A 57,671-nucleotide genomic window follows, 5' to 3' on the forward strand; every position below is an offset into this window, starting at 1 on the left:
GACGCTCATTGCCGTTACAATGCAATTCATGTCTGCCGGAATGAAAATATCAGCTTTGTTCGCGAGTCGCCGGTTTGTCCCCCCCAATACAAACAATGTACCCCCGAGCAAATTACCCAAAATTTCGATGCTGGTACCGCTTTACAAAGAAACCGAAATTGCAGGTGCGCTTATACGCAGACTATCAACCTTGCGGTATCCACACGCCCTTTTGGATGTCCTCCTCGTGTTAGAAGAAAAAGATAACCTCACTCGCGAGACTTTGGCGAAAACCAATCTACCAAAATGGATGCGTGTTATTGAGGTACCGGGTGGCAGTGGGCTAACCACCAAACCACGCGCGCTGAATTACGCGTTGGATTTTTGTCGCGGCGACATCATAGGCATCTGGGATGCCGAGGATGCGCCTGATCCCGAACAGCTTATGGTCATCGCCAATCAATTTGCCCAAGCTGATGATGATGTGGCTTGTCTGCAAGGCATCCTTGATTACTACAACCCCTATACAAACTGGTTATCCCGTTGTTTTACATTGGAATATTCCATGTGGTTTCGTGTCGTCCTGCGCGGCATGTCTCGATTAGGGGCCGCCATCCCCCTTGGCGGCACGACCCTGTTTCTACGCCGTGATGTTATCGAAAAAATCGGACGCTGGGATGCCCATAACGTCACCGAAGACGCGGACCTTGGCGTACGTCTATGTTGTTACGGATACCGCACCGAGCTGGCCTTTACCGTCACGCAGGAAGAGGCCAATTGCCATATGAAACGCTGGGTGAAACAGCGCTCTCGATGGCTCAAAGGGTATATGATCACCTTCCTCGTGCACATGCGTCACCCGCTGCGGTTCTATCGCAGACTCGGGTTGCGTAAATTCATTGGCTTTAACGTGATTTTCCTAAGCACCCTGGCGCAGTTCCTACTGGCCCCCTTTATCTGGAGCTTTTGGTGCCTTGCCTTGGGCGTATCCCTGCCGTGGTTCGATGGCCTGCCCGCACCATTGATGACAGGCGTCATTGCCTTATTTGTATCGGTTTCACTGCTGGACACCATCTTGGCCGGGTTGTCGATGATCGGCCAAAAACGCAATGGGTTGATCTTTTGGGCGATTACCCTGCCAATCTATTTCCCACTCGCGACGCTCGGCGCATACAAGGCCTTGTTCGAGCTGATAGTGAATCCATTCTACTGGGATAAAACCGCCCACGGCCAAACGCCAGAAGGCCAATCCGCCAATTTCTCAGCTATCGGCGCTTAACTTCAAACGCGTCTCAAAGGCCTGAGAAATATGGGTTTTCAACGCCGCATAAGCGCCATCTTCATCACGGTTTTCAATCGCATCAACAATGGCCCCATGCTCAGACAATGCCATTTCGCCACGCCCCTCTGCTGCCAATGACGTCGTTGCCAACAGCGCCATAGAACGATGTACCAAATCAAGCTGCTGCACCAAATACCGGTTGTGTGACGCCAAATGGATCATCTTGTGGAACCGACGATTGGCACGCGCCAAAGCATTGGCATCCCCCACCAGATCCATATCTTCTTTGACCATCAATTGCAGAACACGCACCTCTTCCGGTGTGGCATGACGCGCGGCCAATCGCGCGGCCAAGCCTTCTAGCTCACTGCGCACCGCATACAGTTCTGAAAGTTGGTTGTGATCCAAAGATGCCACAATCAGGCTGCGCCCATCACGGGCCAACAAGGATTGCGTCTCCAGCCGCTGCAATGCCTCGCGGATCGGCGTGCGCGACACGCCAAATCTATCCGCCAAGTCACTTTCCACCAGACGATCACCCGGCTTGAACATCCCACCGTCAATCGCGTCTAGGATCAACGTATAAGCGTCTTTTTGTTGCGGGCGCTGCTGGCTCATGCGGCCTATCTCCTTGTGCTTAGCGTCGAGCTTATGCATTTGCGCACAAAACATGCAAGCAAAGCATTGACTTGCAGCCCACCAAGTCTAGCTTGCGCCCATGATTAAACCCGATTTCTCGCATGTGACGACCTGGGTCTTTGACCTAGACAACACATTATACCCGCCAGCGGTGCGCCTCTTTGATCAGATCGAAGAGAAGATGACTCAGTATATGGTCCGCACTCTTGGTATCAGCACAGAAAAAGCACACAGCATGCGCGCGGATTACTGGGCACGATATGGCACCACATTGTCCGGCCTCATGCGTGAACACGATCTGGATCCGGATCCATTTCTGGTCGACGTCCATGACATATCGTTCGAGGCGTTGATCCCTGATCCTAAACTGGCCGATCACATCCGCGAGCTGCCCGGCCGTCGTATCATCTACACCAACGGCACAGCGCCCTATGCCGAACAAGTTTTAGCAGGGCGCGGCCTAGATGGATTGTTTGATGCGATTTACGGCATCGAACATGCAGAATACCTGCCCAAACCAGAGCGCGCGGCCTTTGAAACGATCTTTGCGGCAGATGGGCTGGCACCGGAACGTGCCGCGATGTTCGAAGATGATCACCGCAATCTACAAGCGCCCCATGATATGGGTCTGCGCACCGTTCACGTGGCGCCAGAGGCCCATGCCGCCGACCACATTCATCACCACACAGACGACCTGACTGACTTTCTGAGCCGTCTCATGTGACAGCCTGACGCTTGGCATTGCGTAGGCAAACGCATATCTAAACCAGACAGCAGGAGGCTGAGATGCAAAACACATATGACATCGTAATCTCGGGCGGCGGCATTGCTGGTCTGACGGCAGCAGCAGCCTTCGCACAGGCTGGGTTTTCGGTGCAATGTGTGGACCCAATGCAGCCCATCACCGAACAGGACAAAGCCGGATCAGACCTGCGCAGCACCGCCTTTTTACAGCCCGCGCGCAGCTTACTTGAAGAAGCGGGACTTTGGGATCGACTGGATGCACATGCTGCCCCGCTGCAAATTATGCGGATCGTTGATGCAGGCGGGCCAAAGGCAGAGCCGCGGACTGTCAAAGATTTTGACGCCAGCGATATTTCTGATCAACCCTTTGGCTGGAACCTGCCCAATTGGCTTTTGCGCCGCGAGATGATCGCGCAATTGCAAGAGATGCCGAATGTTGACCTACGGCTTGGCACGGCAACAACAGGATTATTCACCCGTGCGGCCGAAGCACAGGTACAGCTGAGTGATGGCAGCAAGAGCCGCTGCAAATTGGTGATCGCGGCCGACGGGCGCAACTCCAAGATGCGCGATGCTGCGAATATCGGTGTAAAGACAACGCGCTATGGCCAAAAGGCACTGGCCTTTGCCGTGACACATCCTATCCCGCACGCAAACGTCTCTACTGAAATTCACCGCACGGGCGGGCCATTCACACTGGTGCCCCTACCCGACTACAACGGTTTACCCTCGTCAGCTTTGGTCTGGATGGAGCGTGCACCACGCGCGCAAGACCTGTTCGATATGCCCGTCACAGATTTTGAACGCGAGATGACAGAACGCAGCTGCAGCTTGTTTGGCCCATTGACCCTAGCGTCAAACCGCACGATCTGGCCGATCATCAGCCAAGTCGCGGACCGCTTTATTGGCGAACGTTTGGCGTTGGTGGCCGAGGCCGCGCATGTCGTCCCCCCAATCGGGGCGCAGGGATTAAACACGTCACTTGGTGACATGCGCATTCTGTTGGATTTGGCCAAAGCAGACCCTGCAAAACTTGGCGATGCCGCAATGCTGCAGACCTATCAACGCAAACGTCACGGCGACGTGGCATTGCGCGTGAAGGGTATTGATCTGCTAAACCGCGCGTCGATGGTGGAAACTCCGCTGTTGCGGAATGCGCGAGCTGCTGGATTGAATGCGCTATATGGCTTGGCGCCGGTGCGCAAAATGCTCATGCAAATGGGCTTGGGCGCGCGTTGAGGAATTCTGCACGCGCCGGGGCGCTGCCCCGGACCCCGAGGTATTTGGATCAAGAAAAAGCCTAAAGATACGTTAAAGCGGACCCGGGCGGCTTTCCTCAGACAAAAGCACATTCGCCTCGACATCGCCGACACCGGGCAATGTCATCACCCGACGGCGCAGGACGCGTTCAAAATCTGAAATATCGCGGGCCGTGACACGCAGACGGTAGTCATACATTCCCAAAACGTGTTCGACGGTTTGTACCTCTGGAATGGCAGCGACTGCGCGCTCAAAGTCGTCAAGGCTGACCCGACCTTTGGTCGCGAGTTTGATACCCAAAAAGACGGTCACGCCAAAGCCCAGCTTTTCCTTATCCAGATCAAGTTTTCGCCCCGCAATGATCCCTGCCTCTTGCAGACGTTTGATGCGTCGCCATGTGGCGGGTTGGCTCAGATCAAATTTGCGGCCCAACGCACCTGCATTTTGGGTCGCGTCCTGTGCCAGTGCTAGCAAGATTTTACGGTCAATATCATCCAATGTGATCATAGCGGCAGGCTTTCATCGGCTTTGATCCGGGCGACATGCATCAATGCCTCGATGTCAGCGATATGCGGCAGGGCAAGGATTTGGGCGCGGTAGATTTGTTGATAGTGGACCATATCCCGCGCAATCACCGAAAGGCGCACATCAACGCGCCCTAGAAACGTTTGGATTTCAATAACTTCCGCAATATCACGCGCCGCTGCAATAAAATCATCAAACGCGCGGGTTTGGGTTTTGTCCAAGGTAACGCGCAGGCTGACCTCGACCTCATAGCCTAAAGCGCGCCAATCAATGATGGCACGCACACCGCGCAAAACCCCAAGTTCGCGCAGCTTCTCAATACGGCGCGATAGGCGCGTACCGCTCAGGCCCGTTTGCTCGGCCAAATCCGGAATCGACCGCATTGGGTCGCTTTGCATAAGGCGCAGAATGCGCCGATCAAGATCATCAAGCATGAATTTCATAGTAAACCGAAGTTAGGCGAATAAAAACATCTAAAATGACCCGAAATTCATGCAATCAACACTCGAACCTGCCGAAAACCACTCTATGATCGCCTCAAACACAAACGAGAGGACGCTGACATGCGCGTTTATTACGACCGCGATTGCGATATCAACCTAATCAAAGACAAAAAAGTAGCCATCCTTGGTTACGGCTCCCAAGGCCATGCACACGCGCTGAACCTGCGCGACTCTGGTGCGAAAAACCTTGTTGTTGCTCTGCGCGAAGGCTCTGCGTCCGCGAAAAAAGCCGAAGGCGAAGGCCTGACCGTTATGGGTATCGCCGAAGCGGCTGCATGGTGTGACGTGATCATGTTCACAATGCCAGATGAGCTTCAGGCAGAAACATATAAGAAATACGTACACGACAACATCAAGCCAGGTTCCGCGATTGCATTCGCACACGGCTTGAACGTTCACTTTGGCCTGATTGAGCCAAAAGAAGGCGTTGACGTGATCATGATGGCGCCTAAAGGCCCAGGTCACACAGTACGTGGCGAATACACCAAAGGTGGCGGCGTGCCTTGCTTGGTTGCGGTTGATCGCGACGCGACAGGCAAAGCGCTTGAAATCGGTCTGTCCTATTGCTCCGCAATTGGTGGCGGTCGTTCCGGCATCATCGAAACAAACTTCCGCGAAGAGTGTGAAACTGACCTGTTCGGTGAGCAAGCTGTTCTTTGTGGCGGTATCGTTGAACTGATCCGTTGTGGCTTTGAAACGCTGGTTGAAGCAGGCTACGCACCTGAAATGGCATATTTCGAGTGTCTACACGAAACCAAGCTGATCGTTGACCTGATCTATGAAGGCGGCATCGCGAACATGGATTACTCGATCTCTAACACTGCAGAGTACGGCCAGTACGTCACCGGCCCACGCATCCTGCCATACGAAGCAACCAAGAAAGCGATGAAAGAATCCCTAGCTGACATTCAGTCTGGTAAATTCGTTCGCGACTTCATGCTGGAAAATGCTGTTGGTCAGCCAACAATCAAAGCATCCCGTCGTGCGAACGACGAGCACCAGATCGAAGTTGTTGGTCAAAAGCTGCGTGAAATGATGCCTTGGATCTCTGCAGGCAAAATGGTTGATAAAGCTAAGAACTAAGCGCCTAAGCTTAGAACATTTGAACGCCCTGCCATTTGGTGGGGCGTTTTTCTTTTGGCGAACCACAATCCCTGCGCTAACCTTAAGCGGGAGTATTGAGGGAGGCCAATTTGAACATTGAAAAACAAGACTTTGAAACGCAGACCTATATTTATGTACAAGGCAAGGCGCGCATCACTGACCCGACAGCAATTGCCGCTGCAATGGGCGCAGCCTTTGCAGAGATTTTCGGCTTTATTCAAAAGGTTGGAATTACGCCGCTAAGCGCCCCGATCACCGTCTATACCAAAATCCCCGGCACCAATATGAAGTTTCGTTCAGGCTTTTTTGTCACTCCGGAAGATGCCAAAAAGGCGACTGGTGACGTCAAAGCGGATAGCATCCCCGCTGGATCAGCCCTGCATGCGCAACACGTTGGCCCCTACATGGATTTAAAACAAACCCATGGTGCCATTTGGGGATATGCCAAATCGCATTCGCTCAAATCATCTATGCCTGTTTGGGAAATCTACATTGATGATCCGGACAAAGCGCCAGCGGATAAGTTGCGAACCGAAGTTTACCATACTGTCACCTAACCCGCGCACAGCCCCGGTTCATCCCCGCACAGGCATTGCCCTTGTCCAAGGCCTGCGTTGATACGACTTAGGATGCATGACCACATATGACATCCACGCAAGACAAGGGTTGCCCCAAGAGATGCAACTCTTGCTTCGGGATTATCCGCGCGAAGATTGGCCGGGTCACCCGAATTTCGCCACCGCCACCCAAAACTGGATGCGGGCCCACCAAATGTTCCGCCAACTTGGCGACATCATCGTAAAGGATACGGAAAAACTCCTTGAAAAGGAAATGGAAACAGAACGTTACGCCAGCCGCCTTAGCCATTACGGCAATCAACTGGTGAACAATCTGCATGGCCATCATCATTGGGAAGACCACAGTTTCTTTCCCGAGCTCGAAGCTGCCGATCCGCGGTTTCTGCGCGGGTTAGAGATGCTGGAAACCGACCATACAGAAATGGACGCGCTCCTTGACACCTTTACAGATGCCGCCAATCGCTACCTTCAGCTAGAGCGCCTTTCCCCAAAGGACACACGTGAAGAGCTACCAGCTATGCTGAAAGCGGGCGAAAGCATCAAACGGTTTCTAGACCGCCACTTAGCAGATGAAGAAGACTTGGTCGTGCCAATCATCTTGCATCACAAATTGCGTGGCTAGACGCACATAGTTTGATGCGTCTCGAAGTGAAATCAATTGACCCTGCCCCAGTGGCGGGGTCAATTGCATTTTGAGACGAGGTAAATTGATGCCAGAAATTGCAGGCCGTCATTGGGCCATGATCGCGATCCTAGGATTTGTCTGGGGGTCCACATTTTTGTTGATCGAATTGGCGTTAGAGGGGATGACGCCCGTCTGGCTTGCGGCCGCACGCATTAGCTTTGCAACGGTCTTGCTAACAACATTCTGGGGCTTTCGCGGCTTTCGTTTGTTCCATGACAAAAAGGCCTATCTGCCACTCGCTATCGCCAGTATTGGCAGTTCCGCTTTGCCCTTTTTCCTGATCAGTTGGGGGCAACAACATGTCACCTCTAGCTTTACCGGCATTTGCATGACAGCCATCGCGCTGATGATCCTACCGCTGGCACATATCTTTGTTCCCGGTGAGCAGATGACCCCGCGCAAAGTTGGCGGCTTTGTCATTGGTTTCATTGGCGTCGCCATTCTGATCGGTGGTAAAGCCTTTGAAAGCACAGGGGCCGACCTCGAATTCTGGGGGCGTCTGTCTATCTTGGGCGCCACAGCCAGCTATGCGTGCTGCTCCATCATTGTGCGCCGTTTGCCGCCGGTCGATTCAGTCGGCCTTGCGACAATGCTGCTATGGTTTGGTGCAATTGTAATCATCCCGGTCGCCCTGATGGCCGAGGGCGTGCCCCAAACCCCTGATCGCCAAACCTTTTTGGTTGTCGCGGTGCTTGGCCTTATCCCCACAGCCGCGGCCAATCTGCTGCGCGTCATGGTGGTCCGCGAAGCTGGCCCAACCTTCATGAGCCTGACCAACTATCAGGTGCCAATCTGGGCCGTCCTCATGGGAGCGTTGGTTTTGGGTGAACCATTGCCGCCAACCACCCTACTCGCCCTTGCATTGATCTTAGGGGGTGTTGGCCTCAGCCAATTTGGCGCGCTGCGGCGGTTATTCACAGGCCGCAGCGCTTAAAGTCAGACGCTGGCCTGAACCTCAGCGATGATGCCGTCCACAACGTCCGTCAGCAGCCCAGAGTCTTCGCATTCTGCCATTACACGGATCAACGGTTCTGTGCCGGATTTACGGATCAACAGACGCCCTTGGCCATTCAAACGCACCTCTGCATCCGCAATGGCCGCTTTTACCGAAGCAGCCTCTAGCGGCGCTTGCCCTGTACCATAACGCACGTTCTTCAATAGCTGCGGCACAGTCTCAAAGCTTTGCGATAGATCGCTTGCGGGCTTCCCTGTCTCAACCATCGCGGCCAGAAACTGCAAGCCTGCCAGCAGGCCATCACCCGTGGTTGCATAATCCGTCATGACAATATGGCCAGACTGTTCACCACCTAGATTAAAGCCGCCCTTGCGCATCCGCTCAACAACGTATCGGTCACCAACAGAGGTACGCTCCAGCCGCAAACCTTTGCTTTGCATAAACCGCTCAAGCCCAAGGTTTGACATTACGGTCGCCACCAGCGCCCCGCCCTTTAGACGCCCAGTCTGCGCCCAGCGATCTGCCAACAGCGCCATGACCTGATCGCCATCCGCAACCTTGCCATTTTCATCGATGATCATCACGCGATCCGCATCGCCATCCAACGCAATACCCACATCGGCACCATGCGCAACAACGGCTTCAGAGGCTGTTTGAGTATGGGTTGAACCACAATTCTCGTTAATATTGGTCCCGTTCGGCGACGTACCAATCTCGATCACCTCAGCACCCATTTCCCAAAGCGCCTCTGGTGCGGCGCGATAAGCGGCCCCATTTGCGCAATCGACAACAACCTTGATGCCTTTGAATGGCAAAGACGACGGCAACGCGCTTTTAACCCGCTCAATATAACGGAACCGACCATCATCAATCCGCTTCGCACGCCCAATGTTCTGCGGCTGTGCAGCTTCAACACCTTCCAGCACAAGCCGCTCAATCTCTAGCTCTGCGTCATCAGACAGCTTAAAACCATCCGGACCAAAGAACTTAATCCCATTATCAATCGCCGGGTTATGGCTCGCAGAAATCATGACACCTAGATCGGCACGCATAGATGTGGTCAGCAAACCAACCGCAGGCGTCGGCACAGGGCCAAGCAAAAGCACGTTCATCCCGGTAGAGGTCAAACCCGCCGTCAGTGCGCTTTCAAACATATAGCCAGACAAACGCGTATCTTTACCAATAACAACCCGGTGCTGGTTATCACCGTCATTGCGGAAATAACGCCCAACAGCCGCCCCCAGTTTCAACGCCATCTCGGCGGTCATTGGATATTGGTTGGCTGTGCCACGCACCCCATCGGTGCCAAAAAACTTACGTGCCATCGTTAACTACTCCTGTCGTAACAGCCTGCCAAAGGTCAAAAGCCTGCTTGGTTTCCGCCACATCGTGTACGCGAACAAATTGAATGCCTTGTGCGATGCCTTCCATCGCAACCGCCAACGAACCGGGCACGCGATCTTGCGTGTCTGGCGCGTTGCCAATCGTGCCAATGAACCGCTTGCGCGACGCGCCTAGCAAGATCGGGCAGCCAAGGCTGTGAAATAAACTGATACGCGCCAATAGCGCGAGATTATGAGTAAGCGTTTTGCCAAATCCGATCCCCGGATCAACGACAATCTGCCCACGGGACAAGCCAAGCGCCTCTAGCTGACTGACCTGCGCCTCAAGAAAATCGTAAACGTCCAACAGGACGTCATCATAGCTGGGATCATCCTGCATATTCGCCGGATCGCCCTGCGCATGCATGATACAAACCGGCGCGCCCTTTGCAGCCGCCAACGGTCCCAGCTCCGCATCAAAGGTGAAACCGGAGACGTCATTCACCAAAGTCGCGCCCGCCGCCAATGCGGCCGCCGCCACTGGGGCCTTGCGGGTATCAATGCTGATCGGCACGTCAATCTTTGGCGCAACCGCTGCAATCACCGGTGCTGTGCGCTCAATCTCGGCCTCAACTTCGACATAACCAGATCCCGGCCGTGTGGATTCCCCCCCAACATCAATGATCGTCGCACCTTGATCAATCATCGCCTGTGTCCGGTCGACCGCCTGATCCAGCCCATTGAACTGCCCACCATCCGAAAAACTGTCTGGCGTCACATTCAAAATGCCCATGATCTGCGGCGTTGCCATCGGCAAACCTGCCACATCCGCACGCGTGCCTATCAAATGCATCAATGCTTCTTGAGGAAGGTCAGCAACACCCGCAATCCGGGGTGCCTTGCCGCGTGTCAGGCATTCAACATGGGTAAACCAGCACCAACCACCAGCAAGCGTCAATGCCTCTGGCGGACGCGCGGCGTCAGTTTGGGGTATGGGACGATAGTAGGTTTTCATGTCAATGGAATGGGCGATCACGCCTTACTTGGCAAGAGTTCAAAGCTGGGATTGACAGAGTGTTACGAACTGCGTCGGAATTGTGTGTGGCTCCGGCAGGGTTTTGCCGATCACAACCAGTTTCTGCGCGCCCCACTGCTCTGCAAACCAAAGCGCCAAAGCCTCTGGCGCCAGTGGCGGCTCGTCCGTTGCATCCATCACCAGCTTTGAAGGGGCCCAAACACATGGCAGGCCGTTCTTCATCGCCCAGTCCAACTCAGTGCGCGTCGCCGCCACTGTTAAATCGGACTGCACCGCAGCCAACTGCCACGCCGCCTGCTCTATCGCCAGCAAATCAATCTGTCGCTGAGACGCGGCACTCGCAGCCTTTAGCCGGGTTTCCGGCACATCCAACGCCAAAACCAGTGGGCCACCAGCCGTACCCAATTGCGCCAACCATGATGGCAATAAATCACTCGCCAAGGCATCATTGCTTAGAAACGCAACAACCGGCTGGCGCAAATCCAGATCGTGCGCAGCGCCCTGCCCAGGCACACGCACAATCTCGACACCCAGCTTGCCATTGCCTTTATCCAGCTTCTGAATACGCACAAACACCCGCAAAGCCTGTGGTTCGTTCAGAATGCGATCCGCAATGCGTTCAGCCAATGTTTCGAGCAAGTTCAACCGCTCGGCGGCAAGCTCGTGTTCAATCGCCCAAGTAATACGGTCATAGGACAGGATGCGATCCACATCGTCATCCAAATCCGCATCCGGTGCGGCCACTTCAACAACGATGTCAAAGGCCACCCGTTGCGTCATGTCACGCTCTGCTTGAAATGCGCCGATCTCGACCTCGACGATATGATCCCGTAGTGACAATCGATCCGCCACGTCAGGCATCGCCATAGCAACAGCCCGAGACTCAGGATGAGAAAACGCAGATGTTAGATCGTTGGTCATATGGCAAAGGCTCCTTATGCGCCGCTATAGCAGTCGCATAAGCCCAATGCCATATCGCTTAGTTTTGCGAAAGCCGTGTTGGTGGGCGATAAAAGTGATGCACACCGATTGTCGTCGTGCGCGCAAACTTACGCGCCCAACGCGGGTTCACAGCCTTGGTGTGATAGTAAGTTGCACCGTCTGTCAGATCGCGCGGTGCGCCTTCCAGCATCAGCTTTGCAATCTTACCCATCCGATGATGTGCCGCTTTCTCGCGGATCACTTCGGGATGGCCGTCACAGGTAAACGTAAACTGGCACGCGAACTTGCGACCGGTCCCTTGGTTGATCACCTTACAGGCCGTGTTCGGAAACAGGCTGCTGTCGACACGGTTCAAAATGACCTCGGCCACCGCAAACTGGCCACGCACGCTTTCACCACGGGCTTCAAAGTACAGCGCCTGTGTCAGGCACTCCCACTGAGCATCACCACTGGCAACAACCGGCTGGCTGTCGATCCACGCACGAGAGCGTTCAATTTGAACCGCCTCAGGCGCTTTCTTACGTTGGAACAGATCCTTTAGCTTCTGCCCACTCAAGGCAGCAACCGCAGCGCGTTCCCGTTCGATCGCTTGTTCAACAGGATTCACCGGAGTATCGGCAAATGCTGTCCCGGCCATCAAAGTGATGGCAAATATCGTCTTCGTTAAGATGCGCATGGCAGCCTCGCAGATAGTGATACCGGTCCCCCGACCCGGCGAAACATCGGCTGGTGCATACAGAAAATTAACGAATGCGTCTACCCAACGGCCAATTCTGAGAAATTTGTCAGAAATGTGACCGATATGCTGCGCATTTAGGGCGAATTGCTACCCTATCTTGTCTTTTATCGCCAACTGAGCAGCAGCAAGCCGCGCAACTGGAACCCGGAAAGGAGAGCAAGAAACGTAGTCCATCCCCGCTTTTCGGCAAAATGCTATCGATTCGGGGCTGCCACCATGCTCACCACAGACCGACAAAGTCAGCGCAGGATGCGCTGCACGGCCGCGTGCTGCCCCCAACTGTAGCAATTCACCGACGCCCTCGGTATCCAGCGTGTGAAACGGGTCTTCGACATAAACGCCCTGCTGTACATAAGCAGACATGAAACGCCCCGCGTCATCACGTGACAACCCATAGGTCATCTGCGTCAAATCATTCGTGCCGAAACTAAAGAAATCGCAATGCGGCGCAATATCGCCAGCCCTCAACGCCGCCCGAGGGGTTTCCACCATCACGCCCAAACGGAAATCAAACTTCACGCCCTGCTCTGTCCGCACCGCTGCAGCCACCGCATCAATCCGGGTCTTAACCAATTCCACTTCCCGCTTGGCACTGACCAATGGGATCATGATCTCGGGCACCACCGGTTCACCATCTTTGGATGCCTCAATCGTCGCCTCAAAGATCGCGCGCGCCTGCATGTCATAAATCTCTGGCACCGTGATCCCAAGCCGAACGCCACGCATGCCCAGCATTGGGTTATGTTCGCTTAAGGCCTGAATACGACGTTCCACACGGGACAATGGCAAGTTCAACGCCTCTGCCAAATCGCGCATTCCCGCGCGTTCGCTTGGCAAAAACTCATGCAAAGGCGGATCAAACAGACGAATACACACTGGTTTGCCCTGCATAATCCGAAACAGATCAGCAAAATCGGCCCGTTGCATCGGCAACAACCGCTCAAGCGCAGCCGTGCGATCCTCGACCTCATCCGCAAAAATCATTTCGCGCATCACTGTCAGCCGGTCTTCTTCAAAGAACATATGTTCCGTGCGGCACAGACCAATCCCCTGCGCCTTAAAGTTCCGGGCCGTCATAGCATCAGCTGGCGTATCCGCATTGGCACGCACATCAATATCGCGGCTATCGTCAGCCCAGCTCATCAGCTTTTGGAACGCCTCATCCAAAGTCGCTTCTAGCATCGCTGGCTGACCAGACAAAACCTGCCCGTTTGTGCCATCAATCGTCAGCGTATCCCCTTCTTTAAAGACACGCCCATCCGCCGCAATGATCTGACGCGACCTTGCCTGAAACCGCATTTCATTCGCGCCAACCACACAGGGCAATCCAAGCCCACGCGCAATCACAGCCGCATGGCTGGTGATCCCACCACGTTCTGTCAACACGGCCACCGCCGCGTGCATACCGCGAATATCTTCTGGGTTGGTTTCACGCCGCACCAAAATACACGGCTCACCGCGCGCCGCACTCGCTTGCGCGGCCACTGCAGAAAACACAATCTTCCCTGTCGCAGCCCCAGGGCTGGCAGCAACACCGGTCACGATCTCGTCACGCTCGGCCTCTGGGTCGACCTGACGGTGCAGCAATTCATTCAACGCCCGCGGTTCAATCCGCAACACAGCTTCTTCGCGCGGGATGATCTTATCTTCGGCCAAGGCAACAGCAATCCGCACCCCAGCTCGAGCAGAGCGCTGCAAGCGCACCCCGTCTAGAATGTGCACCTCGCCGTTGCTGATGGTGAATTCCATCTGCATCTCTTCGCGCAACCGCCGGCGCATCAACTGCGCATGTGTCACCAGCGCATCAAAGGCTTTGGGCAGCTTATCTTGCAAACTTGGCCCACGCGCATCGCGTTCCAAGAACCAGGATTTCTCTCCCGCTTGCAACGCATCGCGCCCCTGCGATTGGGTCAAATACCGCCCCTTGATCACCGCAAGGCCCGTGACCCCATCCACAAGCTGCAAAACACCCGATCCGCTTTCACCCTGACCCAGCCCAAGCACCATGGCCTGCACGACAAGCCCCAACCCAGCATCCGCTGGTGCACCTTTGGCCATGCGCAACAACCGCGCAGAGGTCCCTTCCCAAGCGCGCGCCATAGACCGCAACACACCGGCAAGCTGCTCTTTTGGATCTTGCGGAAACGGCTCTTCGGCCTCGTGTTCATAGGCATCCAGCGTATCGCGCAAGGCATTGGGCGAGCCTAGGTCGATGTCATCAAAAATATCAGGATCCAGCCGCGCAACATGGGTCGAATAGGCCTGAATGAACCGCAGATAAATCTCGTCCGCCGCGTCGCTGCCAATTTCCTTCGCTAAGTTGGCATGGCGTTCCGCATTGATCCCAATGTTCAAAACCGCACCCGGACCACCCCAGTCAGGGTCTTGGGAGCTTGGACGCACGCAAAGCAGATGGTCGCCAACAAACGGCTCAACCAATTGCTCAATATCTGGAATGTCTCCGCCCGCGATGCGATGCACCGCATCAAAGGACAAAGCGACCGTGGTTGGCACCGGCAAGTCCAACCGCACCAACCGCTGCAAGCATTTCGCGCGTCCACCATGTGTGTCTGGGTGGATCGGTGCGCTTGGGGTCACAAGCGTGATATGCGAATTGTCTTGCTGCAATGCGGCATTCCTTCTGTTGATGGCAGCATACGCGCAACAGAAAGTGAGGCAAGGAAAAGGTTTAGCGCCAGACGTGGTCTGTGCGGAACGCAAAAGCGCCGAATTTTCAGGGAAAATTCGGCGCGGCCTCCGGCGGAGGTATTTTAGTCAAGAAAAAACCAGAAGAGCGTTTAGCCTTCGACCTTAGTGAGATCCGCGACAGACGCGCAAAGTTTCCGGATACGGCTAAGTAGGTTCAGACGGTTGCGGCGCACCACGTCATTGTCTGAATTAACCTGTACCGCTTCGAAAAACGCATCAATCGGCGCGCGCAGACCGGCAAGGCCCACCATAGCAGCGGCGAAATCTTCGCCACGGATCGCTTCGGCAATCGGTGCTTCGAATTTATCAAGCGCCTCGAACAATGCCTTTTCTGCGTCGTCCTCGACAAACTTCATATCCGCGCCATAGGAATATTCGACACCATCTTTTTCCTCGGCTTGAGTGAGGATGTTATTGGCGCGTTTAAACCCTTGCAGCAGGTTGGTGCCGTCATCGGTTTTCATGAAATTCTCAAGCGCACTTGCACGGTTCACCAGCAAGGCGATGTCGTCATTACCGTCCATCGCGATGCATGCATCGATCACGTCATGACGAATGCCTTGGTCGCGCAAAAAGACTTTGAGGCGGTCGTGGAAGAAGCCCAACAAATCACCCATATCAGCATCGTCACGCACTGGCAGTGATTTCAAAGGTGCAGTCAAGCTATTGGTAAGGATCAACCGAATAACACCCAACGCCGCACGACGCAGTGCAAACGGGTCTTTGGACCCTGTTGGTTTCTCATCAATCGCCCAGAACCCTGTCAGCACATCCAGCTTATCCGCCAGCGCAACGGCCACGGATACCGGCGCTGTTGGCACGTCGTCTGACGGGCCAAGCGGCGAATAATGTTCGGTAGCCGCCGCAGCAACCTCTGCCGGATGACCCGCGAATTCCGCATAGTAGCGGCCCATCAGGCCCTGCAGTTCAGGGAACTCATAGACCATTTCGGATGACAGATCAGCCTTGGCCCAACGCGCAGCCTTTTCAGCCAGGTCCGCATCGGCACCCACAATCGGCGCGATCTCACGCGCCAATGCGGCCACGCGATCAATGCGCTCGGCTTGCGAGCCGAGCTTGTTATGGAAGGTCACGTTGGTCAGCTTTTCCAGCCACTCCGCAGCGCCTGCCTTGGCGGTGCGCACATCGTTTTCCCAGAAGAATTTTGCATCAGACAGACGCGCGAATAGAACCTTTTGGTTCCCCGCCAGAATAGTCGCGCCATTGTCTTTGGTTTCGCGGTTCGCAACGGTGATGAATTTCTCAATCCGGCCCGTCTTGGGGTTGCGGATAGAAAAGAACTTTTGGTGTTCTTTCATCGAGGTTTGCAGAACCTCGGCTGGCAAGTTCAAAAAGTCGTCCGCAATGTCGCCCATCAAAGTGACCGGCCATTCAACCAAACCCGCGACTTCGGCCAGCAGGCCTTTGTCTTCGACAACCTCAAGCCCCTGCGCAAACGCAAGGTTCTGCGCATCAGCGGCGATCATCTCGGCGCGCTCTTCGGCAGACAGCACCACATAATCCCGCTTTAGCTTGGCAGCGTAATCTTCAAAGCCCGTCACCGCAAAGCGGCCAGAGCCCATAAAGCGGTGGCCTTCGGTGGTGTCACCCGCTTCGATGCCATCTACGGACATCGGCACAACCGCATGACCGGTTTCGTCAGATGTGATGCATAGAATAGAATGCAACGGACGCACCCAACGCAAAGAGCCCGTGCCCCAGCGCATTGCCTTTGGCCAAGGGAAGTTACGAATGGTATCTTCTAGCACTTCCGCCACAATCGCCGCTGCCGGGCGGCCCGGCTTTTCGATGGTTGCGAAATAGACGCTGCCCTTTGGTGTCTCACGCTCTTCGAGCTGATCCATCGTTAGGCCAGCACCACGCAAAAAGCCTTCGATGGCTTTTTCAGGCGCGCCCACCTTTGGGCCCTTGCGTTCTTCACGCACGGTTGGGCTTTCGGCCAACATGCCCTCAAGTGCTAGGGTCAAACGACGCGGTGTCGAAAACGCCGATGCATGGGCATAGGTCAAACCGGCCTCGACCAAACCATCGGTCACACGTTTTTTCAGATCATCCGCCGCGCGTTTTTGCATGCGGGCTGGGATTTCTTCGGAAAACAGTTCAATCAGCAGATCGGGCATTGTTATTGGCCTTCCGGTTTAGGCGGACAAAAGTCAGGGGCTGGATCGCCGTCAAAGACAACCTCGCCACAGGCGTTAATTTGGTGCCAGGCAAAGCCCCGGCCGTCAGGCATAATCGCGATCACGCGGTCGATGCCATAGTGAATGTTTTGCGTCCCCATAAAGGCCAAAGCCTCGCCGTTTTCCAACGCTTCACCGATTTCAACCGCATCAAAGCAGCCAAACCAGTCAGGCGCGATCAGGGGCTCTGCCGTTTCATAGGGCACATAGGTTTCCGTCATCATCGCTTGGCTTTGCGATGTGGTGAAACAGGCGCGATACCGGATCGGAGAAGAGTCCGCGTCAATCGCTTCGAAGTCTTCAAACAAGATCGGGTCCGGCTGGCCAGTGGCCATCAGGGTCATCTGAACGTCGGTGTCACCGGTTGCAGCAACAGGTTCGTAATAAGCCTGCGTTTGAAAATAATAGAGCGCGATGCCCATCGCCAAAGCAGACACAACTAGAAACCCCGCCAAAAACTTACCCATCACGCCGCGGCCCCGCCTGCTGCGGTTTGCACAAAGGCATCCGCGCATTGCTTGGACAGCGCGCGCACGCGCCCGATATAGGCCTGACGTTCGGTGACAGAGATCACACCGCGCGCGTCAAGCAGGTTAAAGATGTGGCTGGCTTTGATGCACTGATCATAGGCCGGATGCGCCATGATGATGGTCTTGCCGGTTTTCGGATCAACGTGCTCTTGCGCCAGAATGTTTTCACACTCGGCTTCCGCCTCTTCGAAATGACGCAGCAGCACCTCGGTGTTGGCCACATCAAAGTTCCAACGTGCGTATTCTTCTTCGGTCTGCTTGAACACATCACCATAAGACAGCGGGATCAAAGCATCCGGGTCGTTATATGGCATGTCCATCACGTGATCGACGCCAAGGATATACATCGCCAGACGTTCCAAACCATAGGTCAGCTCGCCTGACACCGGATGGCAATCATGGCCGCCAACCTGTTGGAAATAGGTGAACTGGCTGACTTCCATGCCGTCACACCAAACTTCCCAGCCAAGACCCCAAGCGCCCAATGTTGGGCTTTCCCAGTCATCCTCGACGAAACGGATGTCGTGCATTTCCATATCAATGCCGATCGCTTTCAGCGATCCCAGATACAGCTCTTGCAGGTTGGGTGGGCTTGGCTTGATCAGCACTTGGTACTGATAATAATGCTGCAAGCGGTTCGGGTTCTCGCCATAGCGGCCATCGGTTGGCCGACGGGATGGTTGCACATAGGCCGCAGCCCATGGTTTTGACCCAAGCGACCGCAGGGTCGTTGCCGGGTGGAACGTACCTGCACCGACTTCCATGTCATAAGGTTGCATCACCGCGCAGCCCTTCTCAGCCCAATAGGCCTGAAGCCGCAGGATGATCTCTTGGAATGACCGTGGTTTGCTGTCCGTATTCGCCATGGTTCTGCCCTTTTCAAACGCCGGTTGTTCCTATGCGCAACAGGTCTGCGGGTCAATTGCGTGAAACGGGAATTTAAGGGTGCATGCGCGGCGGAAATTGGTAAAAGGGCCAACAAACAGGAAATCTTAGCGATTAAAGGGCCAAAGTCACAATGCCGCGCTTTCTTTTAACTATTCTATTTGCGGTCGTCATGACGACACGCGCCGCCTTTGCCCAGCAAGAAGACGCCGTTTGGGTGCAAGTCGAAGCCCAACCAAGTCTTGCACAAGCAAATCGCCAAATCATTAATTATGCCAACCGGTTACAGGACGTAAACGGTTTTGCACTTGGTGGTGGTTGGTACGGAATTGCCCTTGGCCCATACAATCGCGCCGATGCAGAAACCGTCTTGCGCGCCTATCGCCGCGACGGCCTTATTCCGCGCGACGCCTACATTACATTCACCTCATCCTTTGAAAGCCAATTCTGGCCAATCGGTGCGAATCTTTTGAATGTACGGGTGGAAACACCTGCAGCAGAGCCCCTCGCCCAGCCAGAAGCACAACCCGCTGCACAAATCGCGCCTGAAACTGAAACAATTGTGCCAGACGAAACACCTCGCGAGGCCCGCGCCAGCGAAGCGCAGCTGACACGCGACGAAAAGAAAGAACTGCAATCCTGGTTGAAATGGGCAGGCTTTTACAATGCCGCGATTGATGGTTCTTACGGTCGTGGCACCCGCGCCTCTATGTCCGCATGGCAGGCCGCAAACGGCTACGAAACAACTGGCGTTCTAACCACAGCACAGCGCGCAGCCCTAAAAGGCCAGTACAACGCGGTTCTCGACGGTCTTGGCCTACAATCCGTTTCCAACTTTGACGCGGGCATCGAAATGATGATCCCAACCGAAGTGGTCTCGCTGAAATCCGCAGAATACCCATTCGTCACATACACTCCGACAGCTGACCTGGATGCACAGGTCGTGATGATCAGCCAAACCGGCGATCAATCCACGCTCTTCGGCCTGTATGACATCATGCAGACCTTGGACATTGTCCCACTCGAAGGCCCACGCGAACGCAAAGACAACAGCTTTGTTCTGGTCGGCGAAGACGCAGCGCGCATCAGCCACACCGAAGTCAGCCTGATCCGCGGCGAAATCAAAGGCTTCACTTTGGTCTGGCCATCAGGCGACGAAGAGCGCCGCCGCCGTGTGCTGACCGAAATGCGCAGCTCGTTCAACCGGATCGACGGCGTGCTGGACCCATCCGCAGGCTCCAATGCGGTCCAAGACATCGACCTGCTCGCAGGCCTTGAAATCCGCAAGCCAAAGCTGTCTCGCTCTGGCTTTTACATCGACAACAAAGGCACCGTGATCACTACAGCCGAAGCCGTCGGTAGCTGCCAGCGCATCACTCTAGATGACGAATACGATGCGGAATTGGTTGGCGTGAACGATCAACTCGGCGTCGCCGTCCTGCGTCCGCAAACCTCCCTTGCGCCAATCGCAGTGGCGTCATTTCGCAACTCACAACCGCGCCTGAAATCCGAAGTTGCCGTCGCAGGCTATTCTTTCGGCGGCGTCCTAAGCGCCCCATCCGTTACCTTCGGCACACTCTCTGACCTACGTGGCCTCGAAGGCGAAGAAACCCTAACGCGTCTCGCCCTCGCGCCCCTCCCAGGTGACGCAGGCGGCCCAGTCTTTGATACAGGCGGCTCAGTTGTTGGCATGCTGCTTCCAAAAGCAGACGGCACCAGCCGCCAACTACCAGGCGACGTCAGCTTCGCCGCCAGCGGCGACGCCATCCGCGCCCTGCTGACCCAAGAAGGCATCACAACAGACGCGGGCGAGTCCCTCGGCATCATGGCCCCCGAAGACCTAACCGCCCTCGCAGGCGACATGACCGTCCTCGTCAGCTGCTGGTAAGCCAAGCCCCACGAAACAACGAAAAGCCCGCTTCATCGAAGCGGGCTTTTTAGCATCTAACGTAATGGGCCTAGCAGCCCTGATCGCCTAAACAGCAACTCCGCACCGTTGGATGGTTTTGACAGCAATCCGTCAGAATATACCCCATCAATTCTCCTAACGTTTCAAACCGCACATGATACCTGATTTGCTTGGCTTCCCGCGTTGCACTGACCAAACCAGCCTTGGCCAAAGCTGACAGATGAAAAGAGGCCCGCGACGGCGCCGCATCCGTTTGCGCGCTAATGTCCCCAGCTGTCATGCCACCCTCTCCGGCGACAACCAACAACCGCAACATCCGCAACCGCGTTTCCCCGGACAATGCCGAAAACGCCTGTAAGGCTTCCGCTTCCTTCATATTTCAATCTTTCTTGAAATGTAATCGCAATTAAGTTAGCAATTTAATAATTCAAGAATCATTGAAATGAAAGCCCTCCCTATGTCCCTAGAAAACCTACTGACCCTATTAGGCGAAAAATCCTCAGCCGCGCCCCTCATCTTTTCCACCAAAGACGGCGACATCGGCGGTGGCTATCATGTGACTGAACTGAAGTCGGCTAAGATCACCAGCATCGACTGCGGCGGCAACGTAGCAGATTGGACCGAAGCCACGTTGCAGCTATTGGATGGTGGCGACGGGACACACATGACTGTCAGCAAATTCAGCGCAATTCTCAGCCACAGCCTCAAAACCATACCCGCCTTGAAAGACGCCCCACTGTACGCCGAGTACGCGCCACAAAACACACAGCTCTCGCGCTACGACGTTTCATTGCAGCAGACTGATAATTCAATGGCAGAAATTCGGCTGACTGACATGCAGGCCCTGTGCAAACCGGCCCAAAACCAATCCTGCGGTCCAAAATGCGGCCCCACTGCACCACAAAAACGCGCCTGCTGCTAACAAAAAACCCCGCAGCACAATGCTGCGGGGCTTCCCATATCCAAACTCAAACAAGCGCTTACAGATCAAGCGTTTCCAAAAGCGTTTCTAACACTTTCCGATCATTCCCTTCCAACGGCGCACGGCGCGCGCGGAACAGGGTCGCTTGGGATTTCAGCATCAAACCATCTGACAAAATTTTCAAATGGTTCGCCCGTAGCGTCTCCCCGGTCGAGGTAATATCTGCCACGGCTTCCGCCGTCATGTTCTTGATCGTACCTTCGGTTGCGCCTTGGCTATCAACCAGTTGATAATCCGCCACGCCATTTTCGCGCAGGAAATCCCGCACCAAACGGTGATACTTGGTCGCAATCCGCATGCGGAAACCATGTTCCTTACGGAACGCAGCTGCCGCGGCATCCAGATCGTCCAGCAGGTCCACATCAACCCAGCACTGCGGCACAGCAATGATCAAATCCGCCCGGCCAAAGCCCAGCTCTGCCATGACCTCAACCTGTTGCTCCCAAAGGCCAAGTTTTTCGCGAACCAAATCGGTCCCGGTCACACCCAAATGGATACGCCCAGCCGCCAATTCGCGTGGAATCTCACCCGCGCTTAGCAGTACCAATTCAACGCCATCAACACCTTCGACCTTACCCGCATATTCGCGGTCCGATCCGGTCCGCGCGAGGGAAACCCCACGCTCACCAAACCAGTCAAAGGTCTTTTCCATCAACCGCCCCTTAGAGGGCACACCCAACTTAATTGTCATGCGCCTGCCTCCAGTTGCAGAACCACTTCGGGCCGGATCACCGCCCCAACCGCTGGAATTTCATTGCCCTGTCCCAACACGCGGGTCAGCGCATCATAGCGCCCACCTGTCGCCAAGGGCGGCAGATCAGCCCGCCCTTCGGCATAAAAGCCAAAGACGAAACCGTCGTAATATTCCATATTCGTGCGGCCATAGCTGCCTTCGAATTCGATCGCATCGACATTCACGCCGCGCTTATCCAGGGCTTCGATCCGGTCCCGCAGGCTTTGCACCGCCGGGCTAATCGCTGGCAGGTCCACTGCAATATCGCGCAGTTGCTCCAAAGCAAACGGCAAGGTTTCCCGCACGTCTAACAAGGCATCCAGCAATTCAACCTGACCCGCAGAAATCGGCATCGCACCAACATCTTCGCGCAGCGCTTCGATCCGGTCAGACACCTCTGCCGGTGTGCGCAATCCAATAAACGGCACACCACTTTGCATAGGTTCATCTTGCGCCAACAGCGCTTCGCGGCTTGGCGGCACTTCAACACGCCCCGCAAACCGATCCAACAAAGACCGGAACCGCCGAGGTCGCCAAATGTGCCGCGCCAAAGCCGCCTTGCGACGCTCTGTTGTCTCAAGCCCCTGAACAGCCGCCTTCAGCAACCCGATATCACCCGTCGACACCCGCACATCCAACGGCGACAGCGCCTCTTGGATCAGTGCAAAGACTTCGGCATCCGCCGCCGCTGGGTTGTCACGATCAAAGATCTCATAGCCAACTTGCGTATATTCATTCGCACGCCGCGTATCTTCTTCTTGGCGTCGAAACACTTCACCAGAATAGGTATAGCGCGCCGGTTCCGCCCCATGCTCCATATGCATCTGCACCACGGGCACGGTGAAATCAGGCCGCAGCATCTGCTCGCCCAATAAGCTATCGCTGGTCACATAGGCGCGGGCACGAATGTCTTCGCCATACAAATCCAAAAGCGTTTCCGCAGGCTGCAACAAGGATGTCTCAGCCACCACCGCCCCCGCCTTTTCAAAAAACGCACGCAGTTCCGCAGCACGGGCGCGGATCAAAGCCTTATCAGACATCAGCTTTGCCCCTCTTGGCTCGCCAAAATCTCGCGCACCTTCGCGACCAGATCACCGCGACCCACTTCGAATTGGCTTGGGCGTTCTTTCCACTCTTCCAAGGTCGCGCTTTCAGCAATCTTCGCCCCAAGGATCAAATCCTTGATCTGAATTACGCCCTTCTCCTTTTCGTCACCACCTTCGATGACCGCAATCGGAGAGTTCCGCTTATCCGCATATTTCAGCTGATTGCCAAAGTTCTTGGGGTTACCCAAATAGACCTCAGCCCGAATGCCCGCATTGCGCAGCTCTGCCACCATTTCCTGATAATCCGCCATACGCGCCTTATCCATCACGGTCACAACAACTGGCCCCGCCTCAGTGCCACCAATGCGGCCTTTTTCGCGCAACGCCGCCAACAGACGATCCACACCAATCGACACACCGGTCGCAGGCACGGCCTGACCGGTGAAACGCTTGACCAGATCGTCATACCGCCCACCACCAGACACGGACCCAAACTGACGCTTGCGCCCCTTCTCGTCGAATATCTCAAAGGTCAGCTCTGCCTCAAACACCGGACCGGTGTAATAGCCAAGACCACGCACAACAGACGGATCAATCTCAATCCGATCCGCGCCATAGCCACCAGCCGCCAGCAAATCACCAATCTGCTCAAGCTCTGCGATGCCCTCGGCCCCAACAGCCGAACCACCCACAGCATCCCGCAGATTCGCAAATGTCTTTGCCGCATCCGCCGCCTTGGACGTCAAGAACGCCAAAACCGGAGCCGCTTGATCGTCAGACAATCCAACACCGTCGATATACGCACCAGAGGCATCCAAACGCCCCTTGCCCAACAGCTCGCGCACGCCGCTTTCGCCAACTTTGTCAAACTTATCAATCGTGCGCAGAACATTGTCCTTGGCTGCCTGATCATCGCCAAGACCCATGGCCTCAAGCACACCATTCAAAACCTTGCGGTTGTTGACCCGCACCAGATAATCCCCGCGCGGAATACCAACAGTCTCCAACGTGTCCGACAACATCGCGCAAATCTCAGCATCCGCCGCAACAGAGGCCGCACCCACAGTATCCGCATCACATTGATAAAATTGACGATACCGCCCCGGACCGGGCTTTTCATTGCGCCAAACAGGCCCCATCGCATAGCGACGATAAGGCGTGGGCAAATCATTGCGGTGCTGCGCATAAACCCGTGCCAAAGGCGCGGTCAGATCATAGCGCAAAGCCATCCAATCGCCCTGCCCGTCGTCATCCGCCTCTTGCCAAGCAAACACACCCTCGTTCGGGCGATCGACATCCGGCAAAAACTTACCCAAAGCTTCCACAGTCTCAACCGCAGCGCTCTCCAAGGCGTCAAACCCGTAACGATGATAAACCCCTGCAATTTGATGCAGCATTTCGGTGCGTTCCGTCACTTCGGTACCGAAATAGTCGCGGAACCCCTTTGGCGTCACTGCCTTAGGGCGCGGGGCTTTTTTCACTTTGGCCATCGCTCAAGTTTCCTTGGTTAAATTACACGGCTCGCACTTACCCCACCCCCATGCTGCAAGCAACCCAAGCCTGCAATCACATGCCAATCAGGCCTTTTCTTGATCCAAATACCTTGGGGTGAATTGGCGTAGCCAAAAGGGGCAAAGCCCCTCTCTTGACCCACGCGGCAACAAAGCTTACGCCAGCGCCATGGAACACATCGAAGAAAAAATCGCCCACCTGATCCGCACCGTCGAAGACCTCTCCGACGTGGTTGCCCGTCAAGATGCTGAAATCCAAACCCTAAAACGCCGCGTGAAACTCCTGCTAGAACGCGAAGCCGGCCGCGAATCCGCAGGCGGCGACTCCGTCACCTTCGGCAACGACCGCCCCCCGCACTACTGATCCGCAAAGCTCTAGCCCTAAGGCAAGCTAAGGCCCGACTGAGAAATGTCTGCTTGGAGCCCAAAGCACCAAATTCTGCATTCTAAATGAATGGCAGCTTCAATGAAAATCCCGGCTCGGAAACAAACGTTTTGCCTGGTCGCGGGGATGCATGGCGCGGGTGGGATGGCGCGACTGCTTGGGCGTGTCATCGGCGCGGGGGCCTTCAGTGGTCAGGGCTTCGGGCGCAGGGTGGCCCAATTCAAAGAGCGTATGCGACATGTCCTGAATGTCCTGTGCGATCAGATGCACGACGATGCCTTCGCGTTGCAGATAGCCCGTCACACGCAAAAGCCGCGCGCCCATGACGATACGCCGAAACCGTTCATAGACATTGCGCCAGACCACAATATTGCTGACGCCGGTTTCATCCTCAAGCGTCAGGAAAATCACGCCGGATGCGGTGCCGGGGCGTTGCCGAGTGATGACAAGGCCGCAGACGCTATAGCGGCCCAACGGAACTTCAGACAAAGACGCATGCGCCGTAAGCCCCGGAAATGATGGACGTAGCAATTCCATCGGATGGGCACGAAGAGTCAGGCACGTGGAGACATAGTCTTCCACCACCTCTTCACCCAATTGCATGATAGGCAGGTGCACCTGTGGTTCTTGGATGTTTTCCCCGTCAATCGGATCATTAAACAGGGGCAAGGGCTTGGGACTTTGGATGGCTTTGACCTGCCATAATGCGTCGCGTCGCGTGAGCCCCATATCTGCAAACGCATCGGCCTCAGCTAGACGCGTTAACACATCCGGGCGCAGGCCCGCACGAAGCCACAGCGCCTCTGGATCAGGATAGCCATTGCCCCGAGCCGCCACGATCCAGCCTGCATCTTCCTCTTTCAACCCTTTGATTTGGCGAAAGCCCAAGCGTAGCGCCAAGGCACCATCGGGGCGGCGCTCAAGCGTGTTGTCCCATTCGGAATGGTTCACACAAATGGAGCGCGTTTCAACTCCGTGTTCACGGACATCACGCACGATCTGTGCGGGGGCATAAAACCCCATGGGTTGGGAGTTCAGTAAGGCACAGGCAAAGATCCCCGGATGGTGGCATTTTAGCCACGCCGAAACATAGGCCAGCATGGCAAAAGCTGCTGCGTGACTTTCAGGAAAGCCATAATCGGCAAAGCCTTCGATTTGACCAAAGCAGCGTTCGGCCACGTCCTTAGAATATCCATTGTCCAACATTCCAGCGATGAACTTGTCGCGGTGTTTTCCAATGGTACCCATGCGCCGGAAGGAGGCCAGAGAACGACGCAGATGGTCGGCCTCTTCGGGCGTAAAGCCCGCGCCGACCTCAGCAATTCTCAGAGCCTGCTCCTGAAAGAGTGGCACACCTAGCGTGCGTTTGGTCACTTCTTCCAGAGCGGGGCCAAAGGGTTCTGCGCTTTCCTGACCATTTCGCCGCCGGATATAGGGCTGTACCATATCGCCCTGGATGGGGCCGGGGCGGACAATCGCGACCTCGATCACCAGATCATAAAATTCACGGGGCCTCATCCTGGGCAGGAAATTCATCTGCGCCCGGCTTTCAACCTGAAAGACGCCGATCGCATCAGCCCGACAGAGCATGTCATAGGTGGATGTATCGCCCTGGGGTACCGAGGCTATGCTGTGGCTGATATTGTCGTGTTTCTGCATCAGCGCAAAAGCCTTGCGAATACAGCTCAGCATGCCCAGCCCCAACACATCAACCTTTAGGATGCCCAGAGCGTCGATATCGTCTTTGTCCCAGCAAATTACGGTACGATCCTCCATCGCGGCATTCTCGATCGGGGCAAGCTCATCAAGCCGCCCGCGTGTGATAACAAAGCCCCCCACATGCTGTGACAGATGGCGCGGAAAGCCGATGATCTCGCCAATCAGGCGGATGGTTTGCATCAAGCGGCGGTCATTTGGGTCAAGGCCAAGTTCGCGAATGCGGTCCAGATCAACACCTCCGTTGGTCATGCCCCATATCTGGCTGGATAACCCGGCGGTCACGTCCTGAGACAACCCCATAACCTTACCCACCTCGCGGATCGCGGCACGGGTACGGAAATGGATTACAGTGGCACACAGTCCGGCGCGGTGGCGGCCATATTTCTGATAAATCCACTGGATCACCTCTTCGCGTCGTTCATGCTCAAAATCGACATCAATGTCTGGCGGCTCGCCCCGGTACTTGGACACAAAGCGTTCAAAAACCATAGCGATCATGTTCGGGCTGACATCGGTGATGCCCAAGAGGTAACAGAGGATGGAATTGGCAGCAGAACCGCGCCCCTGACATAAAATGCCCTTGGATTTGGCAAAATGCACAATGTCATGCACGGTCAGGAAATAGGCGGGGAAGTTCAGTTCTTGCACCACGGCCAGCTCTTTTGCCATCAACTCTAAGGCACGCTCTGGCGGGGGCCCTGAATATCGCCGTTGCAGCCCTTCGCGAGCAAGCCGCTCCAACCGTTCCATTGGCGTTTCACTTTCCGTTTCCTCATGGGGGTAGTCATACGACAGATCGCCCAGGTCAAAGCTGCACCTATCAGCGATTTCCAATGTACGGCGCAGCGCCGCCGGGTGATTGTGAAAGACCCGCGCCATATCCAGTCCTGCCTTCAGGCGGCGTTCCCCATTGGGCAAGGCACGGGTTCCGATCTGATCAATTGTGATATGTTCGCGCATACAGGTCAGCACATCTGCCAACTGCCGGCGGGCAGCGCGGTGCATTAACACATCGCCAACAGCGACCATCGGGGCCGAGGCCCTTTGCGCTGCCTGCGCGCAGGCGTTCAGGTAGGCCTGATCGCTGCCGTCGTAACGGGGGGCAGCCCCCAGAAAGACGTGGCCCGGGAAATGGCGGACAAGAGTACGGATATCCGCTGTGGCGTCTGCCAAATCGCCTTGCGGCAGACCAATCAGGATCATGCCTTTGCAGGCGGGGAAAAGATCTTTTCTGTAAAGCAGGCATTTTCCTTTCTCGGCTCGACGCTTTCCCAATGTCAAAAGGCGTGTCAGACGTTGATAGGCGCCCCGGTCACGCGGCAGTGCGATCCAATCCACTGAACTGTCCTGCAAGATCAATCGGCACCCTATAATGAGCTTGGGCAAAATGATCGTATCAGGCTTGGTGAGCCCCCCCCCTTGATCACTGACCTGCCGTGACGAGCTGTCTATGCGCTGCTGAGATCGTATCTTCACACTGCCCTGCGTTTCACGTTTCAACGCCTTCAGCGCTGACCAAGCCCGCACCACACCTGCCAAAGAATTGCTGTCTGTAATGGCAATGGCCGACAGCCCCAGTTCCGCGGCACGCACCACCAATTCCTCTGGGTGCGATGCTCCAGTCAGAAAGGTGAAGTTTGTGGTGACGCACAGTTCGGCGTACTCCTGCGCCTGCATACGGGTTTCCAGCATGCCCCGCCTGAAAGCCTCGACAGGGCGATGGATGCGATTGATCTCGATCATGCAAACTCTCCCTGTACAAACCAGCCGGGGTTTTGTGGCGTATAGAATAGCCACAATCTGCGCCCCTCACGCGTTTCCACCCGCCAGTAATCGCGCAGGCCGGAGCGCCAATTGTCATCCTCAAGCCACCATTCCGGGGCAATGCGCTCAGGCCCGGTGGCGCGACCTGTGGTGAGCGACATCCGACGCCAGCGAAAGCGCATAGGGGGCCGCAAGCCTGTTCCGGCAATCGGTTCTGGGGGGAACAGAGCGACCGGACGCGGGTGTCTGCTAATCCAACTACCTGCCGACTCCGAATACGCAGCAGGTGCAACGACAAAGCTGCGTTCGGGAAAATGGCTGTCAGCGGGTAGGAACCGCTGGATGTTCTCCAACCCGATCCGCGTGCCAAGTCGTGAGATCAGATCATCCAGCTTGCCCTTTTCACCACCTGAAACATGGCTGATCTGCTGCACTGGCAGGGCCTCTACCTGTGTGGCTTCCAGCCGTAGTTGATCAATGCCAAACCCTGCATCAACCTCGCTCAACCCTCGTTCAAAGAGCGGCAGGATGCGCTGTGGGTCGCGTAAAGGACGCGCCAGCCGAAGGTCGACCTGTTGCTGCCCCTGATCCACCCGACGCAGTGTTATGCAGAGGTTCCGCGCACCTACTTCCTGCGTTTTCAATTTCGCACAGAGCTGAACAAGCAGCCGCTCGGCCACAGCCATCACGTCAGACAGCAGGCCGATCGGTTCTGGCAAGGTCATGCGCACCGCATAATGTGGCGGCTCAGCCTGTGGTGAAATATCCTCAGGCTGTGTGCCCACAGCCTGATCCAAACGCAGCAAAAGACCGGGGCCAAACCGGCGGGTCAGCGGCGCACGCCCGGCCCCTGCCAAGTCGCCAATACTGCGCAATCCCAGACGTTGTAACGTGACGGATATACTGTCTTCGAGCCGCAAGGCCGCGACCGGTAGGGGCGCTAGCGTGGCCAGAGCCTCACCACTGGGGGCAACGCCCTCACCATAATGTGCCAAAGCCCAAGCTGCCCCACGCGTATCTGCAAGACCTATCTGTGCCGAAATTCCGGCGCGCATCAGGCGCAGGCGCATATCGGCCAGCATGGCCGTCTCTCCGTCAAACAGATGCGCCGAGCCGGTAATATCCATCACCAGCCCATCCTCGCCCTCAAGCCCAACCCATGGGCCGTAGCGTGTTGCCCAGCGACGGAGCGTCTGCAAGAAACGCTGGTCTTGCTCAGGTTGCGCCACCTGGCTTTGCAGGTTTGGACAAAAAGCCCGCGCATCCGCATAGGGCATCCCGTGATGCAGACCTTGTTGTGTGGCGGCGGCATTCAGGCAGTAAATCCGGTTGGCATTTTTCTGCTTCAGCGTCAGGGCAAAAGGCCCCTCAATTTGCCACTGGCGTAAAACCCGGTCACTTGCGAGCCGAGGGAACCATAGTGAAACGACGCGACGTTGTATTCCATTGAACATGCCAGGCACCCAATGTTCCCGATTTGTTCACAATAAACTCCCATTGCTGCAGAGTCGAGTCTTCGGGGGAGAACACAGGGGTGCAGCGCCAACGCGTTTCCGCCGCATTACTGCCCATTCCTTCGGGAATAATTGCCAAACCCGTGGACTGCCCATCCCGCGCAGCCAACTGCAATCGCCGCCCTTTGGTCAAGCCAAAAGGCTTATTCAGCGACATGACAATTAGCGACACAGCACCAGACCGCAAGGCCTCTTCGGCAACTGCAAACGTCTCGGATTGATTGCCTGTGTTACAGACCGTCAGTGCCGCAGGCTTCACAAAATCGGCAAATCCAGTTGGATTGATTTATGTCGTATCCCAGTTTTCACGGATCCACATCCGTATGGCCACCCAATTGCGCCGCAAGCGCAAAGGCACACACATATGCGCCCGCCCCACAAACCTCATGTGTGCGGGAAGTGGCAGGCAGAAAAAATGGAATCCCGGCATTTTACATGGATAGAATGTAGCGAGAAACACCAAAATCACACAATACCGGGCCTTGGTGCAGCCGCAGCTAAAGCTCACTTTGTCCGCATAGCCGCTCCTAACCCAATCGCTCTCGCCCATAGCCAACCCACCCCCCTTCATCTTTCCCAAAAATACTCTGGGGGAATTGGCCATCCCGTCAGGGGGGCCAAGGGGGCAAAGCCCCACACAAGCTCAAACGTACGCTTCAACCCGTGAATCGTACGAATTTCCACCTTACCCAAATAAAAACAAAGCGTTCGCCGCTCATGCAACCGTTTCGCGGCGAAACCTATGGATTAGTAATCCTCAATCGCCATGATACCCGGCAGCGATTTGATCGCGCCTTTGATCTGCGGGTTGATCGGGAATTCGACACCCACGTCGATCTCCACCTCCCCCGGCAATTCTGGGTTCATCAGGTTAAACACGACAGGACCCCGAGGGCCTTTTTTCACCGCCTCGCGCGCGCCATTCAGCACGTTGGCAATATTGGTAAGTGCCTCTGGAGTCTCAACAAAAATCCGCAACCCGGCCGTGCCCGCATCCGCGACAATCGTATCAATCGGCCCAATGGATTTCGCCAGTAGTTTTAACTGATCGGACTCCATCGTCGCCTCAACGGTCACAACCACTTTTGATCCGGTCTCCAGATGCTCGCGGCACTTTTCCAAGGTTTCCGAGAAAATCGTAATCTCATACGCCCCTGTCGGATCAGACAGCTGCGCAAAGGCAAATCTATTACCCCGCGCAGACTTCCGCTCTTGCCGTCCCGAAACCCGCCCAGCCAATTTCGCAACACAAGGCCCACCCCGCGCACGATCCGTCAGCTCGTCCAACGTCATGATTTTCTTACGTTTTAACGCAGGCATGTAATCTTCTAGCGGGTGCCCAGACAGGAAGAAACCAATCGCTTTGGCCTCTTCATCCAGCTTCTCCGCAGGCAACCAATCCGCTGCTTTGCTCAGGCGAGGCTCGGGCAAATCATCCCCCGCTTCACCAAACAAAGACACCTGACTGCTTTCTTTCTGCTCGTGAATGGCGGCAGAGTAATTCACCAAACCTTCAAGACTTTCAAAGACCTTACGGCGGTTTTTATCCAACTCGTCAAACGCCCCAGAGCGCGCCAGCATCTCAAGTGGACGTTTCCCAACACGCTTCAAATTCACACGCCGCGCAAAATCAAACAGGGTCGCAAAGGGCTTATCAACCCCATCCACCTTGCGCCCTTCGGTCACAAGCGTCATCGCCTCGACACCCACGTTTTTCAGCGCGCCCAGCGCATAGATCAACTTGCCGTCGCGCACCGTGAACATCGCTTCAGAGCGGTTCACGCAAGGCGGAACATAAGGTAATTTCAGGTGTTTCTTCACTTCTTCGAAGTAAACCGCCAGCTTATCCGTCAAATGGATATCGCAGTTCATCACGCCGCCCATGAACTCAACCGGGTGGTTCGCTTTCAGCCAACCCGTTTGATAGGACACCACAGCATATGCCGCTGCGTGGGATTTGTTAAAGCCGTAGTTTGCGAATTTCTCCAGCAAGTCAAAGACTTCGCTGGCTTTTTTCGCAGGCACGCCATTTTCAGCTGCGCCCTTTTCAAACTTTGGACGCTCCGCATCCATCGCTTCTTTGATCTTTTTACCCATCGCACGGCGCAACAGGTCAGCCCCGCCAAGCGAGTATCCCGCCATGACCTGTGCAATCTGCATAACCTGTTCTTGGTAAACAATAATGCCCTGTGTTTCGGCCAAGATGTGGTCGATCAACGGATGAACGGATTCAATCTCTTTCAATCCGTTTTTGACCTCGCAATAGGTCGGAATATTCTCCATCGGGCCCGGACGATACAGCGCCACAAGCGCAACGATGTCTTCGATACAGGTCGGCTTCATGCGCTTCAGCGCATCCATCATACCGCTGGATTCCACCTGAAACACAGCAACGGTTTTGGCCGCTGCATACAGCTTGTAGGTTGCCTCATCATCCAATGGAATAAGGTTGATTTCGTTTTCCGCACCGGGCGGCGGCTCGTACAATCGCGTGCCGTCCTGCGCGATGTGAATATCGCGGCCTTCGCCTTTGATCAGGTCAATCGCGCTTTGGATCACGGTCAGGGTCTTTAGACCCAAAAAGTCGAACTTCACCAAGCCTGCTTGTTCAACCCATTTCATGTTGAACTGCGTCGCTGGCATGTCAGATCGTGGATCCTGATACAGCGGCACCAGCGCATCCAGCGGCCGATCCCCAATCACAACACCTGCCGCGTGGGTCGAGGCGTTTCGCAACAATCCCTCGACCTGCTGACCATAGGTCAAAAGCCGGTCCACAACCTCTTCGTTCCGCGCCTCTTCACGCAAGCGCGGCTCGTCTTTCAACGCCTTCTCAATCGAAACAGGCTTCACGCCTTCGACCGGGATCATTTTAGACAGACGATCCACCTGCCCATAAGGCATCTGCAAAACACGCCCAATGTCGCGCACCGCAGCCTTTGACAGCAGCGCACCAAAGGTGATGATCTGCCCCACCTTGTCGCGACCATATTTTTCCTGAACGTATTTAATCACCTCTTCCCGGCGGTCCATGCAAAAGTCGATGTCAAAGTCAGGCATCGAAACACGTTCTGGATTTAGGAACCGTTCAAACAGCAGCGAATAGCGCAGCGGATCAAGGTCGGTAATCGTCAGCGCATAGGCCACCAAAGACCCCGCACCAGAACCACGGCCCGGTCCCACAGGAATGCCTTGGTCTTTGCCCCATTGGATAAAGTCCGCAACGATCAAGAAATAGCCCGGAAACCCCATGCCTTCGATGATGTCGAGCTCAAAGTCCAAGCGCGCTTGATACTCTTCCAAGGTCACTGCATGCGGAATAACCGCCAGACGTTTCTGCAAGCCTTCGTTCGCAATGCGGCGCAGTTCTGCAACCTCGTCGTCCGCAAACTTCGGCAAGATGGGATCACGGCGGTAGGTCGCAAAGGCGCAGCGCTTGGCGATTTCAACTGTGTTTTCAATCGCCTCAGGTAAATCGGCAAATAGCGTGATCATCTCTTGCGGTGATTTGAAGTAATGCTGCGCCGTCAATCGGCGTCGTCCTTCCGCCTGATCCACATAGGCGCCTTCGGAAATACAGATCAGCGCGTCATGCGCTTCGTACATCTCTGTTTTAGGGAAATAGACGTCATTGGTCGCGACCAGCGGGATGTCCATTGCATAGGCCATCTCGATAAAGCCGCGCTCGCTGAGACGCTCTGCTTCTGGCTTGCCATCCTCGCCGGGGTGACGTTGCAATTCGACATAAAGCCGGTCGTCATAGATCTCTTTGAACCGTCGCATCATGGTTTCGGCAGCCGGGCGTTGCCCATCACGCAGCATCCGGCCCATTGGCCCATCCGGCCCACCCGTCAAACAGATCAAACCGCTGGAATACTTCTCCAGTTCCTCCAACCTGACCTGCGGCAGCTGACCGCCCTTGTCGATATACAGACAAGAGTTCAACTTCATCAGGTTTTCATAGCCCTCTTCGCGCTGGCTCAGCAGCACAATCGGCGCTGGCGGTGGGGCCTGAGTACGCCCTGACGGATCATCATGCGGCATCTGCACATCAACCTGACAGCCCACAATCGGCTGAATACCCGCCCCTTCGGCTGTGACAGAAAACTCCAAAGCCGCAAACATGTTGTTTGTATCGGTAATCGCGACGGCTGGCATATCCATATCGGTACACATGCCGGGCAGTTTCTTTGTCCGAATGGCCCCTTCTAGCAAAGAGTATTCCGTATGGACGCGCAGGTGAATGAATCGGGGATCAGTGCTCATGTAGGTAAGCTAACTTAGCCAGCCCTCCGATTAAATGATTCCTAACGGGCAATGTGCTGAATTCTTAATCGGGGTTTGTCAGGCAAGACTTTCATGAATTTCCGAACAATGCACCAAAGTATACTGAAATTCCCGGCAATTGGTGGGGGTTAACATGAAAGCACTGCATAATCGAATATTCACCTCAACCGCTCTAACCCTAAGTTTTCCTTGCCAGAACGCCCAAGCCTTCCCTATCCTCACTATAGAAATGCGGGGAGCCGCGTCCTTTCTACGTCGCATCGAGAGGACGCACAGATGGCACATCTTTGGTAAGGCGACAGGTTTCAAATATGGAAATCACGTTTCTTCTGAACGGAGAGACCGTGGCCCTAACAAACGTTAAGCCCACAACCACACTACTGGATTGGTTGCGCGAAGAGCGTGGCCTAACTGGCACCAAAGAAGGCTGCAACGAAGGCGATTGTGGCGCCTGCTCTGTTGTGGTGCAGGATGTTGATGGGCAAAAGGCGCTGAACTCCTGCATCCTGTTTCTGCCGCAGCTAAATGGCAAAGCAGTGCGCACAGTCGAAGGGCTATCAGCCCAAGATGGCACGCTGCACCCTGTTCAAGATGCAATGATCAAGCATCACGGCAGCCAATGCGGATTTTGCACCCCCGGTTTCATCGCCAGCATGGCGTCCGCCCACGCCAATGGCGCGACGGATTACGACAATCAATTGGCAGGCAACCTGTGCCGTTGTACAGGCTACGCACCGATCATTCGCGCGGCGGAAGAGGCCTCTGCAGAACCTGTCCCAGATTGGATCAAAGACGAGCTGCCGCCATCTCCCGAAGCCACTTCAATGCAGCCCGTAAGCAGTGATGCTTTAGCGCGCTTATATGCGAAGATGCCCGAGGCGACCCTTGTGGCTGGCGCAACCGATGTTGGTCTATGGGTCACGAAATCCTTGCGTGACCTAAAACCTGTGATCTTTCTCAACCGTTGCGCAGATTTGACCGAAGTCGAAATCACCGAAGACGCGATCAACATTGGCGCGATGGTGAATATGAATACCCTGCGCGAGGTGCTCACCCCCTATTTCCCCAGCTACGCTGAAATGCTGCGCCGATATGCCAGTACACAGGTGCGTAACGCGGCTACGCTTGGCGGCAACATCGCCAATGGATCGCCGATTGGGGACAATCCGCCCGCGTTGATTGCCCTAAATGCCACGCTAAACCTGCGCCTTGGCGACCGGCGTCGCAGCCTGCCGATAGAGGATTTCTTTATCGCCTATGGCAAACAAGACAGGCTTGATGGCGAGTTTGTGGAAAGCATCTCGATCCCGAAACAGCCGGATCGCCTAAAGGTTTACAAAATCTCCAAACGCTTCGATCAGGACATTTCTGCCGTTTTGGGCGCGTTCAATATCACCGTTGAAGACGGCAAAATCGCCGCCGCCCGCATCGCCTTTGGCGGAATGGCCGCAACGCCAAAACGCGCGCGCCACGTCGAAGATGCTTTGATTGGCAAGGCGTGGAACGAAGAAACCATCGCCAACGCATGGAAAGCTTGGGAGCAAGATTTCACACCGATGAGTGACATGCGCGCCTCTGCCGACTACCGACTAGAAATCGCTCGCAATTTATTGACGCGCTATTACCTAGAAGACCTTGGTGCGCAGACATCCGTGTTGGAGGTGCAGCCATGAGCGTTTCAGCCCCACTGCCCCATGACAGCGCCCATCTGCATGTGACCGGCCAAGCACGTTATGTGGATGACATCCCAACACCCAAAGGCACGTTGCATCTGGCCTTTGGCCTATCAACCATTGCCCGCGGCACTATCGAAGACATGGACTTAACTGCGGTCCGTGCTGCAACAGGTGTGCGCCTTGTGCTAACGGCCAGTGACTTGCCGTTTGAAAACGATGTCAGCCCCTCTATTCACGATGAACCATTGCTGAGTGAAGGTGAGGTGCACTACCTCGGTCAGCCTCTGTTCATCGTAATCGCCGATAGCCATATGAACGCCCGTAAAGCCGCGCGATTGGCTCAGGTCACCTACGTTGAAAAAACTCCGATCCTGACCATTGATGAGGCCATGGCAGCCGGTAGCCACTTTGAAGATGGCCCCCGCATTTGGGCACGTGGCACAGCGGATGATGCCATCCAGAACGCGCCGCATCAACTAAACGGCTCAATCGACATGGGCGGTCAGGAACATTTCTACCTAGAAGGCCAAGCCGCCCTTGCCCAACCGCAAGACAATGGTGACATGCTGGTGCAAAGTTCGACTCAGCACCCAACGGAAATCCAACATAAGGTCGCCCATGCCCTTGGCATGCCCATGCACGCCGTACGCGTGGAAACCCGTCGTATGGGGGGCGGATTTGGTGGCAAGGAAAGCCAAGGCAACGCCTTGGCAGTTGCTTGTTCTGTTGCGGCCCTGATCACCGGGCAGACCTGCAAGATGCGCTACGACCGTGATGACGACATGATCATCACCGGCAAGCGCCACGATTTCCGCATTGATTACACGGTGGGCTATGATGCCAGCGGACGTGTGCAGGGCATTACGTTCCTGCAACTGGCCCGATGTGGTTGGGCGCAAGATTTGTCCCTGCCCGTCGCCGACCGGGCAATGCTGCATTCAGACAATGCCTACTTGCTGGAACACATCCGTATCGAAAGCCATCGCCTGAAAACCAACACGCAATCCGCCACCGCCTATCGCGGCTTTGGCGGGCCTCAAGGTATGCTGGGGATTGAACGTGTCATGGATCACGTGGCCCATGCGTTGCAGATGGATCCGCTGGAGGTGCGACGCGCCAACTTTTACGCAGAAGCAGATGGGGGGCCGTCTGCCCCCCAGAGCCCTGCTGCGCAGGCCTCTCCCCCCGAAGGTATTTTGGTCAGGAAAAACATAACCCCCTATGGGCAACCGGTTACCGACTTTGTGCTGCATGACTTGGTGGATCAGCTTTGTGAAAGCTCAGATTATGCCGCACGCCGAGAGGCCATCGCGACATGGAATGCCGCCAATCCGGTGCTGAAAAAGGGCATCGCGCTGACGCCGGTGAAGTTTGGGATTTCCTTTACTCTGACCCACCTCAATCAGGCGGGTGCGCTGGTGCATGTTTATCAGGATGGTTCTATCCAGCTAAACCATGGCGGCACCGAAATGGGCCAAGGGCTGAACCAAAAGGTCGCTCAAGTCGCGGCGAGCCGCTTTGGCGTGGCGATGTCAGCGGTAAAGATCACCGCAACCGATACCGGTAAGGTGCCAAACACGTCAGCAACAGCAGCCAGTTCCGGCAGCGATTTAAATGGCATGGCCGTGAAAAACGCCTGTGATCTGATCCGCGCGCGCATGGCTGATTTCATCGGCTCGCACCCCGACTACGCCTGTGCGCCCGAAACGATCACCTTCAAAGGTGGCTTGGTCTATGCAGGTGGACAGGAATTGACCTTCGCCGATGCCGCCAAGCTTTGCTATGAAAACCGCATCAGCCTATCTGCCACGGGCTTTTACAAGACGCCGTCACTGGAATGGGATCGGATCAAAGGGCATGGCCGCCCGTTCTATTATTTCGCCTATGGCGCTGCCGTGACCGAAGTGGTCATCGACACACTAACCGGCGAAAACCGCATTCTGCGCTGCGATATTTTGCACGATGCTGGCAGCTCTTTGAACCCCGCGTTGGACATCGGACAGGTCGAAGGTGGCTATGTGCAAGGTGCCGGCTGGCTAACAACCGAAGAGCTGGTGTGGGACGACAAAGGCGCATTACGCACCCATGCGCCCAGCACCTATAAAATCCCCGCCTGTTCTGATCGGCCCGATATTTTCAATGTCGCGCTTTATAAAAACACCAACGCCGAGGACACGATTTACCGGTCAAAGGCCGTTGGCGAGCCGCCCTTTATGTTGGGTATTTCCGCGTTGATGGCATTGTCAGATGCGGTGGCCTCTTGTGGTGCGGCCTACCCAAATCTGGATGCCCCGGCCACGGCTGAGCGTGTGTACCACGCGGTGCAGAGTGTGCAGAATGATTGATCTAAACGCCATACAGGCCGCTGTGGCCGAACACGGCCCCGTGGTGCGCGTGGTTACGGCGGGTGTCAAAGGATCAGGCCCACGCGAAGTTGGTGCGGCCATGTTGGTGTGGGCGACAGGGCAAACCGGCACCATCGGTGGCGGCACGTTAGAGCACCAAGCAACTCAAGCGGCACGACAGCAATTGCTGCAAAACCAATCAGCGCGGCTGACACATCATCCCCTTGGGCCCGCCCTTGGTCAGTGTTGTGGCGGAGCTGTGTCTCTGGTCAGCGAGGTCTTTACGGAGCAGACGCTAAACGCCTTAGCCAATGAAACATCCTATGTGCGTCAGGTCTCGGGCGCGACAGACATGCCTTTGGCTGTCCGAAGCACTCTAGCCAAAGCCCGTTCCGAAGGCAGCCTGCCAGACACGACCTTAAAGGACGGCTGGTTCATTGAACCACTGGCGCAGACACAACGCCCCTTGTGGGTCTGGGGCGCAGGCCATGTCGGGCGTGCGATTGTGCAAACCCTCACCCCGCTTCCTGATTTCAACATCACTTGGATCGACACAGCGTCAGATCGTTTTCCCGATGTCATTCCTGAAAACGTCACGCCGTTAACAGCGCAAAACCCGGCTTTGTTGGTGCCCCATGCGCCACGCGGTGCCGATCACCTAATCCTAACCTATTCTCATGCGCTGGACTTGGAACTTTGCCACCAATTGTTGACCCACTCACACCAATTCGTGGGCCTGATCGGGTCAAAAACCAAATGGGCGCGCTTTCAAAAACGTCTTACTGAACTGGGCCATTCCGTGACCCAAATTTCGCGTATCACTTGCCCAATCGGCGATCCTTTTATGGGGAAACACCCGCAAGCAATTGCAATCGGTGTCGCTGCTAAGTTATTGAGCACACAAGAAGAACAGATCATCCGAAGGGACAGGACCGCATGACAGCTCCGCTGCTCTCCATCCAAGGCCTTACCAAAGCTTACCCCGGCGTCATTGCAAATGACGATGTGTCTTTTGACATCGCCGAAGGGCAAGTTCACGCCCTGTTAGGAGAGAATGGCGCAGGTAAATCGACGCTTGTGAAAATGATCTACGGCTTGGTCAAACCAGACAGCGGCCAAATGACATGGCGCGGCGCAGAATTCGCCCCAGCCGAGCCTCGGGCTGCACGCGCAGCCGGCGTTGCGATGGTGTTCCAGCATTTCTCTTTGTTCGATGCATTGAACGTGGCCGAGAACGTGGCGCTTGGCATGGAAAACCCACCAGCCATGCGCGATCTGGCGGCTCGTATCAAAGATGTGTCCGAAAATTACGGCCTACCGCTTGACCCATTCCGCACCGTCGGCGACCTGTCAGCAGGTGAACGTCAGCGCGTTGAAATCATCCGCTGCCTGTTGCAAGATCCCAAACTTTTGATCATGGATGAACCGACCAGCGTTCTGACCCCACAAGAGGTCGAAATCCTGTTTCAAACCCTTCGCAAATTGAAATCCGAAGGCACCTCGATCCTTTATATTTCGCATAAGCTCGAAGAAATTCGGAACCTTTGCGACCACGCCACCATCCTCCGGCTTGGGAAAAACGTAGGGGAATGCGTGCCCGCAGAGACCTCCGCGCGCCAAATGGCTGAGCTGATGGTTGGCGACACATTGCAAACCCCAACCCGCACCGCAAAATCCGGTGGGGAAATCATGCTAAAGGTGCAGAGCCTTACAGCGAAATCCGCCAACCCATTTGGCACATCACTGAAAGACATTAGCTTTACCGTAAGATCCGGTGAAATCTTGGGCTTGGGCGGAGTTGCAGGCAATGGCCAAGACGAATTGCTGGCCGCCTTATCAGGCGAATTGCTGACGTCGCCGAACACTGTGATCATTCGCGGCAAGGCTACCGGTCACCTTGGCCCCAACCAACGTCGCGGCATCGGTACATTGGCCGCCCCCGAGGAACGCCTTGGCCACGCCGCCGCCCCAAACATGAGCCTTGTAGAAAACGCCCTGCTCACAGGCAGTATTCGCCAAGGCCTGACGAAAAAGGGCTTTGTGAATTGGAAAGACACCACGCAATTCGCCGAAGACATCATCAAAGCCTTTGACGTGCGCACCCCCGGTTCCGACCGGGCAGCGCGGTCGCTCTCCGGCGGGAACCTCCAGAAATTCGTCATTGGACGCGAAGTCTTACAAGACCCCGACGTATTGATTGTGAACCAACCCACATGGGGCGTGGATGCTGCCGCTGCTGCGGCTATTCGGCAAGCGCTGCTTGATCTTGCAGCAAATGGTGCGGCGGTTGTCGTCATCAGCCAAGACCTTGATGAACTTATGGAAATCTCTGACAACTTTGGCGCGCTGAATGAAGGGCGCCTATCCAACATTTGTCCTGCAGCTGGCCTGACCATTGATGAAATTGGGCTGATGATGGGCGGTGCCCACGGCTTAGATGCCCCAACACAAGAGGTCCGCGCATGATCCACCTCGAAAAACGCCCCCAACCCAGCCGCGCATGGGCGCTGATGACCCCAGTCATCGCCGTTATCGTGACGATGATCGCCGGTGGGTTGCTGTTCGCGGCCCTTGGCAAGAACCCCATCGAAGCGATCCGCACCATTTTCTACGATCCGCTCTTTGGCGAGTTTTCCTTTTACTACCGCCCCCAGCTTTTGGTGAAAGGCGGCCCATTGATCCTAATCGCCATTGGTCTATCACTGGGCTTTCGCGCAGGGATTTGGAACATCGGCGCAGAGGGTCAGTACATCGTCGGCGCGATCTGCGGCGCGGCGGCGGGTCTGGCATTCTATCCGATGGAAAGCATCGTGATCTTTCCGCTGATGATCTTTTTCGGAGCATTGGGAGGCCTGATCTGGGCGATGATCCCAGCGCTCTTAAAGGTAAAATTCGGCACGAATGAAATCCTAGTGTCGCTCATGCTGGTCTATGTGGCCGAACAACTCTTGGCCTCTATGTCTTTGGGTTTGCTGAAAAACCCCGAAGGGTTTGGTTTTCCAGGATCGCGAAATTTTCAGTCCTACGACAGCGCCCATAACGCCGAACTGATCACGGGCACCGGGATGCACTGGGGCGTCGTTGCCGCATTCATCGCGGTGATTTTCTCTTACATCCTGCTGAACAAACACATCCTTGGCTACAACATCCGCCTGACGGGCGAGGCCCCACGCGCCGCCCGTTTTGGCGGCGTAAACCCAACCCGCCTTGTGCTGTTCTGCATGGGAGCATCGGGCGCATTGGCGGGCCTTGCAGGGTTATTCGAGGTCGCAGGCCCCGCCGGACAAGTCAGCATTGATTTTAACGTCGGCTACGGCTTCACCGCCATCATCGTGGCCTTCCTTGGCCGTTTGCATCCTGTTGGCATCTTGCTGGCCGGCCTTCTTATGGCGCTGACCTACATCGGCGGCGACATCGCCCAAAGCTCGCTCTCGCTACCCTCTGCCGCGATCCAAGTCTTCCAAGGCATGCTTTTATTCTTCTTGCTTGCGCTAGATGTCCTTACCAACTTCCGCATTCGATTTGCGACGAAAGGGGCCGCATAATGGATCTGTCAGCCATCAACCCCGTCCTGCTGATCGCCTCTTTAATGGTGGCAGCAACCCCGCTTCTTCTCGCCGCCATCGGCGAGCTGGTTGTTGAAAAAGCGGGCGTTCTGAACCTTGGCGTCGAAGGCATGATGATCATCGGCGCGATCTGCGGCTTTGCGATTGCCGTGGAAACAACCAACCCCTACCTCGGCCTTTTGGCTGCTATGGCAGGCGGAGCCGTTCTGTCGCTGCTCTTTGCCTTCCTGACCCAAGTCGCGCTGGCCAACCAAGTTGCATCCGGCCTTGCCCTCACACTGTTTGGCCTCGGCCTTTCGGCCCTGATGGGCCAAAGCTATGTGGGCATCAAACCACCGGCGATGGCCAAACTCGACATTCCATTCCTAACGGACCTACCCATCATCGGCCCGATCCTATTTGGCCATGACCCAGTGTTGTACGTCGGCCTAGCCCTAACGGCCGCTACTTGGGCACTGCTCAAATACTCACGCCTTGGCCTGATCCTGCGTGCCGTGGGTGAAAACCACGAGGCGGCCCACGCCCTTGGCTACCACGTCGTCCGCACCCGCGTTCTTGCCATCCTATTCGGTGGCGCCTGCGCTGGTCTTGGTGGTGCCTACATCAGCCTGATCCGTGTCCCACAATGGACCGAAGGCATGACCGCTGGCATCGGCTGGATCGCCCTCGCACTGGTCGTATTTGCCAGTTGGAAACCATGGCGCGTTCTTTTAGGTGCCTATCTTTTCGGCGGTATCAACGTGTTGCAGCTAAACCTGCAAGCCGCGGGTGTCGCCATTCCCGTCGAGTACTTGGCAATGTCGCCATATCTGATAACCATTCTGGTGCTTGTCATCATGTCCGCCGACAAAAGCCGCGCGCCAGCGTCGTTGGGCCGAATTTTCCACGCCTCGCAGTAGCTGCTTGCGACGCTTATCAATAACCAAAACAGGGGGGTATTTACCCATGAAACTCACGAAACTTCTTGCCAGCGCCGCGCTCGTCGCAGGTCTTGCAACCACCGCTATGGCTGAAAAAACCAAAGTCGGTTTTGTCTACGTCGGCCCAGTCGGCGATGGCGGTTGGACATACGAACACGACCAAGGCCGCAAAGCCGTTGTGGCAGAATTCGGCGATGACGTTGAAACGGTCTATGTTGAAAACGTTCCAGAAGGCCCAGACGCAGAGCGCGTGATGACACAGATGGCGCTAGAAGGCGCTGACCTGATCTTCACCACCTCTTTTGGCTACATGGATCAAACCATCAACGTCGCCAAGAAATTCCCAAAGGTGAAATTCGAGCACGCCACCGGTTATAAAACCGCGGACAACGTGTCCGTCTATTCCGCACGTTTTTACGAAGGCCGCGCAGTACAGGGCCACATCGCAGGCAAAATGACCGAAAGCAACATCATCGGTTACATCGCCTCTTTCCCGATCCCCGAAGTTATTCGTGGCATCAACTCGGCCTACATTCACGCCAAAAAAGTGAACCCGGACGTCGAGTTCAAGATCATCTGGGCCTACACATGGTTTGACCCAGCAAAAGAAGCAGACGCGGCCAAAGCCTTGATCGAACAAGGCGCTGACGTGATCTTGCAGCACACCGACTCCACAGCACCACAAGCCGCAGCACAGGCCGCTGGCAATGTTGTGACATTTGGCCAAGCATCTGACATGTCCGAATATGCACCGTTCCCACGCGTTTCTTCTATCATTGATGACTGGGCACCTTACTACATCGCCCGCACCAAAGCGGTTATGGACGGCACATGGTCCACAGCAAACACATGGGACGGCATCGGCGCTGGCATGGTTGGCATCGGCGAAATCTCTGACCGTGTTCCAGCGGACGTAAAAGCAGAAGCCATGGCAATGGTCGAAAGCCTCGCGTCCGGCGACTACCACGCCTTCACTGGCCCACTGAAAAAGCAAGACGGCTCTGACTGGCTTGCCGAAGGTGAAACAGCAGATGACGGCACATTGGCTGGCATGAACTTTTACGTTGAAGGCATCGTAGGCGACGTACCTAACTAAGCCGCTTTAAGCGACAACACTCAAGGCCCGCCTCACACGGCGGGCCTTTTGCGTTTGGTCCTACGCCACGTCACGTTAGGCCATGCCGCAACTGGTGCCTTAGATTGTTATAAAAACAAGCAAAGGCCACACTATGTCAGAATTCACCCCGCGCTTTGACGGTTTCGCACAAAAGATACGTGACAGCTTTGCCCAGCAAAAAGCTATGCAAACCATCGGCATCACGATGGCCGATGTCTCCCCCGGTCATGTCGAATTATCCATGCCATTCAACCCCGACTTCACTCAGCAACATGGTTTTATCCACGCGGGAATTATCACCACAGCGCTGGACAGCGCCTGCGGCTATGCTGCGGCATCCCTGATGGAAAAAGACGCGTCTGTCCTGACGGTAGAGTTCAAAACCAACCTATTGGCCCCAGCCGCTGGTGAGCGGTTTCACATCAGAGCCAAAGTCATAAAATCGGGACGTACTTTGACAGTCGCCGACGGCACCGCGTATGCATGTAAAGGCGGGCAAGAAACCCCAATCGCCACCATGACAGCCACCTTGATGGCCATCACCTACCGGTCTGAGAAATCAAACTGACCCTTCATATTACTTTCAAAGAACGCGCATAGACCAAAACCTCTTTAGCCGCGCCGCCGCGACGGATATCCTGCTAACAAATTCCACAGAAAGAGCTTACATGCGCCAGCCCATCACATCGCCCAACGGCACCCCAATCAGCCGCTTTGCTTTTGGCACCATGCAATTTGGCAAGGGCGCATCTGCAACTGACAGCCACGCCATGTTTGACGCCTGCCGTGATGCTGGGATCAATCACTTTGACACGGCTTATGTGTATACAGAAGGCGCCTCTGAAACCCTGCTGGGCCAATGCGCTGCCAATTGCCGCGATAACATTATCATCGCCACCAAAGCGGCCTACACCGGCGGGTCCGGTCGCGCCAATATCTTGCAGGCCTTCGACATCTCGCGCCAAAGACTGAACATGGATATGGTCGACATCCTGTATTTGCACCGCTTTGACCCGGACACGCCACTTCAAGAAACCTATGACACGCTGGCAGAACTCAAATCCCAAGGCAAAATTCGCCACATTGGCGTCAGCAACCACGCAGCGTGGCAGGTGATGAAATCCGTGGCCGTCGCTGCCGAACGCGATCTGACAATCGACATCCTGCAACCGATGTACAATTTGGTGAAACGCCAAGCAGAGGTCGAACTCTTCCCTATGGCCCAAGACCAAGGCATTCAGCTTGTCCCCTACTCGCCCCTTGGCGGTGGTTTGCTAACCGGGAAATACGCCCATCAACATGACACATCCGTCACTGGCCGCCTTGCCACAGATGCCCGCTACAACGCGCGTTATGGCCAAACATGGATGTGGGACGCCGCGCGAAAGCTGGCTGACGTCACCCACGACACCAATCCCGCCACGCTTGCTGTCGCTTGGGCGGCCGCCCATCCCGCAAAGCCTAGCCCAATTCTTTCCGCAAGAACCGTCGCGCAATTGCAACCCTCCCTTGATGCAATCACCTACGATCTCACACCCGAACTCTACGACAAAATCACAGCCCTCAGCCCAACCCCGGCCCCCGCCACCGATCGGCTAGAAGAGGCCTCATGACCAAGCCACCAATCAAAGGTGCCAGCATCGCCCACCCACGCGAAGGCGACAGGCTCTTTGCCCCCTCTGCCGCCCGCAATGCAGATGCCATCACCACGCTGTTAACCACGCTCGCGCCGCCTACCGGCATAGCGCTCGAGATCGCCAGCGGCACCGGCCAACATATCGTCCAATTTGCACGCGAGATGCCAAGTATCACGTGGCAACCCACTGAAGCGGACGAAGGCCGGCTTGCTAGCATTGCGTCGTATCAAACCGAGGCAAACCTGCCGAACCTCGCAGCCCCTCAACTGCTGGATGCAACAACTCCCGGCTGGTCAGAAAATCACGCGCCCAAAGACCTGATTTTCCTCGCAAACCTCCTGCATCTCATCTCAACGCCCAGCGCCAAAACTCTGATCTCAGAAGCCGCCAAAACTCTCGCGCCTAACGGCCAATTCGTCATCTACGGCCCTTTCATGCGCAATGGCAAACTCACCAGCCCGGGCGATGCGCAGTTTCACAAAAGCCTCACAGACCAAGACCCAGATATTGGCTACAAAGACACCGCAGACATCATCGCCACGGCACAAACAGTCGGCTTGGCCCACGTCCAAACCAATGACTTACCGGCCAATAACCTCGCGCTCCGCTTCCGCAAAGCCTCTTAGTTTTTTCTTGATCTAAATACCTCGGGGTGAACGGTGAAACCAAAGGTTTCACCGAGAGGGGCAGCGCCCCTCCTCCGCCTTACCCATCCACGCGAATGGTCGCGTTCTTGGGATCATACGGGCTGTCACAGGTCACAACCGCATCCCAAAGTTGATCAAACATTTTGACCTTCAGCTTCGTTCCCTCAACCGCCAGCTCAGGCGTCACATAGCCCATGCCAATGGATGTCTCGAAAGCCACGGAATACCCGCCCGAGGTCAACCGCCCAACGCGTTCCCCTTCTGGCGTATACAGCACTTCACGCCCCCAAGGGTCTGCATCCGCAGGTCCGTCAATCAAAAGCGTGCAGCACTTCACCCGCACGCCAGTTTCAACCATCGCGTCCTTACCGTGAAACTCTTTGCCCAGATCAATAAACCGCGGCAGGTCGGCTTCCATAGGAGACGCATCACGCCCCAACTCAGTCCCAAACGCGCGATACGACTTCTCCTGACGCAACCAGTTCTGCGCCCGCGCGCCCACCAGCTTCATGTCAAAATCGGCACCGGCTTTTTCAAGCAAATCAAACAGATAGTTCTGCATTTCAATCGGATGATGCAACTCCCAGCCCAGCTCGCCGGTATAGGCCACACGGATCGCATTCACCGGGCACATGCCCAATTCGATCTGGCGCGCTGACAACCAAGGGAACCGCTTATTGCTTAGCGCGGTCTCAGGGTCTGCATCCTTGATCACGGCCTTCAATACGTCCCGCGACTTTGGTCCGGCAATGGCAAACACACCCCATTGCGTCGTCACATCCTGGATCTCGATGTAGCCGAATTCATCCATCTTATCTTCGGCCGCTTTGCGCATGAAATCGGCGTCATATTCCGTCCACGCCCCCGCAGAGACCAGATAATATGAATTCTCACCATTGCGCACGATCGTGTATTCCGTGCGTGTCGTACCCGCCGCCGTCAAAGCATAGGTCAGGTTGATCCGGCCAATCTTTGGCAGTTTGTTGCAAGTGAACCAATCCAAAAACGCGGTCGCGCCCGGTCCTTTGACCACATGTTTCGTGAACGCCGTCGCATCAATCAGGCCAACACCCTCACGAATAGCCTTGGCCTCATCAACAGCATATTGCCACCAACCGCCACGGCGGAAAGAGCGCGCTTCTTCGTCAAAATTGCTCGGCGCATCAAGGGGCCCGTAATAGTTCGGACGTTCCCAACCATTCACCCAGCCAAACTGTGCGCCACGCGCCGCCTGACGATCAAACGCGGGCGAGGTCCGCAAAGGCCGCGCCGCAGGGCGCTCTTCATCGGGGTGGTGCAGGATATAGACGTGATCATAGCACTCTTCGTTCTTGCGCGCTGCGAACTCCGTCGTCATCCAATTGCTCGAATATCGCTTGGGATCAAGGCTGGCCATATCGATCTCGGCCTCGCCATCCACCATCATCTGCGCAAGGTAATAACCCGTGCCACCCGCCGCAGTGATCCCAAATGAAAACCCTTCAGCCAGCCACATATTCCGCAATCCAGGTGCCGGACCAACCAGCGGGTTGCCATCCGGCGTGTAACAAATCGGACCATTGAAATCATCTTTCAGACCGCTTTCTTCACAAGACGGAATGCGATCAATCATCGCCATATACTGGCCTTCGATCCGCTCCAGATCGAGCGGGAACAGGTCCGCGCGGAAACTATCCGGCACGCCATATTCAAAGCACGCTGGCGCGTTCTTTTCATAGACACCCAAAATCCAGCCACCACGCTCTTCGCGCACATAAGACTGCGCATCCGCATCACGCACCACAGGATGTTCCGCCCCGCCTGCCTCGCGATATTTTACCAGCTCCGGGTCTTTATCCATGACGATAAACTGGTGCTCTACCGGAATGGCCGGGATTTTGATCCCCAGTTTCTTCGCCGTGGTCTGGGCGTGGTTCCCCGAGGCGGTCACAACATGCTCTGCCGTAATCACCACCTGCTCGTCAGACGCAACAAGATTGCCGCCTTTTTCCACCATTTTGGTGCAGGTCACTTCCCAATGGGAGCCATTCCAATGAAAGCTATCGGCCTGCATTTTGCGCACAATATCAACGCCCCGCTGCCGCGCTCCCTTTGCCATCGCTTGGGTCACGTCGGCTGGGTTAATGTAACCATCCGTATTGTGATACAACGCACCCTTCAGGTCATCGGTCTTGATCAGCGGCCAACGCGCCTTGATCTCATCCGGGGTCAGCCATTCATAGGGCACACCACAGGTTTCCGCAGTGGATGCATACAGCATAAATTCATCCATCCGCTCCTGCGTCTGCGCCATGCGCAGGTTACCAACAACGGCAAAACCGGCGTTTAAACCGGTCTCTTCCTCAAGCTGCTTATAGAAATCAACCGAGTACTTGTGGATATGCGTCGTCGCATAGGACATGTTGAACAACGGCAGCAATCCCGCCGCATGCCACGTTGACCCAGCCGTCAGCTCATCGCGCTCGATCAGCATCACATCATCCCAACCCGCTTTGGCCAGATGATATGCAATCGACGTCCCGATCGCGCCACCGCCTACAACGAGGGCTTTGACTTGCGTTTTCATGACGGGCGACTCCTTCAAAATGCGTTGAAACCATATCAACCCATTTCAATCACCCGCGCAAAATCCATCCGACCCCTCATCGCACAAAACCGACCTCGGGCCAGACCCGGGTCGGTTTCAATGCAGTTTATTCAGGAAAGTTCAGCCGCTTAATGCGCCTTAGCGATCACTTTGCAATTCTTGCCCTGACCATCAGAGGCGCAGTTCTTGTTCGCAAATCCGCCCTTGTGAACCTTCGGCATCGCTTTCTTGTCATTGCCATGGCTAGCAGCCTTAGGCGCCTTAGGTGTGGCATGCCCAACATCGGTGCCATGCGCCGCTTTTGGTGGTTCATATCCTTCACCAAAACCATGCGCCTCTAGCCACGCCTCGGGCGTATCAATCACCAGATCATTCAGCCCCTCGGCAATCAAAGGGCTTGGCAAAGTCTGCATTTGGTTCAAGCTTTGAATATCAATCGTTTCAAGCACTTCCTTGATCACTGCCTCTGGCGCATGTGCCCGCAACTTGATCACAACGCCCCCAGCCAAAGACGCAAATATATAACGCATCTTTTCATCACGACGCGCCGCTGACGACTTCGCCGTCAAAAAGTGAACGCCTTCAAACTTGTGAAAATGTTCAACATCAATCCCATTCGAAATACTCGCGCCTCTCGAGCTTTCTTTGATGTTCGTCCAGAAATAGCTCGCCCGTGGGCGGCTATCCAACAAACGCCCTAAATCGCGGCCTGTATCCACAACCCAATACGCCTGCTTCAAACGCGTTGCCAAAACCTGCGTTGGTTCGGAATACTCTGCTCGCAAATAGATCGAATGCTTCCCTTTCAGGTAAATCGCCACCTCATGTGCCAGATCTGGATTGCCTTCAGGATAATGCGGATCGTTCATGCCATCCGGCCAGCCAAAGCCCGTATGATAGGAATCGTTCCAATCAATCCGTTCCCAACCCGCCAAAACATCCTCTGACGGTGTCGCGAAATAGCTGTTCATGGGCGCATCGCGCAAAATCGTGCGTTTGATCTTTGCGGTTTCAATCGTTGGATCAGGCAAGCCCTCGGCCATGCCAATCTTGGACAACAGATGATCTACATAAGACGGCCCTTGCCCCTCTTCATAGTGGCCATCGCTAACCACAGTCGCCTCTTGTAAAGCGGCCAATTCAACCACACGGCCGCGATACCCAAGGAAATCCAACGTCAGGAATGCGCCCAAGGCGATAACGGCAAATGCTGCAGGAATGAGTTTATACATAGCGTGCTCCGACCCATATTCGTTGGCTCACGGTAACAAGGGGATTGGGCGCAATTAGGAAGGAAAACAGGCAACATTGCGCCGTTTTCACGGGGGCCCGCCCTTATTGGGCGATCACATCCACAGCAATTGGCGCGGCGGCTGTTAGCATCTGAGGCTGATCTGCCAATTTATCGCGATGCGCATCTGCTACGGCATAACCGACAAGACAAACACTGGCGAAAATCACTGGCAAAACACGTCGCATCAAAGCCTCTCCTTTGCGAATACTTAAAGGTTCCTTCAACATCGTGCCGAAAATGCGGACCAAACTTTGCCGATTCCAAGGCAATGCACGCGACGTTACGGCCAAGACATACCCCTTGCCGCAGTGCAGAACCATTTGCTAAACCCAAGACACTGTTAAGAAAGAGGTGCCCATGCAGGTCTGCCGCACGATCTCCGACGGTCGCAACACCGTCGCAACCTTTCGCCAAGCGGGCGAAAGTGTCGGTTTGGTTCCCACCATGGGCTTTCTGCACGCGGGCCACATGGAACTGGTCGCCGCCGCCAAGGCCCGCGCGGACCGCGTTGTTGTCACCATCTTTGTGAACCCAACGCAGTTTGGCGATGCCTCTGATCTGGATAGCTATCCACGTGACGAAAAGCGTGATCTGCAAATGCTCGAGGCCGCCGGCGTTGATATGGTGCTGATCCCCGAAGTGATTGACGTCTATCCAGAGGGCGACGAAACCATCGTCGAAACCACCCGCATGGCCAACATGCTGCACGGCCTCGTGCGTCCTGGCCATTTCCGCGGCGTGACCACCGTCGTCGCGCGGCTGTTCAACTTTGTGCAGCCGGATTTGGCATGCTTTGGCGAAAAAGACTACCAGCAGCTTCAAATCATCAAGCGCATGACACGCGATCTGGCCTTCCCAATTGAAATCATCGGCGTGCCCATCGTACGAGAAGCGGACGGCTTGGCCATGTCTTCGCGCAACGTGCGCCTAAACGCCGAAGACCGCGCCGCTGCCCTTATCATTTCCCAATCCCTAAACGCTGCAGAAGCGCTAACAGACAAAACCGTCGAGTCCCTGCGCGAAACCATTGCCCACACCATCAATTCAGAGCCCCGCGCTACCATCCACGGGCTTGATATTGTCCAGGCAGAAACACTGAACGACATCAGTGGCGTTCTGACCTCCCCTGCCGCCATTATGCTGTCCGTCGAATTCGGCGGCGTCCTTCTCCTTGATCAAAGGGTCATCCAGCCATGAGCAAACAAACTCCAATCCGCCGCACAACCGTTCCCCAAATCGCGGCGCGCAAAGGCGGAGAGCCCATCGTCTCGCTCACCAGCTACCACGCCCACACGGCGGCCATCGTTGATAAATACGCCGACTTTATCCTTGTCGGCGATAGTCTAGGCATGGTCATGCACGGCATGGAAAGCACCATCGGCGTGCCACTTGATCTAATGATCATGCACGGCAAAGCCGTGGTCAAAGGCACCAAACAAGCGCTGATCGTGGTTGATATGCCCTTCGGCACTTACGAAGAAAGCCCTGCCGTAGCTTTCCGCAACGCAGCCAAAATCATGAAAGAAACCGGCTGTGGCGCGGTCAAACTCGAAGGCGGCGCACGCATGGCTGAAACCATCCATTTCCTTGTGGAACGCGGCATTCCCGTCATGGCGCACATCGGCCTGACCCCACAATCCAGCCACGTCATGGGCGGCTTTAAAACCCAAGGCCGTGATGAAGCAGGTTGGGACGCTATTATCCAAGACGCCAAAGCCGTCGCCGAAGCAGGCGCATTTGCGGTGGTCGTCGAAGGTGTCGTTGAACCCCTCGCCGTCAAAATCACCAAAGAATGCCCAATCCCAACCATCGGCATCGGCGCATCCGCAGAATGCGACGGCCAAATCCTCGTCCTCGAAGACATGCTAGGCCTGAACGAATGGACACCTAAGTTCGTCAAAGTCTACGGCGACCTCGGCCCAGCCATTGAACGTGCCGTGTCAGAATACGCCGAAGAGGTCAAAACACGGGCCTTCCCTTCGGAAGACGAAGTTTATAAATAACGCAATCAAATAGGTGGCCCTGAATTTGCTGGGCCGCCAACATAGCAAAAGAGCATTTGATGAGAAGTTTTTTTAATGGCGGCGCAAGCGTCACCGCGACTTATTGGGGTGGTATTGTAGGGTCTTCGTTTATCCTCAAGCTCTACGTCTTTTTTTTCAACAATCAGACGATAACCAACCCCGACTGGCAATTCGTGGAGCAGCTTCATGCTGTCCACAACTACATAGTTTTGGCCTTCACTGTTCTTTTTGGTTTTCTATTCAGAGCAATGATAAAATCATGTTTCAATGATCGGACGCCTGGTTTTTGGGGTGGGCTTGGGATCGCAATTGCAGGCCTGCGCTTTGCTACGCTTGCGTTCTCCTGCTTCACCCTATTTTTCCCATCCGTGGCTACGCCACGCGCGCTTATCGAAGCTGAACTCAAGCAATTGAACCAGCAGCTCCCAATGAAAGTGGATGAGTTCGTCGTTATGCAGCGCGTAAAAATTGAGAATGATTTCATTGTTTATTTCTACAATGTTGAGGCCAAATTAGAGGAAAGTGAGCGCGATGGTATGCAAAACATGTTTATCTCGGATCAGGTATTGGCCAAAGAAATTTGCAGAGAGATCGAAAGTTACCTCAATGGGGGAATCAAAGGCATTACCTACGATTTCGATTACCTAAACACGACGCTTTCGGCTGTACTCACTTCCGAGGATTGTGCCGCGCTCAACCGATAAAATTCTGATGTTATGGGAAAGCTTTAAGTCCTGTCATTTTAAACTTAAATTGCCAAGCATCTATTTGAGATGTCGAATTTGGACACATGCGTCCGGAATTTGAATCCTATTTACCAAGTGCGCTATGACAACTCCACGTTCATAGCGCGCCTCACCCCCAAACAATGCGCCGAAGGCTACGAGCACGAAGACCTCAAGATCAAAAAGCGGATATAACAAACGGCATTTTCTTGACTTAAATACCTCCGCCGGAGGCATCCAACCATGCCTCCCGCACACCATTTGCGTTTATCCCCAAACCAAATAACCAGTTGATGTCTCGCCCGTTCTGACCCACCAATAGCGCAGGCAATCAGGACAGCGACCGTGGACATTCAAAGCATCATCAACCGCATCGCAAGCGATGTCAGCACCGCGTCAGATCGCGGTCAGGTGGCGGATTACATCCCTGAGTTGGCCTCAATTGATCCAAACCAATTCGGTATTTCCGTGGCCTTGCCAGATGGCACCTGCTTTTCCGCAGGCGATGCACAAACCCCGTTTTCCATCCAATCGGTGTCCAAAGTCTTCACCCTCGCTCTCGCACTTGGCCGCTTTGGCGATCAACTTTGGACGCGCGTTGGCCGTGAACCCTCTGGCCTACCGTTCAATTCGATCCTTCAGCTCGAACAAGAAAACGGCATTCCCCGAAATCCCTTCATCAATGCAGGGGCCATTGCGATCACTGACTCGATCCTGACGGGTCACGAACCCAAAGAAGTCTTGGGCGAATTGCTGCGTTTCGTGCAAACCTCCGCCGAAGACGCTGACATCCACATAAACGACACCGTCGCCCACTCTGAAACCGAACATGGTGATCGCAATCTCGCACTTGCCCACTTCATGGCATCCTACGGCAACCTGCAAAACCACCCCGATCGCACCTGCGGCACCTATTTCCACCAATGCGCCATCGAAATGTCGTGCCAACAGCTTGCAATGGCTGGGCGCTTCCTCACCGGCCACCCCGATGCACCACGCTTGATTTCCTTGCAACGCACCCGCCGCATCAACGCCTTGATGCTGACCTGTGGACACTACGACGGGTCTGGTGATTTCGCCTATCGCGTCGGCCTGCCCGGTAAAAGCGGCGTGGGCGGCGGCATCTTGGTAATCGCCCCCAACCGCGCCTCAATCGCGGTCTGGTCACCGGGCCTAAACGAATACGGCAACTCGCAACTCGGCACTTATGCTATTGAAAAATTTGCGCAAATGACTGGTTGGTCCGTGTTCGGCTAAGCTATCTCTGATCATCCGTCCCAAAAACGTGGTCAGAAACCTCGCCAATCAAATCAACGAACCAAGCGCCCAAGGGATGCGAAAACAGCCGTTTATGCCAAATGACCTCTAGGCTCCTATAAGCATCAGGCGCGACCAGTGGACAGTCACAGGCAACCAGCCCCGCCTCTTTCGCCATATGATCCACCATCGGCTGCGGTGCCGTCATGATGGCATCCGTTTCCAACAAAACCTGCCGCGCCGACATAAAGTTGGTAACGGTCAAACACACCTGCCGCTGCATCCCCCTTGCCTCCAGCGCATCATCTGCCCAGCCCCGCATATCACCCCTTGGATTTAGCAAAACATGACGCGCCCCTGCATAGCCCTCCGCCGTCATTGGCTTTTGAGCAAGTGGATGCCCCACACGCATGATGCACCCATAGTCCGCAACGGCGCAGATTTGCTTCTCAAAACGTTTCGGCAAGGCTCCAAAGGACGCCACAGCCAAATCCACTTCCCCACGATCCAGCATCTCATAAGATTGCCCAGAGGTTGGCACCAACCGCAGGTTCAGACCCGGCGCACGTTCGGCAAGGGCCACTGCCAATCCGGGGACAATCAGCGCCTCAAACAGGTCAACCGTCGCAATAGAGATAACGCCCTGCGCCGTTGCCGGATCAAACGGCCTCTGATCCAAAACTTGCGAGAGTTCCTCTAATATCTGATGCACCGGACCCGCCAATTCCTGCGCGCGTGCGGTGGGCAACAACCCGTCAGGCCCACGCGTGAAAAGCTCATCCTCAAGAACATCACGCAGCCGCCTTAAAGCGTTTGACACCGCAGGCTGAGACAGTCCCACACGATGCCCCGCCTGGGTGATATGGCGCTCTGCATAGATGGCATCAAACACCACCAACAAATTCAAATCGAGTTTTCTAAGGTTCACAACCATTCACCACGTGAATAAAAATCATTCCATATATCCATTTCACTTATATCGATAATCGACGCATCAGGGCAGCACAACATTCAATAGGAGCGCCAAATGCGATTTCAAAACAAAACCGTCGCGATCACCGGTGGCAATTCAGGCATAGGCCTAGAAACAGCCATCGCCTTTAAAGACCAAGGCGCAAATGTCGCCATCTTTGGCCGTAACGCAGAAACGCTTGCCGCAGCACAGCAAGCGCATGGCTTCTTAACTATCCAGGGGGATGTCACAAACCGCGCAGATCTCGACGCCTTCTTTGCGACCACCAAAGAACAATTCGGCAAGGTCGATGTCGTCTTTTCTAACGCCGGTATCGCAGAGTTTCTGCCGTTCGAGGCCGCCGACGCTGCACATCTTGACCGCACACTCGACATCAACGTCAAAGGTGTATTTCACACCGTTCAGGCTGCTTTGGCCGTGATCAATGACCCAGCATCGATCATCCTGACCACCTCAGTTGCCAACGTTTCAGGTGATCCGAACATGTCGGTCTATGCCGCCAGCAAGGCAGCCGTCAGCACCTTTGCTCGCACCCTATCAACAGAGCTACTGCCCAAAGGCATTCGCGTAAACAGCATCTGCCCCGGACCAACCGATACGCCGATCTTTGACAAAATGGGCATGGATGCTGAAACGACCGTCGCAACGAAAGAATTCATCAAAACCCGTATGCCCGTCGGGCGCATGGGCACTGCCGCAGACATCGCCCACGCGGTTCTGTTCCTCGCATCTGATGAAAGTGCATTTATCGTAGGCAGCGAAATCACCGCTGACGGTGGCTTCATCAACTGCGCCGTCGCCTGATAATTGGTGCGAGGCGTTACCGCGCCTCGCCCACTTGCCCTAGGCGCGCGTTAGTCACGCACCTCATCGGCACCAACACCCCAAATGTCGCTCTTGCGGGCCCAGCCTTTGTAACCACCCACAGACAATCGGCACCATTCCGGGTGACATTTCCCAAGGTTCGCAACCACACCCAATTCCAGTTGTGCGGCAATCGTTGTGTTGGGCTCTGGCCGCACGTTCAACGGCAACATATCCGCCTCAACAATCACCGTGCGATTGCCTGACAGTAGCGAATAATGCACCCAGCCCCCGGCTCCGTCACGGTCCTGAACACGGCGCCAATGGCCATGCTCTGCCGTAATCACCAACGGCATATCGCGGCGCTTAAAAATCCAGTCGATCCGATGCGTCAACGACGGTCCACGCCGCACATTCGCTTTGCTGGCTTTCAACGAAACATACCGCGGCAATGGCAAGTTCGTGATTGGCCCGCGTTTGATCTCGGCCGCAGCAACGCCAGCTGCGAAAATCAGTGCCAATACACCAAGAGAGAGCTGTTTTGCCCGTCTGCCCATCACTAAATTCATCCGCCTGATAACAAAATTGCGCGGGGGTTCTTGTGCCCCGTCATTCAGTAAGGCACTGTGCCATCAACATCCTGATTTGGGAAGAACGGGGAGGAGCAAAATGCCAAAGCAGCGTCTGAGTGTTGTTGTAACGCGACGGTTGCCAGAAGCAGTCGAGGCACGCCTATCAGAGCTGTTCGACGTATCTTTGCGCCCCGACGATCTCCCAATTCCTCAAGAGGATTTGGTGAATGCCGTCGCCACAGCAGATGTTCTTGTCACCACTCTCAATGATCGTATTGATATTGCATTACTTGAACAGGCTGGCCCAAATCTGAAACTCATCGCCAACTATGGCGCAGGCGTCGATCACATTGATGTCGACGAGGCCCGCAAGCGTGGCATCAGCGTTACCAACACCCCTGGTGTTATGACCGAAGACACCGCCGATATGACCATGGCGTTGATCCTATCCGTCACCCGCCGCATTCCCGAAGGCCTAGAGCAGATGAAAGTCGGCAAATGGGAGGGCTGGTCCCCCAACGCCATGCTCGGGGGTCGCGTTGGTGGCCGCAAACTTGGCATTCTCGGCATGGGTCGCATCGGCCAAGCCGTCGCCCGCCGTGCCCGCGCCTTTGGTATGGAAGTGCACTACCACAACCGCCGCCGACTACACCCCGGTATCGAAGAACGCTTTGAAGCCACTTATTGGGAAAGCCTTGATCAGATGATGGCACGTATGGACGTGCTCTCGATCAACTGCCCGCATACACCGTCCACGTTCCACCAAGTCAACGCGCGTCGCCTCAAACTGATGAAGCCCGACGCCGTGATCGTAAACACCTCTCGCGGCGAAGTTATCGATGAATCCGCCCTCGTTCGCGCACTCAAAGCAGGCGAAATTGCGGGCGCCGGACTTGATGTCTACGAAGGTGGCGAAGAAATGGGTGCAGAGCTACGCAATCTCAACAACGTTGTCATGCTCCCCCACATGGGCTCTGCCACACATGAATGCCGTGTGGAAATGGGCGAAAAAGTCATGCTCAACATCATGACGTTCCAAGACGGTCACTTACCGCCGGA

The 57,671-nt window shown here is 55.4% G+C and carries 50 protein-coding genes (1 of these 50 running past the window's edge); 26 read left to right on the forward strand and 24 right to left on the reverse strand.

The window, feature by feature from the left end:
* Positions 1-1,258 (forward strand): glycosyltransferase family 2 protein (locus Q4544_RS11100; protein ID WP_303506262.1); only part of this gene is annotated, 1,258 nt, incomplete at its 5' end.
* Here the strand turns inward: Q4544_RS11100 and Q4544_RS11105 are convergent.
* Positions 1,241-1,879, reverse strand: a complete 639-nt coding sequence (locus Q4544_RS11105) for a GntR family transcriptional regulator (RefSeq protein ID WP_303506264.1) — start codon at positions 1,877-1,879, stop codon at positions 1,241-1,243. The genes Q4544_RS11100 and Q4544_RS11105 overlap by 18 nt on opposite strands.
* Before the next feature lie 100 nt (positions 1,880-1,979).
* Between Q4544_RS11105 and Q4544_RS11110 the strand changes: the two genes are divergently transcribed.
* Complete coding sequence (locus Q4544_RS11110) at positions 1,980-2,624, forward strand: pyrimidine 5'-nucleotidase (protein ID WP_303506265.1); 645 nt, start codon at positions 1,980-1,982, stop codon at positions 2,622-2,624.
* A 62-nt stretch (positions 2,625-2,686) separates the two neighbouring features.
* On the forward strand, positions 2,687-3,883 hold the full coding sequence (locus Q4544_RS11115; RefSeq protein ID WP_303506267.1) for a UbiH/UbiF family hydroxylase: 1,197 nt from the start codon (positions 2,687-2,689) through the stop codon (positions 3,881-3,883).
* Between the two features lie 72 nt (positions 3,884-3,955).
* Here the strand turns inward: Q4544_RS11115 and Q4544_RS11120 are convergent, their stop codons facing one another.
* Entirely contained in the window at positions 3,956-4,411 is a 456-nt protein-coding gene (locus Q4544_RS11120) for an Lrp/AsnC family transcriptional regulator (RefSeq protein ID WP_303506268.1), read from the reverse strand.
* On the reverse strand, positions 4,408-4,863 hold the full coding sequence (locus Q4544_RS11125; protein WP_303506270.1) for an Lrp/AsnC family transcriptional regulator: 456 nt from the start codon (positions 4,861-4,863) through the stop codon (positions 4,408-4,410). The genes Q4544_RS11120 and Q4544_RS11125 overlap by 4 nt, the downstream gene beginning before the upstream one ends.
* Before the next feature lie 129 nt (positions 4,864-4,992).
* Here Q4544_RS11125 and ilvC point away from each other — a divergent pair, with 129 nt between their 5' ends.
* From ilvC to Q4544_RS11145, 4 genes are all read left to right on the forward strand, one after another.
* Positions 4,993-6,015 carry a ketol-acid reductoisomerase gene (ilvC, locus tag Q4544_RS11130; RefSeq protein ID WP_303506273.1) on the forward strand — a complete coding sequence of 341 codons (1,023 nt, stop codon included), beginning with the start codon at positions 4,993-4,995 and terminating at the stop codon, positions 6,013-6,015.
* Positions 6,016-6,125: 110 nt separating this feature from the next.
* Complete coding sequence (locus tag Q4544_RS11135) at positions 6,126-6,593, forward strand: GyrI-like domain-containing protein (RefSeq protein WP_303506275.1); 468 nt, start codon at positions 6,126-6,128, stop codon at positions 6,591-6,593.
* Positions 6,594-6,669: 76 nt separating this feature from the next.
* Positions 6,670-7,236, forward strand: a complete 567-nt coding sequence (locus Q4544_RS11140) for a hemerythrin domain-containing protein (RefSeq protein WP_303506277.1) — start codon at positions 6,670-6,672, stop codon at positions 7,234-7,236.
* 88 nt (positions 7,237-7,324) lie between these two features.
* Positions 7,325-8,233 carry a DMT family transporter gene (locus tag Q4544_RS11145; RefSeq protein ID WP_303506279.1) on the forward strand — a complete coding sequence of 303 codons (909 nt, stop codon included), beginning with the start codon at positions 7,325-7,327 and terminating at the stop codon, positions 8,231-8,233.
* 2 nt (positions 8,234-8,235) lie between these two features.
* On the opposite strand, the gene glmM is transcribed toward Q4544_RS11145, so the two are convergent.
* The 8 genes from glmM to Q4544_RS11185 form a co-directional block, all read right to left on the reverse strand.
* The gene (gene glmM / locus Q4544_RS11150; RefSeq protein WP_303506281.1) at positions 8,236-9,579 is read right to left on the reverse strand and encodes a phosphoglucosamine mutase; all 1,344 of its coding nucleotides are present in this window, start codon (positions 9,577-9,579) and stop codon (positions 8,236-8,238) included.
* Complete coding sequence (gene folP, locus Q4544_RS11155) at positions 9,569-10,591, reverse strand: dihydropteroate synthase (protein WP_303506283.1); 1,023 nt, start codon at positions 10,589-10,591, stop codon at positions 9,569-9,571. The genes glmM and folP overlap by 11 nt, the downstream gene beginning before the upstream one ends.
* Before the next feature lie 39 nt (positions 10,592-10,630).
* Positions 10,631-11,533: a dihydroneopterin aldolase gene (locus Q4544_RS11160; protein ID WP_303506285.1), complete on the reverse strand. Its 903-nt coding sequence runs from the start codon at positions 11,531-11,533 to the stop codon at positions 10,631-10,633.
* 58 nt (positions 11,534-11,591) lie between these two features.
* Entirely contained in the window at positions 11,592-12,230 is a 639-nt protein-coding gene (locus Q4544_RS11165) for a cell wall hydrolase (protein ID WP_303506287.1), read from the reverse strand.
* 150 nt (positions 12,231-12,380) lie between these two features.
* On the reverse strand, positions 12,381-14,921 hold the full coding sequence (ppdK, locus tag Q4544_RS11170; protein ID WP_303506289.1) for a pyruvate, phosphate dikinase: 2,541 nt from the start codon (positions 14,919-14,921) through the stop codon (positions 12,381-12,383).
* 170 nt (positions 14,922-15,091) lie between these two features.
* Positions 15,092-17,143, reverse strand: a complete 2,052-nt coding sequence (glyS, locus tag Q4544_RS11175) for a glycine--tRNA ligase subunit beta (protein WP_303506290.1) — start codon at positions 17,141-17,143, stop codon at positions 15,092-15,094.
* A gap of 2 nt (positions 17,144-17,145) precedes the next feature.
* Complete coding sequence (locus tag Q4544_RS11180; protein WP_303506698.1) at positions 17,146-17,670, reverse strand: DUF6446 family protein; 525 nt, start codon at positions 17,668-17,670, stop codon at positions 17,146-17,148.
* Positions 17,670-18,599: a glycine--tRNA ligase subunit alpha gene (locus Q4544_RS11185; RefSeq protein ID WP_303506292.1), complete on the reverse strand. Its 930-nt coding sequence runs from the start codon at positions 18,597-18,599 to the stop codon at positions 17,670-17,672. Before Q4544_RS11185 ends, Q4544_RS11180 begins: the two co-directional genes overlap by 1 nt.
* Before the next feature lie 191 nt (positions 18,600-18,790).
* Here Q4544_RS11185 and Q4544_RS11190 point away from each other — a divergent pair, with 191 nt between their 5' ends.
* Positions 18,791-20,506 carry a serine protease gene (locus Q4544_RS11190; protein WP_303506294.1) on the forward strand — a complete coding sequence of 572 codons (1,716 nt, stop codon included), beginning with the start codon at positions 18,791-18,793 and terminating at the stop codon, positions 20,504-20,506.
* Between the two features lie 70 nt (positions 20,507-20,576).
* Here the strand turns inward: Q4544_RS11190 and Q4544_RS11195 are convergent, their stop codons facing one another.
* Positions 20,577-20,903, reverse strand: coding sequence for a helix-turn-helix transcriptional regulator (locus Q4544_RS11195; protein WP_303506296.1), 327 nt, complete (start codon positions 20,901-20,903; stop codon positions 20,577-20,579).
* A 66-nt stretch (positions 20,904-20,969) separates the two neighbouring features.
* Here Q4544_RS11195 and Q4544_RS11200 point away from each other — a divergent pair, with 66 nt between their 5' ends.
* A complete protein-coding gene (locus Q4544_RS11200; protein ID WP_303506297.1) occupies positions 20,970-21,449 on the forward strand; it encodes a DUF6428 family protein in 480 nt (159 codons plus the stop codon).
* A 58-nt stretch (positions 21,450-21,507) separates the two neighbouring features.
* Here the strand turns inward: Q4544_RS11200 and hisG are convergent, their stop codons facing one another.
* Genes hisG through hisS form a run of 3 tightly spaced genes read right to left on the reverse strand, consistent with a single transcriptional unit; the run spans position 21,508 to position 24,778 of the window.
* The gene (hisG, locus tag Q4544_RS11205) at positions 21,508-22,200 is read right to left on the reverse strand and encodes an ATP phosphoribosyltransferase (RefSeq protein ID WP_303506298.1); all 693 of its coding nucleotides are present in this window, start codon (positions 22,198-22,200) and stop codon (positions 21,508-21,510) included.
* A complete protein-coding gene (locus Q4544_RS11210; protein ID WP_303506299.1) occupies positions 22,197-23,282 on the reverse strand; it encodes an ATP phosphoribosyltransferase regulatory subunit in 1,086 nt (361 codons plus the stop codon). Before Q4544_RS11210 ends, hisG begins: the two co-directional genes overlap by 4 nt.
* Positions 23,282-24,778, reverse strand: a complete 1,497-nt coding sequence (gene hisS / locus Q4544_RS11215) for a histidine--tRNA ligase (RefSeq protein WP_303506300.1) — start codon at positions 24,776-24,778, stop codon at positions 23,282-23,284. The genes Q4544_RS11210 and hisS overlap by 1 nt, the downstream gene beginning before the upstream one ends.
* Before the next feature lie 190 nt (positions 24,779-24,968).
* Here hisS and Q4544_RS11220 point away from each other — a divergent pair, with 190 nt between their 5' ends.
* Positions 24,969-25,163 (forward strand): SlyX family protein, encoded by a 195-nt coding sequence (locus Q4544_RS11220; RefSeq protein ID WP_303506302.1) that lies wholly within the window; start codon positions 24,969-24,971, stop codon positions 25,161-25,163.
* Positions 25,164-25,262: 99 nt separating this feature from the next.
* Here Q4544_RS11220 and Q4544_RS11225 read toward each other — a convergent pair whose 3' ends face one another.
* The 4 genes from Q4544_RS11225 to dnaE form a co-directional block, all read right to left on the reverse strand.
* Entirely contained in the window at positions 25,263-28,646 is a 3,384-nt protein-coding gene (locus tag Q4544_RS11225; RefSeq protein WP_303506304.1) for an error-prone DNA polymerase, read from the reverse strand.
* The gene (locus Q4544_RS11230) at positions 28,643-30,121 is read right to left on the reverse strand and encodes a DNA polymerase Y family protein (protein ID WP_303506306.1); all 1,479 of its coding nucleotides are present in this window, start codon (positions 30,119-30,121) and stop codon (positions 28,643-28,645) included. The genes Q4544_RS11225 and Q4544_RS11230 overlap by 4 nt, the downstream gene beginning before the upstream one ends.
* Entirely contained in the window at positions 30,063-30,440 is a 378-nt protein-coding gene (locus Q4544_RS11235; protein ID WP_368411288.1) for a hypothetical protein, read from the reverse strand. The genes Q4544_RS11230 and Q4544_RS11235 overlap by 59 nt, the downstream gene beginning before the upstream one ends.
* Before the next feature lie 488 nt (positions 30,441-30,928).
* On the reverse strand, positions 30,929-34,447 hold the full coding sequence (gene dnaE, locus Q4544_RS11240; protein WP_303506308.1) for a DNA polymerase III subunit alpha: 3,519 nt from the start codon (positions 34,445-34,447) through the stop codon (positions 30,929-30,931).
* 332 nt (positions 34,448-34,779) lie between these two features.
* On the opposite strand from dnaE, the gene xdhA reads away from it, so the two are divergent.
* The 10 genes from xdhA to Q4544_RS11290 all read left to right on the forward strand — a co-directional run bounded on the left by xdhA (position 34,780) and on the right by Q4544_RS11290 (position 46,355).
* Positions 34,780-36,141: a xanthine dehydrogenase small subunit gene (xdhA, locus tag Q4544_RS11245; protein ID WP_303506310.1), complete on the forward strand. Its 1,362-nt coding sequence runs from the start codon at positions 34,780-34,782 to the stop codon at positions 36,139-36,141.
* A complete protein-coding gene (gene xdhB, locus Q4544_RS11250; RefSeq protein ID WP_303506312.1) occupies positions 36,138-38,489 on the forward strand; it encodes a xanthine dehydrogenase molybdopterin binding subunit in 2,352 nt (783 codons plus the stop codon). Before xdhA ends, xdhB begins: the two co-directional genes overlap by 4 nt.
* Positions 38,482-39,429 carry a xanthine dehydrogenase accessory protein XdhC gene (xdhC, locus tag Q4544_RS11255; protein ID WP_303506314.1) on the forward strand — a complete coding sequence of 316 codons (948 nt, stop codon included), beginning with the start codon at positions 38,482-38,484 and terminating at the stop codon, positions 39,427-39,429. The genes xdhB and xdhC overlap by 8 nt, the downstream gene beginning before the upstream one ends.
* Complete coding sequence (locus Q4544_RS11260; protein ID WP_303506316.1) at positions 39,426-40,955, forward strand: ABC transporter ATP-binding protein; 1,530 nt, start codon at positions 39,426-39,428, stop codon at positions 40,953-40,955. Before xdhC ends, Q4544_RS11260 begins: the two co-directional genes overlap by 4 nt.
* A complete protein-coding gene (locus Q4544_RS11265; RefSeq protein WP_303506318.1) occupies positions 40,952-42,034 on the forward strand; it encodes an ABC transporter permease in 1,083 nt (360 codons plus the stop codon). Before Q4544_RS11260 ends, Q4544_RS11265 begins: the two co-directional genes overlap by 4 nt.
* Positions 42,034-42,954 carry an ABC transporter permease gene (locus Q4544_RS11270; protein ID WP_303506320.1) on the forward strand — a complete coding sequence of 307 codons (921 nt, stop codon included), beginning with the start codon at positions 42,034-42,036 and terminating at the stop codon, positions 42,952-42,954. The genes Q4544_RS11265 and Q4544_RS11270 overlap by 1 nt, the downstream gene beginning before the upstream one ends.
* A gap of 46 nt (positions 42,955-43,000) precedes the next feature.
* Positions 43,001-44,071 carry a BMP family ABC transporter substrate-binding protein gene (locus Q4544_RS11275; RefSeq protein WP_303506321.1) on the forward strand — a complete coding sequence of 357 codons (1,071 nt, stop codon included), beginning with the start codon at positions 43,001-43,003 and terminating at the stop codon, positions 44,069-44,071.
* 133 nt (positions 44,072-44,204) lie between these two features.
* Positions 44,205-44,660, forward strand: a complete 456-nt coding sequence (locus Q4544_RS11280; protein ID WP_303506322.1) for a PaaI family thioesterase — start codon at positions 44,205-44,207, stop codon at positions 44,658-44,660.
* A gap of 100 nt (positions 44,661-44,760) precedes the next feature.
* A complete protein-coding gene (locus Q4544_RS11285) occupies positions 44,761-45,705 on the forward strand; it encodes an aldo/keto reductase (protein WP_303506323.1) in 945 nt (314 codons plus the stop codon).
* Positions 45,702-46,355 carry a DUF938 domain-containing protein gene (locus Q4544_RS11290; protein WP_303506325.1) on the forward strand — a complete coding sequence of 218 codons (654 nt, stop codon included), beginning with the start codon at positions 45,702-45,704 and terminating at the stop codon, positions 46,353-46,355. Before Q4544_RS11285 ends, Q4544_RS11290 begins: the two co-directional genes overlap by 4 nt.
* Before the next feature lie 79 nt (positions 46,356-46,434).
* Here Q4544_RS11290 and Q4544_RS11295 read toward each other — a convergent pair whose 3' ends face one another.
* From Q4544_RS11295 to Q4544_RS11305, 3 genes are all read right to left on the reverse strand, one after another.
* Positions 46,435-48,942 carry an FAD-dependent oxidoreductase gene (locus Q4544_RS11295; protein ID WP_303506327.1) on the reverse strand — a complete coding sequence of 836 codons (2,508 nt, stop codon included), beginning with the start codon at positions 48,940-48,942 and terminating at the stop codon, positions 46,435-46,437.
* 149 nt (positions 48,943-49,091) lie between these two features.
* Positions 49,092-50,195 carry a hypothetical protein gene (locus tag Q4544_RS11300; protein ID WP_303506329.1) on the reverse strand — a complete coding sequence of 368 codons (1,104 nt, stop codon included), beginning with the start codon at positions 50,193-50,195 and terminating at the stop codon, positions 49,092-49,094.
* A 103-nt stretch (positions 50,196-50,298) separates the two neighbouring features.
* Positions 50,299-50,442: a hypothetical protein gene (locus tag Q4544_RS11305; RefSeq protein WP_303506331.1), complete on the reverse strand. Its 144-nt coding sequence runs from the start codon at positions 50,440-50,442 to the stop codon at positions 50,299-50,301.
* Between the two features lie 172 nt (positions 50,443-50,614).
* On the opposite strand from Q4544_RS11305, the gene panC reads away from it, so the two are divergent.
* From panC to Q4544_RS11325, 4 genes are all read left to right on the forward strand, one after another.
* Positions 50,615-51,454 (forward strand): pantoate--beta-alanine ligase, encoded by an 840-nt coding sequence (panC, locus tag Q4544_RS11310; protein WP_303506333.1) that lies wholly within the window; start codon positions 50,615-50,617, stop codon positions 51,452-51,454.
* Positions 51,451-52,260, forward strand: coding sequence for a 3-methyl-2-oxobutanoate hydroxymethyltransferase (gene panB, locus Q4544_RS11315; protein WP_303506335.1), 810 nt, complete (start codon positions 51,451-51,453; stop codon positions 52,258-52,260). The genes panC and panB overlap by 4 nt, the downstream gene beginning before the upstream one ends.
* A gap of 59 nt (positions 52,261-52,319) precedes the next feature.
* Positions 52,320-52,985: a hypothetical protein gene (locus Q4544_RS11320; protein ID WP_303506337.1), complete on the forward strand. Its 666-nt coding sequence runs from the start codon at positions 52,320-52,322 to the stop codon at positions 52,983-52,985.
* A gap of 366 nt (positions 52,986-53,351) precedes the next feature.
* Positions 53,352-54,263: a glutaminase gene (locus Q4544_RS11325; protein WP_303506339.1), complete on the forward strand. Its 912-nt coding sequence runs from the start codon at positions 53,352-53,354 to the stop codon at positions 54,261-54,263.
* 1 nt (position 54,264) lies between these two features.
* Here Q4544_RS11325 and Q4544_RS11330 read toward each other — a convergent pair whose 3' ends face one another.
* Positions 54,265-55,191, reverse strand: coding sequence for a LysR family transcriptional regulator (locus Q4544_RS11330; protein WP_303506341.1), 927 nt, complete (start codon positions 55,189-55,191; stop codon positions 54,265-54,267).
* A gap of 99 nt (positions 55,192-55,290) precedes the next feature.
* Here Q4544_RS11330 and Q4544_RS11335 point away from each other — a divergent pair, with 99 nt between their 5' ends.
* On the forward strand, positions 55,291-56,040 hold the full coding sequence (locus tag Q4544_RS11335) for an SDR family oxidoreductase (RefSeq protein WP_303506342.1): 750 nt from the start codon (positions 55,291-55,293) through the stop codon (positions 56,038-56,040).
* A gap of 50 nt (positions 56,041-56,090) precedes the next feature.
* Here the strand turns inward: Q4544_RS11335 and Q4544_RS11340 are convergent, their stop codons facing one another.
* Complete coding sequence (locus Q4544_RS11340; protein WP_303506700.1) at positions 56,091-56,597, reverse strand: SH3 domain-containing protein; 507 nt, start codon at positions 56,595-56,597, stop codon at positions 56,091-56,093.
* Positions 56,598-56,709: 112 nt separating this feature from the next.
* Between Q4544_RS11340 and Q4544_RS11345 the strand changes: the two genes are divergently transcribed.
* Positions 56,710-57,671: the 5' portion of a D-glycerate dehydrogenase gene (locus tag Q4544_RS11345; protein WP_303506344.1), read on the forward strand. The gene runs 25 nt beyond the window's last position; 962 of the gene's 987 nt are visible here — the first part of the coding sequence; the start codon lies at positions 56,710-56,712; the stop codon falls past the right edge of the window.

Origin of the sequence: Cognatishimia sp. 1_MG-2023, assembly GCF_030548175.1 — a bacterium.
Classification (GTDB): domain Bacteria; phylum Pseudomonadota; class Alphaproteobacteria; order Rhodobacterales; family Rhodobacteraceae; genus Cognatishimia.

Excerpts from the sequence above, each read along its gene's own strand:
- Q4544_RS11160 (WP_303506285.1), bottom strand. The coding sequence starts at position 11,533 with ATGACCAACGATCTAACATCTGCGTTTTCTCATCCTGAGTCTCGGGCT.
- Q4544_RS11180 (WP_303506698.1), bottom strand. The coding sequence starts at position 17,670 with ATGGGTAAGTTTTTGGCGGGGTTTCTAGTTGTGTCTGCTTTGGCGATG.
- Q4544_RS11200 (WP_303506297.1), top strand. The coding sequence starts at position 20,970 with ATGAAAGCCCTCCCTATGTCCCTAGAAAACCTACTGACCCTATTAGGC.
- Q4544_RS11280 (WP_303506322.1), top strand. The coding sequence starts at position 44,205 with ATGTCAGAATTCACCCCGCGCTTTGACGGTTTCGCACAAAAGATACGT.
- Q4544_RS11320 (WP_303506337.1), top strand. The coding sequence starts at position 52,320 with ATGAGAAGTTTTTTTAATGGCGGCGCAAGCGTCACCGCGACTTATTGG.
- hisG (WP_303506298.1), bottom strand. The coding sequence starts at position 22,200 with ATGACAATTAAGTTGGGTGTGCCCTCTAAGGGGCGGTTGATGGAAAAG.
- Q4544_RS11260 (WP_303506316.1), top strand. The coding sequence starts at position 39,426 with ATGACAGCTCCGCTGCTCTCCATCCAAGGCCTTACCAAAGCTTACCCC.
- Q4544_RS11105 (WP_303506264.1), bottom strand. The coding sequence starts at position 1,879 with ATGAGCCAGCAGCGCCCGCAACAAAAAGACGCTTATACGTTGATCCTA.
- dnaE (WP_303506308.1), bottom strand. The coding sequence starts at position 34,447 with ATGAGCACTGATCCCCGATTCATTCACCTGCGCGTCCATACGGAATAC.
- Q4544_RS11125 (WP_303506270.1), bottom strand. The coding sequence starts at position 4,863 with ATGCTTGATGATCTTGATCGGCGCATTCTGCGCCTTATGCAAAGCGAC.
- Q4544_RS11145 (WP_303506279.1), top strand. The coding sequence starts at position 7,325 with ATGCCAGAAATTGCAGGCCGTCATTGGGCCATGATCGCGATCCTAGGA.
- Q4544_RS11340 (WP_303506700.1), bottom strand. The coding sequence starts at position 56,597 with ATGGGCAGACGGGCAAAACAGCTCTCTCTTGGTGTATTGGCACTGATT.
- Q4544_RS11195 (WP_303506296.1), bottom strand. The coding sequence starts at position 20,903 with ATGAAGGAAGCGGAAGCCTTACAGGCGTTTTCGGCATTGTCCGGGGAA.
- Q4544_RS11140 (WP_303506277.1), top strand. The coding sequence starts at position 6,670 with ATGACCACATATGACATCCACGCAAGACAAGGGTTGCCCCAAGAGATG.
- Q4544_RS11290 (WP_303506325.1), top strand. The coding sequence starts at position 45,702 with ATGACCAAGCCACCAATCAAAGGTGCCAGCATCGCCCACCCACGCGAA.
- panB (WP_303506335.1), top strand. The coding sequence starts at position 51,451 with ATGAGCAAACAAACTCCAATCCGCCGCACAACCGTTCCCCAAATCGCG.
- Q4544_RS11185 (WP_303506292.1), bottom strand. The coding sequence starts at position 18,599 with ATGGCGAATACGGACAGCAAACCACGGTCATTCCAAGAGATCATCCTG.
- xdhC (WP_303506314.1), top strand. The coding sequence starts at position 38,482 with ATGATTGATCTAAACGCCATACAGGCCGCTGTGGCCGAACACGGCCCC.
- panC (WP_303506333.1), top strand. The coding sequence starts at position 50,615 with ATGCAGGTCTGCCGCACGATCTCCGACGGTCGCAACACCGTCGCAACC.
- Q4544_RS11335 (WP_303506342.1), top strand. The coding sequence starts at position 55,291 with ATGCGATTTCAAAACAAAACCGTCGCGATCACCGGTGGCAATTCAGGC.
- Q4544_RS11265 (WP_303506318.1), top strand. The coding sequence starts at position 40,952 with ATGATCCACCTCGAAAAACGCCCCCAACCCAGCCGCGCATGGGCGCTG.
- Q4544_RS11120 (WP_303506268.1), bottom strand. The coding sequence starts at position 4,411 with ATGATCACATTGGATGATATTGACCGTAAAATCTTGCTAGCACTGGCA.
- xdhB (WP_303506312.1), top strand. The coding sequence starts at position 36,138 with ATGAGCGTTTCAGCCCCACTGCCCCATGACAGCGCCCATCTGCATGTG.
- Q4544_RS11115 (WP_303506267.1), top strand. The coding sequence starts at position 2,687 with ATGCAAAACACATATGACATCGTAATCTCGGGCGGCGGCATTGCTGGT.
- Q4544_RS11275 (WP_303506321.1), top strand. The coding sequence starts at position 43,001 with ATGAAACTCACGAAACTTCTTGCCAGCGCCGCGCTCGTCGCAGGTCTT.
- Q4544_RS11210 (WP_303506299.1), bottom strand. The coding sequence starts at position 23,282 with ATGTCTGATAAGGCTTTGATCCGCGCCCGTGCTGCGGAACTGCGTGCG.
- Q4544_RS11300 (WP_303506329.1), bottom strand. The coding sequence starts at position 50,195 with ATGTATAAACTCATTCCTGCAGCATTTGCCGTTATCGCCTTGGGCGCA.
- Q4544_RS11305 (WP_303506331.1), bottom strand. The coding sequence starts at position 50,442 with ATGCGACGTGTTTTGCCAGTGATTTTCGCCAGTGTTTGTCTTGTCGGT.
- Q4544_RS11225 (WP_303506304.1), bottom strand. The coding sequence starts at position 28,646 with ATGATCGAGATCAATCGCATCCATCGCCCTGTCGAGGCTTTCAGGCGG.
- Q4544_RS11220 (WP_303506302.1), top strand. The coding sequence starts at position 24,969 with ATGGAACACATCGAAGAAAAAATCGCCCACCTGATCCGCACCGTCGAA.
- Q4544_RS11270 (WP_303506320.1), top strand. The coding sequence starts at position 42,034 with ATGGATCTGTCAGCCATCAACCCCGTCCTGCTGATCGCCTCTTTAATG.
- glyS (WP_303506290.1), bottom strand. The coding sequence starts at position 17,143 with ATGCCCGATCTGCTGATTGAACTGTTTTCCGAAGAAATCCCAGCCCGC.
- Q4544_RS11110 (WP_303506265.1), top strand. The coding sequence starts at position 1,980 with ATGATTAAACCCGATTTCTCGCATGTGACGACCTGGGTCTTTGACCTA.
- xdhA (WP_303506310.1), top strand. The coding sequence starts at position 34,780 with ATGGAAATCACGTTTCTTCTGAACGGAGAGACCGTGGCCCTAACAAAC.
- Q4544_RS11285 (WP_303506323.1), top strand. The coding sequence starts at position 44,761 with ATGCGCCAGCCCATCACATCGCCCAACGGCACCCCAATCAGCCGCTTT.
- ilvC (WP_303506273.1), top strand. The coding sequence starts at position 4,993 with ATGCGCGTTTATTACGACCGCGATTGCGATATCAACCTAATCAAAGAC.
- Q4544_RS11165 (WP_303506287.1), bottom strand. The coding sequence starts at position 12,230 with ATGCGCATCTTAACGAAGACGATATTTGCCATCACTTTGATGGCCGGG.
- glmM (WP_303506281.1), bottom strand. The coding sequence starts at position 9,579 with ATGGCACGTAAGTTTTTTGGCACCGATGGGGTGCGTGGCACAGCCAAC.
- Q4544_RS11295 (WP_303506327.1), bottom strand. The coding sequence starts at position 48,942 with ATGAAAACGCAAGTCAAAGCCCTCGTTGTAGGCGGTGGCGCGATCGGG.
- folP (WP_303506283.1), bottom strand. The coding sequence starts at position 10,591 with ATGAAAACCTACTATCGTCCCATACCCCAAACTGACGCCGCGCGTCCG.
- Q4544_RS11190 (WP_303506294.1), top strand. The coding sequence starts at position 18,791 with ATGACGACACGCGCCGCCTTTGCCCAGCAAGAAGACGCCGTTTGGGTG.
- Q4544_RS11230 (WP_303506306.1), bottom strand. The coding sequence starts at position 30,121 with ATGTTCAATGGAATACAACGTCGCGTCGTTTCACTATGGTTCCCTCGG.
- hisS (WP_303506300.1), bottom strand. The coding sequence starts at position 24,778 with ATGGCCAAAGTGAAAAAAGCCCCGCGCCCTAAGGCAGTGACGCCAAAG.